A 54,964-nucleotide genomic window follows, 5' to 3' on the forward strand; every position below is an offset into this window, starting at 1 on the left:
TGTTCGCCGAGACCGGCGGGATGACCGTGCCGCGCTGGGTACTGGTGAAGCCATGACGGTACGGGTGGAGCGGGACAAGGCGGCCGGGGTCGCGGTCGTCACCCTGGACCGGGAGCGCAAGCACAACGCGATCGACCTGGCGACGGCCGCCGAACTGGCGGCGGTGTGGCGGGAGTTCCGCCACGAGGACGACGTACGGGCGGTCGTGCTGACCGGCGCCGGACAGGCTGCCTTCTGTACGGGCATCGACCGCGGGGTGGAGGTCCCGCAGCCGCCCTCCCCGTACTCGGTCGACGACCCGCTGCTGTCCGTCGGCCCGAAGGCGAACGACCTGTGGAAGCCGGTGGTCGCCGCCGTCAACGGCATGGCGTGCGGCGGGGCGTTCTACCTGCTGGGCGAGTCGGAGTTCATCGTCTCCTCCTCGGCCGCGACGTACTTCGACCCGCACACGGCGTACGGGATGGTCAGCGCGTACGAGGCCGTGTACATGGCGCAGCGGATGCCCTTCGGGGAGGCCGCCCGGATGTCCCTGATGGGGACGGCGGAGCGGCTCTCCGCGCAGCGGGCGTACGAGATCGGCCTGGTCTCGGAGCTGACGGCGCCCGAGGAGCTGCTCCCGGCGGCGCTGCGGGCGGCGCAGACCCTGGCCGGGTACCCGACGGAGGCCGTGCAGGGCACCGTACGGGCCCTGTGGTCGGCCAAGCAGGCGGCGCTGCAGCAGGCGCTGGCCCAGGCCCCGGCGCTGATCTCGCTGGGGAACCTCCCGCCGGAGCGGCAGGCGGACCTGTTCACCGGGCGCCGGGCGGCCCCGGAGCCGCGGGTGCGCTGAGCGGCGTCGGCGGCGTCGGCCACGCCAGGGGCGTCGGCGGCCAGTGCCGCGTCAGGCGCTAAGCGGCCTCGGGGAAGTGGGGCACGCCCCCGCGCCGCCCGGCGCGGCGCCTCGCCGCGGTCTCGCAGCACGCTGGTACGTCCAGTACAAGCGTGCCGCTCCGCCTTGCGATGCACCGCACCGGACGACGCGAAAACGCAACCCCACTTCCCCGAGGCCGCTTAGTCGATCCGGCCGACGACGCAGGTCTTCACGTCCGCGGCCTTGTCGTCGTGGACCATCGGGGCGGTGACGGTCTGGGTCTCGCGGGCCTTGAGCGTGACGCGGACGGAGGTCCGGTCGACGATGCCGTTCGCGCCCTCGAAGGTGAGCGGGACGTCGACGGTGCGCTGCTTGTCCACGTCGGAGGTCACCCTGAGGACGGCCTTCGGGCTGCCGGGGCCGGCGCAGGAGACGACCTGGGCGTGTGCGGGCGGGCCGGCGCTCTTGGTGGGCGACGGCGTCGACTTCCCGCCACCGTTGCTGTTGTTGTTGCTGCTGTTGTTGCTGTTGTAGCTGCTCTTCTTCTTGGAGCTGGAGCATCCGCCGCCGCTGCCGCTGCCCTTGCTCTTCCCGCCGTGCCCGCCGTGCCCGCCGGACGAGAAGCCCGTGAGCGCGAAGACGACGGCGACGAGCACGGCGGTGAACCTGATACGACGTCCAGCCACCATGGCCCGACCCCCTCCCTGACAACGGCGGGCCACGCTATCACCGCCGTCCGCGCCGGGACACGGGGCCGCATGACGCGCCATGCGCAGGAAACGTGAGGGCCCACCCGGTGCTTGGCCCGCTCACAGTTGCCATGCATATGATCAAAGCCGGCCAACGGGGAGGCACACCATGTCCGGTTCCTTGCGGCGCAGTTGAATGTGAAGACGCTGTGGAAGCTGTGAGGGGATCTGGTGCTGACCTACTACGAAGTCATGACCACGGACCTGGGCCTGCTGACGACGGCCGCCGCCAAATGGGAGGAGATGGCGGGCGAGCTGAAGAAGGTCGAGACCCGCTACGCCGACTCCGTGCAGAAGATCACGCTCGGCGGGGAGACCTGGAACGGGGTCAGCCAGCAGACCGCCCATACGAACTTCGCGGCGACCCGCTACGAGTACACCGCGGCGCAGTCCCAGGCCAAGGCGATCGGGAGCCTGCTGCGCGACGCGCACGAGAAGTTCACCGATCTGAAGAAGAAGCTGGAGAGCGCGCGCGCCGACGCGATAGCCGCCGGCATGACCGTCTCCGAGCAGGGACGCGTCGCGTTCGACTACGCGAAGCTCACGCCCTCCGAGCGCAGCGCCTACCACCACGACCCCGACGGCCAGAAGACGATCAGCGAAGCCGTCGGCAAGTGGCAGCAGCACATCGACGACCGGGTGAAGGCTGTCGCCGAGCTCGACCAGAACGTCAAGACCGCCCTCAGCGCCGCCGTCATCGACAGCAACCGGGACATCTTCGGCAAGGGCAACGACGAATCGCTCACCGGGTTCAACCGCTACGCCGAGGGCGACCTGGACAAGGCCCCCAAGAAGCTCGACGACGGGTCCGGGGACAAGCCCAAGGAGGACGACGGCTTCGAGTTCACCGGACCCGATGCCGGCCTGAAGCTCACCGGCACCAAGTACGGCAAGGAGGGGTCGATCAAGCTCTACGCCGACCTCTTCCACATGACGTACAAGGGCGAGTACAACAACGGGTCGCTGACGCTCGCCGGGATCGACGACATGTACCTGGGCGCCAGGGCCTCCGCGAACTACGGCATCACCGACAAGGGCCTCACCGGCAAGGTCGAGGCGTCCGCGGGTATCCGGGCGATGCTGGAGGGGCACGCCAACTACGGGGTCGTCGGCGGCTACGGGCGCTTCGAGGGATTCGCGGGCGGCGAGGCCTCCGCCAGCCTCACGTTGGGCAAGGAGGGCTTCAACGGCGGCTTCAAGGCGTTCGCCGGCGAGAAGGCCAGCGTCGCCGCGGGCGGGGAGGTCGCCGGGCTCGGCGCCGGTGCCACGGCCGAGGGCTGGTACGGCGCGGGCGCAGAATTCAAATGGGACTTCGGCAAGGGGGAGGACGGCAAGTACCACTTCGGCGGCAAGGCGGGCCTCGCCCTCGGGCTCGGCGGCGCCGTGGGCGGCGAGTTCACGGTCGACCCGGGCAAGGTCAAGGACGCCGCGGGCGACGCGGCCGACTGGGTGGGCGACACGGCCGGCTCCGTCAAGGACGAAGTCACCAGCTGGTTCGACTGATCGACTGATCGACTGATGTACTCCCCCTGTGGAAGGAGGGCCTGAAATGCCCACGACCCTGCCGGTGCCGATCGAGTTCAGCCTGCCGGAAGGCTGGCAAGCCGCCCCTCCGGACGAGGTGGGCGCTCCGGGCGTGGCGTTCATCGCGCTGCACGCGCAGCCGGATGCCGGGTTCACCGCCAACATCACCGTCGACGGCGACTTCCGGCCGGACGCGGCGACGCTGGCCGACATGGCCGAGGAGTCGGTGGAGCGCGTACGCCAGGTCGCCGAGTCGGTGGTGGTGACCAGCCGCCGCGAGCTCGGCTCCGAGGCCTCGCCGGGCCTGGCCCAGAGGCTGACCCTGTCGGCCGTCGCGGGCGGCGTGCGCCGCGACCTCGTCCAGTCCCACGTCTACCTGGCCGTGCTGGACCTCGAGAACCCGCACCGGCGTGCGGTGATCCGGCTGATCCTGACCTCGACCGCGGCGCAGGAGGACAGTGTCGTGGGCGACTACCAGGAGTTCCTGCGCACCGTCAGCCTCGACACCGGGGAGGAAGCCCGCTGATGGGCCGCCTCTGGGACCGGTACATGGGCACGGTGCGCGCCGACAGCGGCGTCCCGGCGATCCCCACCACGGAACTGCGGGCCGCACTGCTCGCGCTGAACGGCACGGGCGTGGTGTTCAGCGTGCGCGAGGCGGGCGGCGGGGGCGCCGACCTGGTGGCGGACTGGAAGGTCATGGAACCCGCCACCGGCTCCGGCATGAGCCGCCGGCAGGTGGAGCGGACCTTCAAGATCTGGATGCGCCTGCTCCCCGGGGAGCGCGTGGTACGGGCCATGGACGAGCAGTGGGCGGTCACGCGGGCCGGCAACCCGCCCGGCCGGACCGTCCAGCGCGAGCACGGCCGCGGACCGATCCACCTCCGGCACAAGGAGTGGACCTTCGAGCGCGACGCCGACGGCCGCCGCCGGAAGGTCGAGTCGTTCCGCCTGGACTCCCGGGACCTGAAGGACCCGCTGCGCACAACGGTCCTCGGCGCGGGCTGGTCCTGGCACGGCGTACGCAAGCTCTGACGAGCACCTGCGCCGGCACGGACATGGCGGCGGCCCCGGCCCCCGGTGAGGGGGCGGGGCCGGCCGGCCGGGTCAGGCAGTGGTGCTGACGGGGATCAGACCGCTTCGACGACGCCCGAGGCCGCGACCTCGATCTTGCCGCGAGTGGTGCCCGAGGGGGAGCCGAGCTTCTCGATCGCGTCGACGATCTCGGAGCCCTCGACGACCTCGCCGAAGACGACGTGCTTGCCGTCCAGCCACGGGGTGACGACGGTGGTGATGAAGAACTGCGAGCCGTTGGTGTTGCGGCCGGCGTTCGCCATCGACAGCAGGTACGGGCGGTCGTGCTTCAGCTGGAAGTTCTCGTCGGCGAACTTCTCGCCGTAGATGCTCTTGCCGCCGGTGCCGTTCTGGTTGGTGAAGTCGCCACCCTGCAGCATGAACTGCGGAATGACGCGGTGGAACGGCGAGCCCGCGTAGCCGAACCCGTGCTGGCCGGTGGCCAGCTCGCGGAAGTTCTGGGCGGTCTTCGGGACGACCTCGTCGAAGAGGGTGAAGACGATGCGGCCGGCGGGCTTGCCGTCGATGTTGATGTCGAAGTAAACGTTGCTCATGGGGTCCATCCTGTCACTCCCGGTACTGCGCGCGACCCGGAGGGGCCCGAAAACCCTCACCCGGCCGTACGGGTCCCCGTTCCCTTGGCGGCGTCCAGGGCGTACACGCAGCGGTCCTTGCTGCACGCATAGACCACGCCCGCCTCGGCCACCGGGGCGCCCGTGATCTCCCCGCCCGTGGCCAGCTTCCAGCGCAGCTGGCCGCCCGCCGCGTCCAGGGTGTACAGGCAGTGGTCGGCGGAGCCGAAGTGCACGCGGCCGTCCGCGACCGCCGGCGGGCCGGTGATCTCGCCGCCCGCGGCGAACCGCCACTTCGGGGTGCCGGTGACGGCGTCGAGCGTGTACAGCGCGCTGCCCGCGCCCAGGTGGACGTTGCCGTTCGCGACCAGCACCGGGTCCGAGGAGGGCCGCGGCTCGGTGGCGATGCGCCAGCGGTCGTTGCCGGTGGCCGCGTCCAGGGCGTAGACAGTGCCCAGGTAGTCGGCGAGGTAGACCCCGCCGCCCGTGACCGCCGCGCCGGGCGCGAAGGCCGGGGCGGCCAGGAAGACCGCGGGGGCCTCGAAGTGCCAGCGGACCCGGCCCGAGGCCCGGTCCACGGACAGCACGCGGGTGCCGGCGGCGATGTAGACGTTGCCGTCCGGGGCCGGGGTGACCCGGACCGGGACGTTGCCGCAGGAGGCCGCGTCGCCCACCGGGTACGACCAGGCCTCGCGGCCGCTGCGGGCGTCCAGGGCGCGCAGCCGCGCGTCCTGCCACACGTACACCGTGCCCTCGTGCAGGACGGGGGCCGCCTCCGGGGTCTCGAAATCGCTCTGGGCGCCGGTCAGCTCCCACAGCTTCTGGCCGCTGGACGCCTCCCAGCCCTGTACGCCGCCCCCGCGCGTGGCGGTGACGACCGTGCCCCGGTCGGCGCGCAGGGCGTACACCCAGGCGTCGGTGTTCAGCCGCCACCGCTCGGAGCCGTCGGAGGCGTCGAGCGCGTAGAGGGAGGGGCCGTCGGACGCGTGGATACGGCCGTCCGCGACGGCCATGGACCAGGCCACGTCGCGGGTCTTGAACTGGCGGCGGCCGCTGGCCACGTCCAGCGCGTGCACCTCGAAGGAGGTCACGTAGAGCAGGTCTCCGGCGACGGTCGGGGTCCCCCAGACCTCGTTCGACATGCGGAAGCGCCACGGCCGCCAGCGGCCGCTGTCCGGGGCCGGGCCGGGGGACGGCACCACGGCCGACGCGGCGGAGGAGGCCTGGGCCGGGACCGAGGCGTGCGAGGCGGCCGGCACGCCGCCCGGCGGGCGGACCCAGCCGGTCGCCGAGTCGGCGGCGGACGCATGCGCGGCCGGAGCCGAGGCGCTCGCGCGCGGCCCGGGCCCGATCGGCACCGGGGAGCCCCCGAGGCGGACCGGCTCGCCGGACGGCGCAGGGGACGGCGCGGGGGACGTCGGCCTCGGCGGGTGCTGCGGGCGCTGCGGGACGGCCTGGCCGGTCCGCGGGTCGACCCACGGGTCGGCGCCGCCGCGCGGCTCCCGGCGGTGCGTGGCGGCCTCGGCGGCGCGCCCGGCGGGGCGGCCGGGCGCGGGGACGGGCGCGGCCGCCGTACGCTGCCCCGCCCGCCGGGCCTCGATCATCGCGACGGCCCGGCCCGGCAGCCACGCCGAGGCGGTACCGCTTTCGTCGCCGCCTTCGAAGAGGTGCGGGGCGAGCTGCGCCTGGAGGTCGGCCGGGGTCGGGCGCTGGGTGGCGTCCATCTGCATGCAGGAGTCGATCAGCGGCCGCAGCTCGTCCGGGAGCCCCTCCAGGTTGGGCTCGTCGCGCAGCAGCATGAACACCGTCTCCACCGGGTTGGCCCCGTGGTACGGCGGATGCCCGGTCGCGGCGAAGACGAGGGTCGAGCCGAGCGAGAAGACGTCGCTGGCGCCCTTGACGCTGCGCGAGTCCTTCGCCTGCTCGGGCGACATGTACGCGGGCGTGCCGACGGCGACGTTCGTCATGGTCAGGCGGGTGTTCGAGACGCCGCTCGCGATGCCGAAGTCGATCACGCGCGGGCCGTCCTCGACGACGAGCACGTTGGACGGCTTCAGGTCGCGGTGGACGAGGCCGGCGCCGTGGATGGACTGCAGGGCCTCGGCGATGCCGGCGGCGAGCCACCGTACGGCCTGGGCGGGCATCGGCCCGCACTCGTTGACGATCTCCTCCAGGGAGGGCGCCGGGACGTACGCGGTCGCCAGCCACGGCACGGCGGCCCGCGGATCGGCGTCGACCACGGCCGCGGTGTAGAAGCCGGACACGGCGCGCGCCGCCTCCACCTCGCGGGTGAAGCGGACCCGGAACAGCTGGTCCTCGGCGAGCTCGGTCCGCACCGTCTTGATCGCCACCCGGCGTCCGGATGCCGACCGCGCGAGATAGACCAGCCCCATGCCGCCGGCGCCGAGCCGTCCCAGCACCTCGAAGGGGCCGATCCGTCTCGGGTCGTGCTGCGTCAGCTGCTCCACCACTCGCCTCACAATCCCCGTACGAGCCCTTGCCGGGCCCGTTTCCACCTGCACGCGCGCCGGCACGGCGGTCGGCCCCGTGCAGCGTCTCACCCCGGGCGCCGCCCGGGGTCGCGCAACCCCGATTCTGTCAGGCCCGCGCCGGGGCCGTGTCGTCACAGTCCGGGCCGGGCGGCGCGGGGGCGTGCCCCACTTCCCCGAGGCCGCTTAGTCCATCGGCCCGCTACGGGGCTCCGAGAGCAGCGCGAACATCGCGCCCTGGTTGTCGGCGACGACCGCGATCCGCCCGTAGGGCGTGTCGAAGGGGTCGGCGGTGACGCGGCCGCCGAGCCGCTTCACCATCGCGACGGACTCGTCGCAGTCCGGGACGGCGAAGTACACGAGGAAGTGCGCCGGCATGATCTCCGGGAACGCGTCGGTGATCAGGCTGCGCCCCATCACGGCGGTTTCCGCGCCGGGCCGGCTGCCGGGCGGGGACCACAGGCGGTATTCGACGCCCGTGCCCGCGTCGTCCTGGTCCTCGGGGACGTAGCCGAAGACGTTGGCGTAGAACACGTCGACCGCGTCGCGGGCCCGCGTGTAGACCTCGCTCCAGCAGTACGTGTACGGCTCCTGCTGGGCCTCGAAGCCGTGGTGGGTGCCGGGCTGCCACAGGCCGAAGACGGCCCCGCCGGGGTCGGCGGCGAGCCCGGCGGCGCCGTACGGGCCCACCGGCTGGGGGTCCATGACCATCTGCCCGCCGGAGGCGCGGATGCGGGCGGCGCACGCGTAGGCGTCGGAGGTGTAGAGGTAGATCCCCCAGACGGTGGGCATGCGGCCGTCGGGTTTGGGGGCGAGGGCGGCGACGTTGCGGCCGCGGCTGTAGGCCTGGGTGTAGCCGCCGTACTCGGGGCCGGCGCTGCCGCTGAAGGTCCACCCGAAGAGCTCACCGTAGAAGCGCTTGCCCGCCTCGACGTCCGGAAGCGAGGCGTCCACCCAGCAGGGTGTGCCCTCCGCGAATGCGGCCATGGCCCGTTTCCTTCCGTTGTGCCCTTTGCCCCGTGCCCCTCAGCCATGATCTGCCCGAAAACTTGTCCACAGCCTGTTGACAAGACTAATCGGGGGATACCGAGAGGAAGCGGTCGGGTCACCCGGGCGGGCGTCCGCTCGGATTTCACACCGGATCCGCCCCGGACCCGCCCGGGACGTACCCGGAACCGGCACCTCCTCGGGGCCTCGCCCGCCCGGGCTCCGGGCGGATTCCGAGCAGATCCCGGCCGGAAACGGCCACCCGACAGGGCCCGGGGTGCGAGCTTCGCCCAGGCCAGGTGTCGCGAAACCCATTTGCAGGCGGCCGAATCGCGCGCAGATCACCCCTCGGTAAGCTGACGGCATGACAGGACAAGTACGCACCGTCGACGGCCGCGTTGCCGGCCGGCGCGGTCAGGCAACGCGGCAGAAGCTGCTGGACTGCCTCAGCGAGATGCTCAGCTCCTCGCCGTACCGCGACGTCAAGGTGATCGACGTCGCGCGCAAGGCCGGCACCTCCCCCGCGACCTTCTACCAGTACTTCCCGGACGTCGAGGGCGCCGTCCTGGAGATCGCCGAGGAAATGGCCACGGAGGGCGCGCAGTTGACGGCGCTCGTCGAGGGCCGCAACTGGGTCGGCAAGGCCGGCTGGCAGGCCGCCGAGGAACTCGTCGAGGGATTCCTGGACTTCTGGCGGCGCAACGACGCGATCCTGCGGGTCGTCGACCTCGGCGCGGCCGAGGGCGACAAGCGCTTCTACAAGATCCGCATGAAGATCCTGAACTCCGTCACCAACTCCCTCACGGAGTCGATGAAGGAGCTCCAGGCCAAGGGCAAGGTCGACAAGGACCTCAGCCCGGCGGCGATGGCGGGTTCGCTGGTCGCGATGCTGGCCGCGGTGGCCTCGCACCAGAAGGGCTTCCAGACCTGGGGCGTCAAGCAGGCCGAGCTCAAGCCGAACCTGGCACTGCTCGTCCACCTGGGCATCACGGGCAAGAAGCCGACCAAGTAACGGCGGACCCTCCCCGGGGTCCGCCGCCCTCTCCAAGCCGCCCTCCCCCTCCCCCTCCCCTTCTCCTCCCCTACCTCCCCCTTCCCTCCCTCGGCTGTCGGCCGTCCGCCCCGATCAGCGACGCTCCAGGCGGAACAGCCGGATCTCGCGCTCGATGCGCGCCTGGTACGTCGCGTACGGCGGCCAGAACCTCAGCACGGCCTGCCACGCCGCCGCGCGCTCCTCGCCCTCCAGCAGCCGGGCCCGTACGGCGATGTCCTGGCCCTTCCAACTCACGTGCGCGTCAGCGTGCTTGAGCAGGTTCCCGGTCCACGCCGGGTGCCCGGGGCGGCCGAAGTTGGAGCCGACGAGGAGCCAGCTGACGCCTCCCTCCTCCGGCATGCAGGCGAGCGGTGTGGTGCGCGGTTCGCCCGTCCTGGCGCCCTTGGCGGTCAGGATCACGCCGGGCAGCATCTGCGCACTGAGCATGACCTTGCCGCGGGTCAGCTTGTGCACCGCCTTGTCCATGGCGGGGATGAAGTGCGGTGCGATCTTGGCGAACAGCATGGTCGAGGAGACCTTCTGCATCAGCTTGACGCCGGCTGCCATGGCCATCAGACGGCCACCTTCTCTTGTGGGGTGGTGAACAGGCCCGCGCGGTGGGCGGCGTGCGCCCGCAGGCGGTGGACCGGGCCGAACAGCAGCTCGTCGGCCGCCGCCCGCTTGAAGTACAGGTGTGCGTCGTGCTCCCAGGTGAAGCCGATGCCGCCGTGCAGCTGGATCGCCTCGCCGGCCGTGACCCGCAGGGCCTCCAGGGTCTGGGCGAGGGCGAGGCCGCCCTGCTGCGGGTCCCAGGCGGCGTAGTAGGCCGCCGAACGGGCCGCCTGTACGTGTACGTAGAGGTCGGCGAGGCGGTGTTTGACCGCCTGGAACGAGCCGACGGGCCGGCCGAACTGCTCGCGCTGGCGTACGTACTCCACCGTGCGGGCCAGCGCCTGCCCGGCCGCCCCGACCGCCTCGGCGGCGAGGACGGCGGCTGCGGTACGCCCGGTGGCGGCGAGCGCGGCGAGGACGCCGCCGTCAGCGCTGCTGCCGGTATCGGCTCCGAGCAACTCGGCCGGGGTGTCGCGGAGTTGGATGCGGGCCTGCGGCCGGGTCTCGTCCAGGGTGGCCTGCCGCGACCGGACGAGCCCGGGGGCGTCCTCCCGTACGAGGAACAGCAGGGTCCGGCTCCGGGCGAACCCGCCGGTGTGCGCGGCGACCAGCAGCAGGGAGGCGCTGTGCCCGTCGAGCACCTGGGCAACCTCCCCGTACAGCCGCCAGCCGCCGTCCTCACCGGCCTTGGCCTGGACCCCGCCGGCCCGGCCCCCGCCGGCCCACTCCCCGGGGGCGTTCTCGCCGGTCAGCGCGAGGGCGGTGGACAGCGCCGGGCCGGGGACGGCGAGGGCCGCGGTGAGCCCGCCGGCGGCGAGCGGCGGGAGCAGTGCGGAGCACTGGGCCGCGGTGCCGAGGGCGGTGATCAGCGGTACTGCGAGCACGGCGGTGGCCAGCAGTGGCGAGGGCAGCAGCACCCGCCCGGTCTCCTCGCAGGCCAGCGCCAGGTCGGCGGGGGTGCAGCCGACGCCCCCGTACTCCTCGGCGACGGCGATGCCCGGCAGGCCGAGCTGCGCGGAGAGCTGCTGCCACAGCTCGCGGTCGTGTCCGGCGGCCGTGCGGACGGCGGCTTTGACCTCGTCCGGGCCGCAGCGTTTGCCCAGGATCTCGCGCAGGGTGCGGCGCATCTCGTCCTGCTCCGCGGTGAAGGCGGCATCCATCGTCGGACTCCTCCCCGTATCTGACGGGCCGTCATGTTAGAGCGGGCGGCGACGGATGCACAGGGGGCGGGGGGCTCGGGTGTCGGGCGGACAGGGTTGCGTGTACTAGAAACTGACGGTACGTCAAATGTACGGTCTGGTGCATGCCTGGACCCACGCCTGAACCTCGCAACGGACGCCGCCGGGTCGCCGTCGTCGGCGTCGCCCTCTCGGACTGCGGCCGGGTGGACGGCCCCACCCCGTACGCCCTGCACGCGCAGGCCGCCCGGCGGGCCCTGGCCGACTCCGGCCTGGACCGCTCCGTCGTCGACGGCTTCGCCTCGGCGGGCCTCGGCATCCTCGCGCCGGTCGAGGTGGCCGAGTACCTGGGGCTGCGCCCCACCTGGGTCGACTCCACCTCGGTGGGCGGATCGGCCTGGGAGGTCATGGCCGCGCACGCGGCGGACGCGATAGCGGCCGGCCACGCCAACGCCGTACTGCTCGTCTACGGCTCGACGGCGCGGGCCGACATCAAGGCCCGCCGCCGCACCTCGAACCTCTCGTTCGGAGCGCGGGGGCCGCTCCAATTCGAGGTCCCGTACGGGCACACGCTGATCTCCAAGTACGCGATGGCGGCCCGCCGCCACATGCACGAGTACGGGACGACGCTCGAGCAGCTCGCCTCGGTGGCCGTCCAGGCGCGGGCCAACGCCGCAACGAACCCGGATGCGATGTTCCGTACGCCGCTCACGGTGGACGAGGTCCTCTCCAGCGAGATGATCGCGGACCCGTTCACCAAGCTGCACTGCTGCATCCGCTCGGACGGCGGCTGCGCGGTGCTGCTCGCGGCGGAGGACTACGTACCGGACACCGCCAAGTCCCCCGTGTGGATCCTGGGCACGGGCACGTCCGTCTCCCACACCACGATGTCGGAGTGGGAGGACTTCACGGTCTCCCCGGCGGCGGTCTCGGGCCGCCTGGCCTTCGAGCGGGCGGGCCTCACCCCGGCGGACGTGGACCTCGCGGAGATCTACGACGCCTTCACGTACATGACCCTGGTCACCCTGGAGGACCTCGGCTTCTGCGCGAAGGGCGAGGGCGGGGCCTTCGTGGAGAAGGGCCGCCTCCTACGGGACGGGGAACTGCCGGTCAACACCGACGGCGGCGGCCTCTCGGCCTGCCACCCGGGCATGCGCGGCCTGTTCCTGCTGGTCGAAGCGGTCCGCCAGCTCCGCGGCGAGGCAGGCCCGACCCGCCAGGTAACCAAGCGTGGCGGCCGCCTCCCGGAGGTGGCCCTGGCATCGGGCACGGGCGGCTGGTTCTGCTCGTCGGGGACGGTGATTTTGGGGCGGGGGTAGGGGCGGGGGCTGGGGGGGCGGCGGGGGCTGTCGACTCGGGGTCGGGAGGTCGGTCGGGGGCATCGGGGGCCGCGCGGTCGGCGTCGAGCACACCGACCCCGACCCCTACATCCCGGCCGACAGCAACCAACGGCGCCCATCACTCAACAGGAAACGTGGCGCGCCGCTCAGTACTGCCAGCGGGGTTGGCTGCCGTCCAGGCGGCAGTGGATCAGGCGGCCGTTCTCGGCGTGGGTGGACCTGCCCAGGTCGGCCTTGCGGCAGAACTGCCCTGCCTTGTAGCAGTTCCCGGCGTTGGAGACGATCTCGCACGTGCCGCCGGCGGGCGGGGTCGCCTCCTGCGTCGGCGCCTTGGTGGCCGGCGGCTTCGGTGCGCTGCCGCTCCCCCCGGTGGAGCCGGACGAGCCGGACGAGAGCGTACGGGTGGGGGCCGGCTTCGCGTCGGGCGTCTGCGCCGGCGGCTCGGCAGTCGTGGCGGCGGGTGTGGGGGTGGCGGACGGGGAGGGCGTGGGCGTCGGTGAGGGGGACGGTGTCGGGGAGGCCGACACGCTCAGCGAGGGTCTCGGCGGCAGCGATACGGCGGGGCCGCCGCTCTCCGCCGGGCCGCAGGCCACCGCCGTGCAGGCCACCAGGAGGGCCACCGCGATGCGGCGGATCGCTCCGCCGCGCCGTCTGCCGCGTATCGCGCCCGTACCGCTCGCGCCGCTCGCTCTGCTGCCGCAGTTGTGCATGATGGGCCCCCACCTCGAGTCGTTGAAGGCTGCACATCATAGGAACGACAGGGGCTCCGGATCCGGCGAATGCCGAAGCCGGGTCACGTGATTCGGTGACTCTTCCCCGCCATAAATGACGGGGCTTCCTGTTACGCCGGGTTGGCGTTGCAGCGGACCAGCCCGGCCCGGTTCAAAACGTTGATCGCTCCGACGGTGTCGGCGTGCGCGAGGTGGCCGCAGGCCACGCAGTGGAACTTTTCTTGAGTGGTGCGGTTCTCGGCTGAGACGTGCCCGCACTCGGGGCAGGTTCGGGAGGTGTTGCGGGGGTCCACGGGGATCGTCGCCCGACCGGCGCTTTCAGCCTTGGCGGTGAGGATCGCGAGGAACACCCCCCAGCCCGCATCGTGGATCGACTTGTTCAGCCCGGCTTTCGCGGCGGCCCCGTTGGGCAGGAACACCCCCGCGTTGTCGGGGTCGGGCTTGGGCTTCGGGGCGCGCACCATGTTGGCGATGCTGAGCTTTTCGTGCGCGATGACGTCGTGCTGCCGGACCAGGTACAGGGCGGTTTTGTGTGCGTGGTCGAGACGCTGGCGGCGGACCTTGCCGTGCAGGGCTGCGACCTTGGCCACGGCGGCGCGGTGCTTCTTCGTCCGCTTGTCCCGGCGGATGCGGGGGAAGGCGGCCACGGCTCGCTGGGCTTCGGCGAGGGTGTCGGCGTTGCGGCGCCCGTGACGGGGGTTGGGGACGAACTCGCCGTTGGAGTCGGCGAGGAAGTTGGCTGTGCCCACGTCGATTCCGGCTACGGACCCGGTCTTGGGCAGTGGTTCGGGCTGGGCCTGCTCGGCGGTCAGCACCACGAACCAGCGCTTGCCTTCGCGCTTGACGGACACCGTCTTGACCTTGCCGGCCACCGGCCGGTGCCGGTTGACCTTGACATGCCCGACACCTTGCAGCCGTACGCGGGTGGCGTGCCCGGGAAGGGAGTCCCACCGGCAGCCGTCGCCGTCCTTCGGGAACTCCACCGTGTCGAACCAGGACACGCCACGGAACCGGGGATAGCCCGGCGTCTGCCCGGCCTTGACCCGCCGGAAGAACGCCTGCATCGCCTTGTCCAGCCGGCGAAGCGTCGCCTGCTGTGAGCTGAACGACCAGCGGCCGTGACGCTCCGGGTCGAAAGCCCGGATGTCCTTGAGCTGGGCGGACTGCATGCCGTACTTCACGGTCGTCTTCGACACATGCCGCCAGGCGTCACGGCGTTCTTGTAACGCGCCGTTGTAGAGGCCGCAGTGATCCCGCAGCATGTCGCCCAGAGCGACCTGCTGCCGGGCGGTAGGCCGCATCAGAAACTTGTACGCACGGATCATCACAACCCCCCCTCCGGTCGAGTTCACCTGATCACACTACCCTTGGCGCATGTCACCGCGTTGGGAACCGGACCCTGATATCCGGCGGGGAAATCACGTCGTCTGCAACCTGCACGCCCACTTGGTGTTCGTCACAAAATACCGGCGTGACATCTTCGACGGAGACATGCTGACGCGCTGCGAAGCGATCATGCGGGACGTGTGCGCCAGCTTCGGCGCGGAGGTGCGGGAGTTCAACGGCGAGGGCGACCACGTCCACCTGCTCGTCCACTACCCGCCGAAGATCGCCCTGTCCAAGCTGGTCAACAGCCTGAAGGGCGTCAGCTCCCGCTACCTGCGGGCGGAGTACACCGGCCGGATCAACCGCATCGCAATGGGCTCGGTGTTCTGGGCACCGTCCTACTTCGTCGCCTCCTGCGGAGGCGCACCGCTGAGCATCATCAAGGACTACATCGAGAACCAGAAGCGGCCCACCTGACCGTCACCGACAGAGGCGCAGAGCACTCCGGCGCTCCGCGCCTCTGCTTCCAGGATCGCATTCCCGCCCGGCCTGAAGGCCGGGATTCCCTGCGAAGATCAGGGGATGGATGACATCGAGGCGTTCCACGCCGCCCTGCACTCCCTGCGCGTGTGGGACGGCCCGCTGCCCGGCTTCGATCCTGAGGCCGCGCCCGCCGAGCCGTTGGCGCTGTTCCGGGAGTGGTTCCTGCATGCCGCCGAGGCGGGGCAGGCGGAGCCGCACACGATGAGCCTCGCGACGGTGGACACCGACGGGCGGCCCGACGTACGCATCCTGATGCTGCACGACGCCGACGGGCACGGCTGGCACTTCGCCTCGCACGCCACCAGCGCCAAGGGCCGGCAGCTGGCCGCGCACCCGGACGCAGCGCTCGGGTTCTACTGGCCGGCCGTGGCCCGGCAGATCCGGATCCGCGGCCGGGTCACCGTCTGCGGGCCGGAGGAGAGCCGGGCGGACCTGGCGGTCCGCTCGCGGGGTGCGCTCGCGGCGGCGCTGACGGGGCGGCAGAGCGAGGCGCTGGGCTCGGTACAGGAGCTGGCGCAGGCCTCGGCGGTGGCGTGGGAGCGGGCCGGCGCCGAACCGGATGCCCCGGCCCCGACCTGGACCCGGTACGTCCTGGACGCCGATGAGGTCGAGTTCTTCCAGGGTGACGCGGCCCGCCGGCACGTCCGGCTGCGCTACCGCCGCAACGGGGACGGCGGCGGCTGGACCCGCGAGCTGCTCTGGCCCTAGCGGTGGACGAGGGCGGGAGGGGCGCAGATCAGCCCCCTTGGGACCCGTTGGGCCCAATGGGGGCCGCGCCGAACGAAACTGCGAGGTCAGGCGCCGGTCAGCGCTGCCAGTGCGTCGGCCGCGTCGACCGCCTCCCTGGGGGAGGCCGACAGGGCGCGGGCCTCGTGTTCGGTCATCCGGGAGGTCTCGCACGGCACTGCGTTGACCCAACGCTGCGTCAGGCGGACGATCCGCTCGCCGTACCGCTCCGCGGTGATCCGGTCGCCACGGCACTGCGCGACCCGCGACCTGCTGCTGCACGCCTCGGCGGGGTCGCCCTCCACCGATCACTGAGCGGGAGGACGTCCGCCACCCGTTCCGTCAGGAGTTCCCGGGGCGGAACACCGCTACGTGGACCCCCTCCGCCGCCTCGCGGAACGTCACCCGCAGCGGCATCCCGATGCGCAGGTCCGCCGGGGCGCAGTCCACCACCTCGGTCATCATCCGCGGGCCCTCGGCGAGGTCGACCACGGCCGCCGTGTACGGGACGCGGGTACCGAACGGCGGGAGGTCGTTCCGGTGGATCACCGACCAGGTGTAGAGGGTGGCGCGGCCGCTCGCCGGCTCCCAGGCCACCCGGTCCTCGCCGGCCCAGCAGAACGGGCAGAACTCCCGCGGGTAGTGGTGGGCCCGCCCGCAGTCCGCGCAGCGGCGCAGCAGGAGCCGGCCCTCGGCGGCCGCGTCCCAGTAGGGGCGGGTGAAGTCGTCGATCTCGGGGAGGTCGTAGCGGGTACTCACAGGAAGAGTCCCGTCGCCGCGTCGAGGGACCAGGTCTGCCAGGCCATCGCGAAGAGGGCGACGAGCGAGATGAGGGCCATCATCGCGTTCTGGCCCTGCTCGGCCCAGTCGTGGATCATCAGGATCAGGTAGAGCAGGTTCAGGAGCAGGCCGCCGACCAGGGCGATCGGTGTGAGGAAGCCGAGGACCAGGCCCAGGCCGAGGGCGAGTTCGGCATAGACGACGATGTACGCCATCAGCCGCGGGCGCGGCTGGACGACCTTCTCGAAGCCGCCCTTCACGAACGGCCAGCGGTGCTTGCCGGCGACGTCGGCGGCCCAGGCGATGCCGGTGCCGCGTTCGAACCAGCCCTTCTTGTCCTTGTGCCGCCAGCTCTCCAGCCACCACAGGCCGAGGCCTATCCGGAGCACGGCGAGCCATTCGGCCCCACTGAGCCAGACGGTCTGCATCGGGCCCTCCTCCCTTGATCTGACGGTACGTCAGTTCAGCGGATCCGGGGCGATCCCGCAAGGGTCCCGCCCGGGCCCGGAAGCCGTCCGTGATCGATCCGCAATCGATTCCCTCCTTGTCCGAGACCCATCAACGCTGTGTGTCGATACGATCACTCCTCATGCCCGGAGTCCCCACATCCCCCGACTTGACCACCCAGCCCCGCCCGGTGTACGTGATCGGCGCCGGCCCCGGCGGCCTCGCCGCAGCCGCCGCGCTGCGCGCCCGCGGGGTCCGCGCGGTGGTCGTCGAGAAGTCCGACGAGGTCGGCACCTCCTGGCGGAACCACTACGACCGCCTCCACCTGCACACCACGCGCCGGCTCTCCGCCCTCCCCGGGCTGGCCATGCCGCGCCGCTTCGGCCGGTGGGTCTCGCGCGACGACGTGGTGCGATACCTCGAGAAGTACGCCGAGTTCCACGAGCTGGAGCTCGTCACCGGCGTCGAGGTGACCCGGATCGACCCCGCCCCCGGCGGGGACGGCTGGCTCCTGCACGCCACCGGCGGGCGGGTGCTCGACGCCCGGGCCGTCGTCGTCGCCACCGGGTTCAACCACACGCCCGCGCTGCCCGACCGGCCGGGCCGCGACGCGTACGCCGGGCAGCTGCTGCATGCCCGCGACTACCGCAACGCCGAGCCCTTCGAGGGCCGGGACGTGCTCGTCGTCGGCACCGGCAACACCGGCGCCGAGATAGCCGTCGACCTGGCCGAGGGCGGTGCCGCGCGGGTGCGGCTCGCCGTGCGCACCGCCCCGCACATCGTGCGCCGCTCCACCGCGGGCTGGCCCGCACAGCGCACCGGGATCCTGGTGCGCCGGCTGCCCGTACGGCTTGTGGACCGGCTCGGCGCGCTCGTCGCCAAGGTGTCCGTCCCCGACCTGACGGCGTACGGGCTCCCCCGCCCTGGCGCCGGCCTGTACAGCAGGGTCAAGGAGGGTGCGATCCCGGTCCAGGACGTCGGCCTGATCGACGCCGTGCGCACGGGCAGGGTCGAACCGGTCGCCGCCGTCGCCTCCTTCGAGGGCGCCGAGGTGGTGCTCGCGGACGGTTCGCGGATCACCCCGGACGCGGTGGTCGCGGCCACCGGATACCGCCGCGGCCTGGAGAGCCTGGTCGGACACCTGGACGTACTCGACGGGCGCGGGCGGCCCCGTACGCACGGCACCCGCACGCCCGCGCAGGCCCCCGGCCTGTACTTCACCGGCTTCACCAACCCCATCAGCGGCATGTTCCGCGAGATGGCCCTGGACGCCGAGAAGATCGCCAAGGCCCTGTCCCGCCGGCTCGGCCCCCGAACGGGCCTCCCGCCGGCCGAGCCCCTCCCGGACACGGGCCTCCGCCCGGTCGACCCCCTCGCGTAGCCGCCGGGCCGCGCTTTCCGGTCGCCTTCTCCTGTCTCCCGCAGAACAGGCCGAATCCGGTCCTGGACCCGTCCCGCCGGGATCTGGGACCGTTCCACACATCACCTCCACCAGCTTTCCTACGCAGCACTGTTCCTGACGGCACGTCAGTTCAGTAATCTGACTACGCGTCAGTTATTGAGGTTCATCGAGCAGGAGCGGGCGGAACGATGCTTGGATCTACTCACGGCACCCTCACCACCGACTTCCGCGCACGTGTCGAGGCCTGCGGGGAGTCCCCCAGGACGGCCGTCCACTCCACGGCGGTGCCGTCCGCCGCGGACACGGTCGCGGTGGACGTCAGCGGACGGCCCCTGCACTCCGATGTCCCCGACCTGGACCGGTTCTTCCGGCCCGAGTCCGTGGCCGTCATCGGCGCTTCCGACGCCGAGGGCAGACCGAACACCGGCATCACCCGCCAGCTCATCGCCTGGGCGGAGCGCGTCGGCGCCCGGATCCACCCCGTGCACCCCACCCGCCCCACCGTCTTCGGGCTGGCCTGCCACGCGTCCGTGGCCGACCTGCCCGAGCAGGTGGACCTCGCCGTCCTCCTCGTCGGCGATCCGCTGCCGGTGATCGAGGAACTGGCCGAGGCCAAGGTGAAGTTCGCCGTTGCCTTCGCCTCCGGCTTCGCCGAGACCGGAGACGCCGGCGCCGCCGCCCAGGCCCGGCTCGCCGCCGCGGTCCGGCGGTCGGGCCTCCGTCTCCTCGGCCCCAACACCAACCTCAACGCCTTCGAGAAGTTCCGCGACGACCTCGACGGCCCGGCGATCGCCCTGATCACCCAGTCCGGCCACCAGGGCAGGCCCGTCTATACCCTCCAGGAACTGGGCATCCGGCTCTCCCACTGGGCTCCCACGGGCAACGAGGCCGACCTCGAGACCTCCGATTTCATCTCCTACTTCGCCGAGCAGCCCGAGGTCGGCGCCATCGCCTGCTACGTGGAGGGCCTCAAGGACGGCCGGTCCTTCCTCCTGGCCGCCGACCGGGCCGCCCGCAACGGGGTCCCCGTCGTCGCCGTCAAGGTCGGCCGCACCGAGACCGGCGCCCGGATGGCCGCCTCCCACACCGGGAAGCTGACCGGCGCCGACACCGTCGTGGACGCCGCGATGCGGCAGTTCGGCGTCATCCGCGTCGACGGGCTGGACGAGCTCCAGGACACCGCCGCCCTGCTCGCCCGGGCCCGTAAACCGCTGGCCGACGGGGTCGTCGTGTACTCCATCTCGGGCGGCACCGGAGCCCACTTCTCCGACCTGGCGACCGAGGCCGGGCTCAGCCTGCCGCCCCTCTCCCAGGCCAAGCAGGACGAGCTCCACCAGTGGATCCCGGAGTACCTGAACGTCACCAACCCCGTCGACAACGGCGGCCACCCGGTCGGCGACTGGCGCGGCCGGAAGATCATCGACGCGATCCTCGCCGATCCGGCGGTGGGCGTGCTGATCTGCCCGATCACCGGCCCCTTCCCGCCCATGAGCGACAAGCTCGCGCAGGACCTGGTGGACGCGGCCGAGGCCTCGGACAAGCTCGTCTGCGTCATCTGGGGCTCCCCGGTCGGCACCGAGGAGGCCTACCGCACCACCCTGCTCGGCTCCTCCCGCGTCGCCACGTTCCGTACGTTCGGCAACTGCATCACCGCCGTCCGCGCCTACCTCGGCCACCACCGGTTCACGGCCGCCTACCGCTCCCCCTTCGAGGACGCGCCGCGGACCCCGTCCCCCTCGTACCGCAAGGCGCAGGCGCTCATGCGGCCGGGCCAGCAGCTCAGCGAGCACGCGGCGAAGCAGCTGCTGCGGGCCTACGGGATACGGGTCCCCCGCGAGCAGCTCGTGACCAGCGCGGCGGCTGCGGTACGGGCGGCCGGCCTGGTCGGCTACCCGGTGGTGATGAAGGCCTCGGGGCCGCAGCTCGCCCACAAGACAGAGCTGGGCCTGGTGAAGATGGGCCTGACCTCGGCGAGCCAGATCCGCGACGCGTACCGGGAGCTGACGGACATCGCCCGCTACGAGGACGTCCCGCTCGACGGCATCCTGGTCTGCCAGATGGTGGAGCGGGGGGTGGAGATGGTCGTCGGCGTCACCCAGGACGACCTCTTCGGCCCGACGGTGACGGTGGGCCTGGGCGGGGTCCTGGTGGAGGTCCTCCACGACGCGGCGGTACGGGTCCCCCCGTTCGGCGAGGACCAGGCGCGGGCGATGCTGACCGAGCTGCGCGGGCACGCCTTGTTGGAGGGGGTCCGGGGGGCGCCGCCGGCGGACGTGGACGCGCTGGTCGAGGTCGTCCTGCGGGTGCAGCGGATGGCGCTGGAGCTGGGCGGAGTCCTGTCCGAGCTGGACATCAACCCGCTGATGGTGCTCCCGCGCGGGCAGGGAGCGGTGGCGCTGGACGCGCTCGCCATCTGCCGCTGACGCCGCCGCAGGCCCCGCCGCTGCGCGGAGCCGTCTCCCCGCCCCGCCCCTTCCCGAAAACGCCGCGCGGGCTGGATCTGCGCAGCAGATCCAGCCCCGCCGGCGTTTGAGGCGCGGGGTCCGGGGCGGAGCCCCAGGGAACCGGCGATCCACATCAACCGCCCTCACTCCGAACGGGAGTTCACCGTATGACCGGCAGTCCCGCCGACGAAGTCCTGCACCGCATCGAGAGCGGCGTCTCGTGGATCACCCTCAACCGCCCCGAGGCCATGAACGCCGTCACCTGGGACCAGCGCGAACGCGTCATCACCCTCCTCGCCGAGGCATCGGCCGACCCCGCCGTGCGGGCCGTCGTCGTCACCGCCACCGGCAAGGGCTTCTGCGCGGGCGCCGACCTGCGCGGCGCGCCCGCCGCAACAGGCGAAAGGGTCGCGGGCGACGTCGCCCGCATGATCCGGCTCGGCGCGCAGCGCCTGATCACCGCCGTGCTCGACTGCGAGAAGCCGGTCCTCGCCGCCGTCAACGGCACGGCCGCCGGCATCGGGGCCCACCTCGCCCTCGCCTGTGACCTCGTCATCGCCGCCGAACCGGCCCGCTTCATCGAGGTGTTCGTCCGCCGCGGCCTGGTCCCCGACGGCGGCGGCGCGTACCTGCTCCCGCGCCTGGTCGGCCCGCAGAAGGCCAAGGAGCTGATGTTCTTCGGCGACGCCGTCCCGGCGGCCGAGGCCGAACGGCTCGGCCTCGTCAACCGGGTCGTTCCGGCCGATGAGTTGGAGACCACCGCCCGGGAGTGGGCGGAGCGCCTCGCGCAGGGCCCGACCCGCGCCCTCGCGCTGACGAAGCAACTGGTCAACGCCTCGCTGGACGGTGGCCGGGCGGCCGCACTGGCCGCCGAGGCCACCGCTCAGGAGATCAACATGACCACCGCCGACGCGAACGAGGGCGTGGCGAGCTTCGTGGAGCGCCGCTCCCCCAAGTACCTCGGGCGGTAGCCGGCGCGCCGCTCACATCTGGGGGTTGGGCTTCAGCAGGGCGAACACCGCGCCGTACGGGTCCGCCACCCATGCGATCCGGCCGACGTCGGGCACGTCCGCCGCGGGCATGAGCACCGACCCGCCGTTCCCGCTCGCCCGGGAGACGGTGGCGTCGACGTCCGCGACGTTGAAGTACGGCACCCAGCGCGGCTTCTCGACGCCGCCGCCCGCGCCCTCGCCCATGGGTGCGATCCCGCCGAACGAGGTCTGCTGCTGGTCGCCGTCCTTGAGGCTCAGTACCCGGTAGGTCATCCCGGGCGCCTCCATGTCCTGGCTGCGCCAGCCGAAGACGCCGTTGTAGAAGGAGACGGCCGCGGCCGGGTCGGGTACGTGCAGCTCCGCCCAGACCAGGGTGTTCTCGGCGGAGGCCAGCCCGAACCCGGCGGTCTTCCCGGGCTGCCAGAGGGCGAACTCGGCGCCCTGCGGGTCGGTGGCCTGCGCGAGCCAGCCCTCGCCCATGACGTCCATGGGCTCCATCCGGATCTTCCCGCCGCCGGACTGGACGGCCTTGACCGTGGCGTGCACGTCCGGGCTCATGAAGTGGACCATCCAGGCGGTCTTCGCCCCGTCCTCGGTGAGCGGCCCGAGCGCGGCGACGGTCTTGCCGTCCACCTGGAAGAACCCGTACCCGCCGGCATCGGGCCCCAGGTCGCTGAACGCCCAGCCGAAGACGGAGGTGTAGAAGGCAACGGCACCGGAGGTGTCGGGGCTGCCGAGGTCGAGCCAGACGGGTGATCCGATACGGAAATCGGTGCCGAGCATGCGGGTCCTCCTGGAATACGGGTGGATCATGGCCGGGGGCCACGATGCCGACCTCCCGCGGGGCTGTCCGGCGTAAGGGTCCCGGGAGGGCAGTGGTTCACCCGTACGGGCGAACGGCGCGGCCCCGCCCTCCCCGTGCTCCCCGCCCCTCCCCCGCCCCGCCCGCCCGCGCTACACGCGGTGCAGGATGACGGCGTAGCGGGGGTGGAGGTCCTCCGGATCGCCGATGACGCAGAACAGTTCGGGCCGTTCCGCCGTGCCGGCCACCTGCCAGTCGCGCATGCTGCCGCAGCCCTCGATCGAGAGCGTGACCCGGTCCCGCGGCCCGCGGTGGAAGAGGCCGCCGGATGCGCGCCGCGGCTCGAACTTCCACGTCCCGGACCCCGAGCACGAGTCCCACAGCCCGTCCCGCTCGACCAGCTGCATGCCGTCGGCTTCCCAGCGCTCGCGTCAGCGCCATCACCGGCAGGGTGAACAGCACCCGGTGCAGGTACGCGGCCAGGACCACCGCGAGGAGCAGCACGGGAATCGCGGCGAAGACACCGGAGTCGATGCCGAGGCCGTGGTCGTCGCGCATGCCGGAGGTGGCGAGGAAGACCGCTCCCGCCACGATGAACTGTGCCATGAAGGCCAGCTCCGACCCGGTCGCCAGAGGCGACCGCCTCCCGCCCCGCTCGGCCGGCCCCTCGTGCACCTCTGGCAACACCATGGCCCCCACCCCCCACTACAATTGAACACGTTCAATCGATGGGGACGATACACCTTTCCGATTTCCGAGTCGCCCGCCCGCGCCCCTTCCAATCTGACGGACCGTCAGCTTCAATCGTTGACGTGATGGGACACGCAGGGATGGCGGCCACCGTCGTCCGATACCTCAGGTCAGTCGGCTCCCCCACCTCCGCCCCGCCGGAGCAGGACCCGGATGCCGGCCACGTCGATGCGCTGCCGCGCCCAGAGCTGCGGGCCGTCGGCGACGACGAGCGCGCGCCCGTCAGCCCCGCCGAGTTCCGGGCCGTGCTCGGGAACTTCGCCAGCGGTGTCACCGTCATCACCGCCCCGCCCGCCGACGGCGAGGAGGGCCCGGCCGGCTTCGCCTGCCAGTCCTTCGCGTCGCTGTCCCTCGACCCGCCCCTGGTCACGTTCATGGTGGCCCGTACTTCGACCACCTGGCCGCGGATCGCCCGCGCCGGGGTGTTCTGCGTCAACATCCTGGGCGCCGAGCAGGGCGGGCTGTGCCGGGCCTTCGCCGTCAGCGGCGCCGACAAGTTCGCCGGGATCACCCACACCCCCGCCCCCGTGACCGGGTCACCACAGCTCGAGGCCGTGCCCGCCTGGATCGACTGCCGGATCCACGCCGTGCACACCGGCGGGGACCACCTGATCGTGGTCGGCCGGGTCGAGGCCATGGGCGCGGCCGGCGAGGGCGAGCCGCTGCTCTTCCACAAGGGCCGCTTCGGCCGCCTCGCCGCCGAGTAACCCAGGAGCTCAGGAGCTCAGGACGAGGAGGCCCGGCGCCCCACACGACGGCGTCACCCTTGAACGCGGAGGTGGCGGTGTCGAACGCTCCGACGGTGATCGCCGCAACCCTGCCCCCGTTCGACCGCACGCAGTATCGGGCTCCCGTGGCGAGGTTGGCCAACTCGGCTCGGAGTTAGCCGAGTTGGCCCTCAGGGCGGCCGAGAGCCGCGGTCAGCGGCCCCGCCTCAGAACGTGAGCACGCCCCTCGCCACCCGGCCGTGCCGGGCGTCGTCCACGGCCTTCGCGAAGTCCTCGATCGGGTAGGTCTCCGTGACGAGTTCGTCGAGCAGCAGCTTCCCCTGCCGGTAGAGCTCGGCGTACAGGGCGATGTCCCGCTGCGGGCGGGAGGAGCCGTACCGGCAGCCCATGATGGTCTTGTCCAGGTACATGGACGAGACCTGGAACGAGGCTTCCTCCTTGAAGCCCGGGACCCCGAGCAGGATCGCCTGTCCGTGCCGGTCCAGGAGGTCGACGGCCTGGCGGATCAGCTTGACGTTGCCCACGCACTCGAAGGCATGGTCGGCGCCCGTCGGGAGGATCTCGCGGACCGCCGCCGAGGAGTCGGCCACGGCCGAGGCGTCGATGAAGTGCGTGGCCCCGAACTGCCGGGCCACCGCTTCCTTCGCCGGGTTCGCGTCCACCGCCACGATGGTGGTCGCGCCCGCGATCCGGGCCCCTTGCAGCACGTTGAGCCCGATGCCGCCCGTGCCGATGACGACCACCGATTCGCCGTGGTCCACCCGGGCCCGGTTCAGTACGGCCCCCACGCCGGTCAGGACACCGCAGCCGATGAGCGCCGCCGAGGTCAGCGGGATGCCGGCCGGGATCTTCACCGCCTGGACGGCCTTGACGATCGTCCGCTCGGCGAAGGCCGAATTGGACGCGAACTGGAACAGCGGCTTCCCACCCCTCGAGAACGGCTGCCCCGGCATCCCGATCGCCTTGCGGCACATGGTCGGCCGTCCCCGGTCGCAGTCCGCGCAGGCGCCGCAGTTCGCCAGGGTCGACAGGGAGACGTGATCGCCCGGCGCCACGTGCGTCACTCCGGACCCGACCGCCTCCACCACCCCCGCGCCCTCGTGCCCCAGCACCACCGGCGGCGGGAATGGGATCGTCCCGTCGATCACCGACAGGTCGCTGTGGCACAGCCCGGCCGCCGCGATCGCGACCAGCACCTCCCCCGGACCCGGGTCGCGGATCTCGAGGTCCTCGACCACCTGGGCCTGCTTGCCGTCGAACACGACGCCTCTCACCTGGGCTCCTTAGGCAGGCCGAGCACGCGCTCGGCGATGATGTTCCGCTGGATCTCGTCCGAGCCGCCGTAGATCGTGTCGGCACGGGTGAACAGGAACAGGCGCTGCTCCTCGTCGAGTCCGAGTTCGTACGGGAGGCCGGGCGCCCACGCCGCCGGCCCGGCGGAGGCCGCGGCTCCGCGGACCGCCACCGCCAGCTCGCCGAGCCGCCGGTGCCAGCCGCCCCACAACAGCTTGGCCACGCTCGGCGCGCCCGGGTCTGCGGCGGTGCCCAGCGTCCGCAGGGCGTTCCAGCGCATCGTGCGCAGCTCGGCCCACTGCCGTACGAGGCGCTCGCGCAGTACGGGATCCCCCGGGCCCGGGGCCGCGCCCTCCGCCACGTAGGCCCCGAGCACGCGCTCCAGCTCCGCCGCGAACCCGATCTGCTGGACCAGGGTGGAGACCCCGCGTTCCAGGGCGAGCAGGCCCATGGCCACGGTCCAGCCGTTGCCCTCCCCGCCGACGGCCTCCGCCGCCACCGCCCCGTCGAAGAACACCTCGTTGAACTCCGAGGTCCCCGACATCTGGCGGATCGGCCGGACGTCGACCCGCCCCGGCTGGTCCATCCGTACGAGCAGGAAGGACAGCCCGTGGTGGCGCCGGGAGCCGGGCTCGGTGCGGGCCAGCACGAAGCACCAGTCCGCGTCCCGGGCCAGCGAGGTCCAGATCTTCTGCCCGGTGACGCGGAACAGGCCATCGGCCGCGTCCCGTACCGCCGTCGTACGGATCCCCGCGAGGTCCGATCCGGCGCCCGGCTCGCTGTACCCCTGGCACCACAGCTCCTCGCCGCGCGCGATGCCGGGCAGGAAGCGGTCCCGCTGCTCCGGGGACCCGTACGCGATCAGGGTCGGCGCGAGGAGGTTCTCGCCGATGTGGCCGACCCGGCCGGGGGCGCGCAGCGCCGCGTACTCCTCGGCCCAGACGACCTGGCCGGTGAGGGAGAGCCGCCGGTTGCCGTACCCCTCGGCCTCCCAGCCCTGGCCGATCCAGCCGCCGCGGCCCAGCTCGCGCTCCCACGCGCGCCGGGCGTCGACCCCCTCGTGCTCGCTGCCGGGCCCGCCGAGGCCGAGTGCGTCCGCGTACGGGCCCACGAGGTGCTCGGTGAGCCAGGCCCGGGCGCGGGCGCGCAGTTCCTCGTCCTCGGCGCCGAAGCTGAAGTCCATGTCGTCAGGGCTCCCCTACGCGTTGGGGCGGTCCTTGGCGGCCGCCGCCTTGGCCATGGCCTCCAGCTGCGCGAGCATCGGCATCGGGTCGGTGCCCACCGTCCCGGGCAGGAAGTCGGCGATCTTCTCGGGCGTCCAGGAGCCCTCGGCGTAGCCGGCGCGCAGCTCGCGCGGCTGCGCCCAGACGGCGATCTTCGGGCCGGCGATCGTGTAGACCTGCCCGGTGATCTTCTCGCCGGCGACGGCGACGGCCTTGTCGGAGAGCAGGTAGGTGACAAGCGCCGCGACGTCCTCGGGCTCGCCGATCTCCTTGAGCTCCATGGGGACGTTCGCCGACATGCGGGTGCGGGCGACGGGTGCGACGGCGTTGGCGGTGACCCCGTACTTGGCCAGCCCGAGCGCGGCGGAGCGGACGAGGGAGATGATCCCGCCCTTGGCGGCGCTGTAGTTGGCCTGGGCGACGGAGCCCTGGTGGTTGCCGCTGGTGAAGCCGATGAGGGTGCCGGAGCCCTGGCGGCGCATGACGGCGGACGCGGCGCGGAAGACGGTGAAGGTGCCCTTGAGGTGGGTGGCGACGACCGGGTCCCACTCCTCCTCGGACATGTTGAACAGCATCCGCTCGCGCAGGATGCCGGCGACGCACACGACGCCGTCGATACGGCCGTACCGGGCGAGGGCCGTGTCGACGATGCGCTGGCCGCCCGCCATGGTGGAGATGTCGTCGGCGACGGCGACGGCCTCGCCGCCGGCGGCCTGGATCTCCTTCACCACGCCGTCGGCGATCTCGCTCGTCGGCTCCCCGCCCTCGATGCCGACTCCGTAGTCGTTGACGACGACCTTGGCGCCCTCGGCGGCCGCGGCGAGTGCCACGGCCCGCCCGATGCCCCGGCCCGCGCCGGTGACGGCCACGACCTTGCCTGCCAAGAAGTTCCCCACGCCCGACCCCTTCCCGCGTTTTCTGACGGACCGTTAGATTCTATGGGCAGTCAGACACGAGAGCACAAGCCCCAGTTCGTCTCGCATCCACAGGGAGCTGATGAGATCCATGGGCATGCCCCCCGAGTTCCACGACATCGCCAAACGCGTCAACAACTGGGGCCGCTGGGGCGCCGACGACGAGATCGGCACCCTGAACCTGATCACCGACGAGGTCGTGAAGGCGGCCGCGGCCGAGGTCCGTTCGGGCCGCCGGATCCCGCTCGCGCTGCCGCTCAAGGAGGACGGGGTCCAGGCCGGCCTGATCCCCGGCCGGATCAACCCGCTGCACACGATGGTGCAGATCAACCAGGAGCTGTTCGGGCCGGGCACGGTGGCGTGCAGCGACGACGCCGTGACCATGGGGCTCCAGGCGGGCACCCACTGGGACGCGCTCACGCACGTCTCGCACTCCGGGAAGATCTACAACGGCCGCCCGGCCGGGACCGTGACGGCGCACGGGCGGGCCGAGTTCAGCGGCATCGACAAGGCCGGGCACATCGTCTCGCGGGGCGTCCTGCTGGACGTGGCCCGCGCGAAGGGCCTGGACCGGCTTCCCGGGGGCCACGCGGTGACCCCCGAGGACCTGGCGGAGGCGGAGGAGTTCGGCGGGGTCACGGTCGGGGCGGGCGACATCGTCCTGGTCCGCACCGGCCAGATCCAGGTCTACCTGGCGGGCGACAAGCACGGCTACGGTTTCCCGTCGCCCGGGCTGTCCGTCCGTACGCCGGAGTGGTTCCACGCGCGTGACGTGGCAGCGGTGGCGAACGACACCCTGACCTTCGAGATCTTCCCGCCGGAGATCGACAACCTGTGGCTGCCGGTGCATGCGCTGGACCTGGTCGAGATGGGCATGCACCAGGGCCAGAACTGGAACCTCGAAAAGTTGTCCACAGCCTGTGCAGAAGAAAACCGGTACAGCTTCCTCCTCTCGGCCATGCCGGAGCCCTTCGTCGGAGGCGTCGGCACCCCGGTCGCCCCGGTGGCCGTCCTCTGAGCGCATTCAGCCGTACGGCCCGGTTCGGCCGGTGGGGGCTGGGTAGGGACCGGGCCGTCCATCCCCCATCGGCAGCCCCGGAGGCATCCGTGCCCGACATGAACGGCCCCTACCAGGCAGGCACCCCCTGCTGGATCGACCTGATGGTCCCCGACCAGCAGGCCGCCCTCGACTTCTACCGCGACCTGTTCGGCTGGCAGGGGGAGATCGGCCCGGCGGAGACCGGCGGCTACTCCGTCTGCACCCTCAAGGGCAAGCCGGTCGCCGGAATCATGCGCGCTTCCAACCCGGACGGGACGGTGCCCGACCCGATGCCGCCGACCGCGTGGACCACGTACCTGGCCACCGACGGCGTCGACGCCACCCTCAAGACGGTCACCGACGCGGGCGGCTCGGTGATGATGGGCCCGGTGGACGTCATGGACCTCGGACGGATGGCCGTCATCACCGACCCGACCGGCGCCGCAGTCGGCCTCTGGCAGTACGGCACCTTCCCCGGCGCGGGCATCGTCAACGAGCACGGCGCGCTGATCTGGAACGAGCTGAGCACCGGCGACACCGACGCCGCCGCCGCGTTCTACTCCGCCGTACTACCGATGGGCACGGCGAAGTCGCAGATGCCGGGCGCCGAGGGCTACAGGGAGTTCACGGTCGGCGGTCGCGCGATCGGCGGGATGATGGACCTCGCCTCGATGCCGACCGGGCTTCCGCCGCACTGGCTGCCGTACTTCGCCGTCGACGACGTCGACAGCATCCAGGCGGCCGCGGAGCGGGCCGGCGGCAGCGTCAAAGCCCCGGCGTTCGACATGGCAGCCGGCCGGATGGCCGTCCTCGCCGACCCCCAGGGCGGCACCTTCGCGGTGATCACCGGGGCCGGACCGGAGTAACCCGCCTGAGCGCTGACGGTGGTTGCCCCGGCCCGATGGCCGGGGCAACGAACCGGCAGTCGGGGCGGCCGAAGCGGGTCGCGACAGCGGGCGCATACGGTGCCGCTCTCGCCTTGGCCGGAACCGTCGCCACCCCCGCGCCCGCCGAAGCGGCCACCCTCACCGGTCTGCCCGCAGCCGGTGCCTCAGCGGTAGCGGGCTGCGGCTGCTGCGAAGGCGGGGGCCTCGGCGGGGGTCAGGGCGGCGACGGCGACCCAGGAAAGGTCGGCGAACTCGATGTTCATGCGGCCCAGCTGGAGCAGGCCCGTCGAGTTCGCGCGGACGACGGTGATCGCCGATCGCGGGACCTCCCAGTACTGCCTCATCTCGGGCGTCGACTGCCACAGCGGCGAGACGTCCGTCAGGGCGAACCAGCGCCGGTCCGTCACCACGAGGACGTCCGTCGCCGAGCCGTGCGCGTTGGCGCGGCCGATCAGGAACCGGCCGGCCGCGCTCTGCCAGCCGCCCTCCATGCCCTTGCCGTCCGCCGGGCCGGGGATGCGGTCGGCCGAATCCCGGCGTGGATCGTGTGCGCGGGCCTTGAAGAGCTGCTGGAGGGAGCGCGGGAGCTTCTCCTCGATCCGCCGGCCGAGCGCCGCCGGCTCCGGCGGCGCGAGCAGGTCCTCCGGAGGGCTCGGCACGCCCGGACCCGGTTCGCAGGCACATACGGCGATCAACTGCTCGTCGGGCTGCAGGAATTCCTCGGCCTGGCGACGCCTGTCCTGATTCAACGCGCTTGCTCCTACTGCTGAGTAACATCGGTGCGTCCCCAATTGTCCTCGAAGTGGAATGCCTCGTTACCACCGGGCCCCACACCCGCCTGCGGGATGCATCCCGCAGGCCGATGCCACTGCCGCGCACGGTCGCTAGGGTCGCGGCATGGACACCTCATCAGGGCATATGGGCAGGGATCGGCCCGCCTTCCGGTGGCAGACCGCGGCCCTCTGGGCGGGCGCCGGGCTGGGCACCCTCGTGCTGTCGAACCTCGCGTTCCGCGTGCCCCTCGGCACCGGGGACGGGATCTTCGAAGTGGGGCCGCTCCTCGCGATCACCGGCGTGCTGACCGGCGCCCTCCTGGTGCGGCGGGCGCCGCTCACCACCCTCGGCCTGATGCTCGTCGGCACCTACCTCATCCTCTTCCTCGGCCGCACGCCCGCACTCACCCCCGCCATGGTGCTGCCCGCCGCGGTGGCGCTCGGCGTGGTCGCGGCCACCCGGTCGCGCCGGGTGACCCTGTCGGCCGTGAGCATCACCGTCCTGCTGCTGCTCACCGCCCAGTTCGCCCTGCCCGTGACCGGCTCCGCCCGCGTCCTCACCCAGAGCCAGCTGCCGATCGTCGTCCTCGCCTGGCTGATGGGGGACTCCGTACGGCGCGGCCGCGAGGCCGCCGCGCAGGCGCAGGCCCGCTCCACCGAGCAGGCCCTCACCGACGAGCGGCTGCGCATCGCCCGCGAGTTGCACGACATGGTCGCCCACAGCATCGGCGTGATCGCCATCCAGGCCGGGGTCGGCAGCCGGGTCATCGAGACGCAGCCCGCGCAGGCCCGCGAGGCCCTCCGGGCCATCGAGGCCACCAGCCGCGAGACCCTCGCCGCCCTGCGCCGCACGCTGGTCGCCCTGCGCCGCAGCGAGCCGGTGTCGGCGGCGCCCGCGCCGGGCCTGGACGGCATCGAGCGGCTGGCCGCGACCGCCGCGAGCGATACGGGCGTACGCGTGGACGTGGTGTGGGCCGGGGAGCGGCGCCCGCTGCCGGCCGACATCGAGCTGGCCGCGTTCCGTATCGTCCAGGAGGCCCTGACCAACGTGGTCCGGCACGCGCACGCCGACGGCTGCCGGGTGGGCATCGTGTACGGGCGCCAGGAACTGGCCCTGGAGATCACGGACGACGGGCGGGGCATCCCGGAAGACGGCCCGGCCGGCGCCGGATTCGGCCTCACGGGCATGCGGGAGCGCGCCGCCCTGCTGAACGGCCGGTTCGAGGCCGGGCCGCTCCCGGCGGGGGGCTTCCGGGTGGCGGCGGTCCTGCCCCTCGAACAGCCGGAGCAGCCGGAGCCGGAGCAGTCCGTAGTACGGGAACGGGAGGAGAAGCGATGAGCGGCAGCAGCAGCGTCCGCGTACTGCTCGCCGACGACCAGCCCCTGGTGCGGTCGGGGCTGCGCGTCCTGATGGCCGACACCCCGGACCTCGAGGTCGTGGGCGAGGCCGCGAACGGCGCCGAGGCGGTCCGGCTGACCGCAGAGCTCGCCCCCGACGTCGTGGTGATGGACATCCGGATGCCGGAGATGGACGGCATCGAGGCCACCCGCCGGATCACGGCCGGCCCCGGCGCCTCCCGCGTGCTGATCCTGACCACGTTCGACGAGGACGACCACGTGTACGGGGCGCTGCGCGCCGGCGCGAGCGGTTTCGCCGTGAAGGACATGGCGCTGGACGACATCCTCGCGGCGGTGCGCGTGGTCGCGGCCGGCGACGCCCTCATCGCGCCGGGCGTGACGCGCCGCCTGATAGCCGACTTCGCCGCGGTGCCGGCGCCCGCCCCGGAGCGCGCCCCGGCGATCACGAGCCGGGAGCAGGAGGTGCTGACCCTGGTGGGGCGGGGCCGGTCGAACAGCGAGATCGCGCAGGACCTGTTCATCACGGTGGCGACGACGAAATCGCACGTGGCGCGGCTGCTGACGAAGCTCGACGCCCGGGACCGGGTGCAACTGGTGATCAAGGCGTACGAGATGGGGCTGGTCACGCCGCCCCGGTGAAGGCGGCGCGGTCCAGCGGGTGGCGGCGCGCGGTCGTGCACGCCCCGAGCGCGGCACGGCAGCCGCCACCCCGCGACCCGCACTCGTCAAGGTCTGCCCTTGGCGTCCCCTCGCGACGAACCGCTCAGTACAAGGGTGATCAACAGTTGACGAACCGTCAACACCTCGTTAGAGGTACACGCGCGGTTCCCGCGTCGGACCCGCATACTCTGTTCGAGCCTTCACCCCGCTCGGGTGCGCAGTCCGCGGGCTTGTCGGCGCGGTCGATCTCGCACCAGATCCGCTTGCCCGCGCCCTCGTGCTGCCAGCCCCAGCGGTCGGCCAGCCCGTCCACCAGCTCGAGCCCGCGCCCGCCCGTGTCGTCCCCGGCGGCCTGCCGCCGGGCCGGGCCGCGGGAGCTGGCGTCGGCGACCTCGACGCGCACCCCGGGCTCCCCGAACAGCATCCGCAGAACGGCCGGGCAGCCGGTGTGCACGACGGCGTTGGTGACCAGCTCGGAGATCAGCAGGATCAGCGTCTCGGCGAGCGGTTCGTCGTCCCCTATGCCCGACCCGGCCAGCCGGGACCGCGCCCAGCGGCGGGCCCGGCCGACCTCGGCGGGATCCGGTCCTACCTCCAGCTGAACCTGAAGCACCTGCACCGCTCACACCATCCGAACCGGCGGACACTTCGCCTCGCGACAGGATGGGATCACCGAGTGTGATCCCCTTGCGGAGCAGCATGGTTGACATACAGTCACCACAACAAGCGCTTCGGGCATATTCCAGCGCGAAGGAGTAGGCGTGGTGCATACTGCGCGACGCTCGCGCCGCTCAACCGCTCGCATTCCCGGGAGCGTACCGGAGCAGGCCCCCGACTCCGGGCCGCAATGAGGCGGGCCAAGGACACAAACCGATATCAACTCTCCGTAATCGGACATGCGTCCCGGTTCGTCCCGACCGTGCCCCGTTCCGCCCCCTTCGTGACAGCGAGCTACCCCCCGGCGGTCAGCAGCTCGGCCGCGAGGAGCTCTTCGGCGAGGAGTTCCTCCGCCTCCCCCGCCGTCCGCCACTGCTCGGCCCGCACCCAGGCCCGCTTGAGGTGCAGATGGACATCGGCCTCCCACGTGAAGCCCATCCCGCCGTGCACCTGCAGGCAGTCCCGGGCATTGCGCACGGCTGCCCCGTCGGCCAGCAGCTTGGCCCCGGCCACCTCCGCCGGGTCCGCCGTCACCGCTGCCGCGTAGACCGCCGTACGGGCCACCTCGGCCCGCACCAGCATCTGCGCGCACAGGTGCTTGACCGCCTGGAACGCCCCGATCGGCTGCCCGAACTGCTCGCGCTCCTGCGCGTACCGCACCGCCAGCTCCACCGTGCGCAGCGCGCTGCCCGTCTGGAGGGCGGCCGTCAGCAGCGCGCCCTCGTCGCGGTACGTCGCAGCCGCGCTACCCGGCGCCGCCACCCGGTGCAGCGGCGTGAGGGGGTCCGCCGAGCGCACCGGCTCACCCGAAGGGAGCAACGGCGTACCGAGCACCGCGTCCGCGTCCGCGAGGTGGGCCACCAGCGGCCTGCCGCCCCCGCGCAGGTCGCCCAGGTCGAAGGCGGTGACCACCGCGGTGCCCGCCGCCGCCCCCGGTACCGTCCCGGCCGCCAGGTGCGTGGCGACCAGCGGCCCCGGCAGCAGCGCCCGCCCGGCCTCCTCGAAGACGAGGACCGCCTCCGGCAGCCCGAGCCCGACCCCGCCCTCCGCCTCCGGGAGCCGCAGCGCGAAGAACCCGGCCTCGCCGAGCTCCCGCCACAGCGCCCGGTCCAGGGCTCCGCCCGAGTCCACGGAGGCCCGCAGCGCCTCGCGCCCGTACCGGCCCGCCAGCAGGCCCCGTACGCCGGCCTGCAGATCCTGCTGCTCCTCGGTCAACCGGAAGTCCACGGCCCTCACCGGCCCTTCGGGAGGCCGAGGATCCGCTCGGCGACGATGTTCTGCTGGATCTGCGAGGTGCCCGCCGCGATGGTGTACGAGAGGGACGAGAGCCGGCCGAGCACCCATTCCTCGTCCAGCGCGAGGGAGTCCGCCCCCAGGACTTCCGCCGCCGTGTCGTACAGCTCCTGCCGCGCGTGCGAGTAGGCGAGCTTGAAGACGGACCCGCCGATGCCGGGGACCCCGCCGGTCCTCTCGGACTCGCTGACGTTCCAGTGGGTGAGCCGCCACAGGGCGCCGAACTCCCCGTACAGCCGCCCGAGCCGGCGTCGCAGCACCGGATCGTCCCACCGGCCGTTCGCCTTCGCGGTGCGCGCCAGCTCGCCCAGGGTGCGGCGGCAGGCGACGACCTCGCCGACGAAGGCCGTGCCCCGCTCGAAGGAGAGGGTGACCATGGTGACGCGCCAGCCGTCGTTCTCCGCCCCGACCCGGTTCGCGACGGGCACCCGGACCTCGTCGAGGAACATCTCCGCGAACTCCGTGGACCCCGCGAGGGTGCGCAGCGGCCGGACCGTCACCCCGGGGGCGCCCATGGGCATGGCCAGCCAGGAGATCCCACGGTGTTTCGGGGCCGCCTCGCTGATGGGGGTGGTCCGTACGAGCAGTTCGCACCAGTCGGCGACCTCCGCGTGCGAGGTCCAGATCTTCGAGCCGGTGATCACGTAGTCGTCGCCGTCGCGCACGGCGCGCGTGCGCAGCGAGGCCAGGTCCGAGCCCGCGCCGGGCTCGCTGAACCCCTGGCACCACACCTCGTCCCCGCGCAGTACGGGCGGCAGCCAGCGCGCCCGCTGCGTCGCGGTGCCCTCGGCGGCGATGGTCGGTCCGGCGTGCAGCAGTCCGACGAAGTTGGCGCCGACGTACGGGGCCCCGGCGCGCTCGGTCTCCTCCAGGAAGATCAGGTGCTGGGTCGGGGTGGCCCCGCGCCCGCCCGCGTCGACCGGCCAGTGCAGTCCTGCGTACCCGGCGTCGTACAGCCGCCGCTGCCAGCCGGCGTCGTACGCGCGGCGGCCGGGCCAGTCGTCGGGGGACGGCCTGGCGGGCAGCTCGGGCAGCGCTTTGGCGAGCCATGCGCGCAGCCGGGCGCGGAACTCCTGCTCCTCGTCGGTGTAGGTCAGATCCATCAGACGAGGTCCAGGCCGAGCATGCGGATGGCGTTTCCGCGCATCAGCTTGTAGATCGTCTCGTCGTCCAGCCCCTTCACATGGTCGAGGGCGACCTCCTTGGTGTGCGGGAAGGTCGAGTCGACGTGCGGGTAGTCGGTCTCGAAGGTGGCGTTGTCGCGGCCGACGACGTCGAGCGAGGCGATGCCGTGCTTGTCGCGGAAGAAGCAGCAGAACATCTGCCGGTAGTAGTACGTGGACGGCGGCTCGGGGATCAGGTCGCGGACCCCGCCCCAGGCGCGGTGCTCCTGCCACACGTCGTCGGCGCGCTCCAGGGCGTACGGGATCCAGCCCATCTGGCCCTCGCTGTACGCCAGCTTCAGCGTCGGGAACTTCACCAGCACCCCGCTGAACAGGAAGTCCATCATCGAGGCCATGGCGTTGTTGAAGCTGAGCGAGGCCTGGACGGCGGGCGGCGCGTCGGGGGAGGCGGCCGGCATCTGGGAGCTGGACCCGATGTGCATGTTGACGACGGTCCCGGTCTCCTGGCAGACGGCGAAGAAGGGGTCCCAGTAGCCGGAGTGGATGGAGGGGAGCCCGAGGTAGGTGGGGATCTCGGAGAAGGTCACGGCGCGCACCCCGCGGGCGGCATTGCGGCGGATCTCGGCGACGGCCAGGTCGATGTCCCAGAGCGGGATGATGCACAGCGGGATCAGCCGGCCGCCGCTGTCGCCGCACCACTCCTCGACCATCCAGTCGTTGTACGCGCGCACGCAGGCGAGGGCGACCTCCTTGTCGTGGGCCTCCGCGAAGGTCTGGCCGCAGAAGCGCGGGAACGTCGGGAAGCACAGCGACGCCTCGACGTGGTTGAGGTCCATGTCGGCGAGGCGGGCCCTGGGGTCCCAGCAGCCGCGCCGCATCTCCTCCCTCGTGATCCCCTCCAGGGTCATGTCGTCGCGGTCGAAGCCGACGGCGGCGATGTTGCGCTTGTACGGGAACTTCAGGTCCTCGTAGATCCACCAGTCGGTCGGCGGGCCGTCGGGGTCCATGGAGATCACGTACTTGCCGCCCGTGTACTCGAGCTCGCCGATGCCCGCGGTGAGCGCCTTGGGCCCGCGGTCGCGGTACTTGGCCGGCAGCCAGACGTCGAAGAGGTGCGCGGGTTCGATGACGTGGTCGTCGACGCTGATGATCCGAGGCAGTTCCATGGTGTCCCCTCGCCGCAAGCCGATGGATCCGGATCGGAATCCGAACCTGAATCCCGATCCGGATCCGAAGCCGAATCTGATGGATCGTCAGAAACAAGCTAGCTCCGCCACCCCTGGACCGACAAGCGCCGGAGCCCTACGCTCTCCGCTTGATCTGACTCACCGTCAGCTACTGGAGGCTGGGATGGCGGACAGCAGGGACATCGCGATACGGCTCGGCCGGTCCCCCACCCTCTGGGAGCTGGTCGTACGGCGGGCCGAGCTGAGCCCCGGCGCCACGGTGCTGATCGAGGCGGCCGACGACCCCGCCGACGACCGGACGCTTACCTTCGCCGAGCTCCGCGACCGCTCCGAGCAGGTCGCGGCAGGGCTGTACGGGAGGGGCGTACGGCCCGGCACGGTCGTCGCCTGGCAGCTGCCCACCCGGATCGAGACGGTCCTGCTCTCCCTCGCCCTCGCCCGGATCGGCGCCGTCCAGACCCCGGTGATCCCCTTCTACCGGGACCGCGAGGTGGGCTTCGCGCTGCGCGAGTCCAAGGCCGACTTCTTCGCCGTACCGGGCGCCTGGCGGGGCTTCGACCACACGGCGATGGCCGGGCGGCTCGGCGCGCGCGGCGTCTTCGAGGCGTACGAGGCCCTGCCGACGGGCGATCCGGCCGTACTGCCCCCACCGCCCGGCAACGGGACGGACGTCCGGTGGATCTACTGGACCTCCGGCACCACCTCGGACCCCAAGGGCGTCCTGCACACCGACCGCTCACTGATCGCGGGCGGCTCCTGCCTGGCCCACGCCCTGCGCCTGAGCCCGGCCGACGTCGGCTCGATGGCCTTCCCGTACGCGCACATAGGCGGCCCGGACTACCTGGTGATGCTGCTCCTGTACGGCTTCCCCGCGGTCCTCTTCGAGAAGTTCGCGATGCCGGACGCGCTGGCCGGCTACCGGCGCCACGGGGTCACGGTGGCCGGCGGTTCCACAGCCTTCTACTCGATGTTCCTCGCAGAACAACGCAAGGACCCGGGCGTACGGCTCATCCCCACCCTGCGCCTCCTCGCGGGCGGCGGCGCCCCGAAGCCGCCCGAGATCTACCACGCGGTCGTGCGCGAACTGGGCTGCCGGCTGACCCACGGCTACGGCATGACCGAGGTCCCGATGATCACCATGGGCGCCCCCGACGACACCCCGGAGCACCTCGCCACGACGGAGGGCCGCCCCCCGGCGGGCATGTCGATCCGCATCACGGCCCCGGACGGGGAGGTACTGCCCCCGGAGACGGACGGCGAGGTCCGGCTGCGCGGCGAGGCGGTCTGCCAGGGCTACCTCAACCGGGACACCCCGGCGGACGCCTTCGACGCCGACGGCTACCTGATCACCGGCGACCTCGGCCACCTGACCCGGGACGGCTACCTCGTCCTCACCGGCCGCAGCAAGGACGTGATCATCCGCAAGGGCGAGAACATCTCCGCAAAGGAGATCGAGGACCTCCTGCACCTGCTCCCGGGCGTCGGCGACGTGGCCGTGATCGGCCTCCCGGACCCGGAGCGCGGCGAACGCGTCTGCGCGGTGGTGGAGCAGCCGGCGGGCACGGCCCCCCTGACCCTGCCGCAACTGACGGCCCACCTCCGCGCCCAGGGCCTGTCCCCCCACAAACTCCCCGAACAACTGGAACTGGTCGACGTCCTCCCCCGCAACGACGCCCTGCGCAAGGTCCTGAAGTACAAACTCCGCGAACGCTTCGCCTAGGGAGTGGTCCCGGGGCCCGGCCTCGGGGCATGCCCCGGGGCATGCCTTCGGACCGCCGTGCGGCGCACCGGCCGCACGGTGGTCCGGGTTCCGGACGGCCGGCTACGCGTCCGGCGCCTCGACCCCGCAGTAGCCCGCGAAGGCCGACAGGATCTCCTCCTCCGAGATGCGGCCGTCGCCGTCGCCGTCCAGGGCCGTCGCCACCTGGCCGGCCAGTTCGGCCGGGGTGCCCAGGACGCGCAGGACGCGGGCCGCCGCGTCCGGGGTCGGGCCGCGGCCGTCCTCGTCCGCCACCGCGATCACCGCGTGCAGGAACGGCCGCGCGATCTCCGCGAACCGCTGCGGGTTGTCCCGCAGCCGCTTCGCCGCCCCGGTGATGAACTCCTCCCGGGTCACCCGCTGGTCCCCGTCGACGTCCGCGATCCCGGCCATCCCCTGCCAGAACGCCTCCGCACCTGCGAAGAGGGCCTGGCCCTTGTCCGACCGCGCGGTGGTGCCGAATTCGGCCAGCACCGCCTTCGCGGCCGCGCTGAAATCCTCCCGGTCGATATATCCGTTCCCGTCCTGGTCGAAGGTGGCGAATCGGGCGGCGATCTTGCGCTCGTATTCTGCGCTGTCCATATTCGGCGTTCCGCCTTCACATGTGCGGTGGGGTGCAGTTCAAGACAAGGCAGGAGCGTAAGGCCTACGTGGCCTGCCCGTTAAGCGAAGTCGTCAAGCAGGTGGCCACATCGAACCCGCGCACGGGGAGCGCGGTGGGGCGCGTACACCTGTGCCCATGTGCCGCGGCCCGCCCCACCGTTCACACCCCGCGACCCGACTATCACGCAGGGCACACTTCCAGGGCCCGGTTCCCCCAAAACGGGCGCGAACCCGCCTGTGCCCATTACATTCGATGCGTCGACACACGGCTGGGGGCAGTTATGCCGAAGGACGTACCACCGCGCTGGGACCGCCGCATGCAGCAGCGCCTCGCCCGCGGCGAGGCCGCCGCGCTCGGAGAGCTGTACGACCGCTTCGCCTCGCTCGTGCACAGCCTGGCGCACCGGGTCCTCGGCGACGAGAAGGCCGCGGACCGGATCACCCGCGAAGTGTTCGGCTACATCTGGGAGAACCCGGACGCGTACGACCCCAAGCAGGGCTCCATGCGGTCCTGGGTCGCCCGGATCACCCAGGGCCAGGCGGTGGCCCGGCTGCGCCAGGCCGAACTGGGCCGCGGCTCGCGCGAGGAGCTCGAGCAGAAGGTGCGCAGCGCCAGCGCCGCCGCCCGCGCGGACTACATCGTCACGTCCATGCCCGCACCGCTGCGGGCCGCGCTGGAACTCGCGTACTTCAAACGCCGCGACTACCGGCAGGCCGCCGCCGACCTGCAGATCAGCGAGGACGAGGCCCGGCGCCGGCTGCGCCTCGGGCTTCAGCTGCTGTCGACCGCCAACGCCCTCCCGCAGGAGGACGCCGCACCGCCCGGATACGGCCCGCCCGGATATGGAACGCCCCGATGAACGGCCCCGCCGACCCGCCCGACGACGGATACGACGAGCAGCGCCCCGCCGGTCCGCCGCGCATACCGGGTCCGCGCGGGGCCGCCGACGACCTCGACCCGCGGCACGCACCGGAGCCGCTGCCGCAGCCTCAGCCGGCGGCTGCGCCGCTGCCGCCGCCGCGGTCGCATGCCGTGCTGAAGTCCCTGCTCGGCGCGTGGGCGCTCGCGGCGTGCTCCGCCGAGGAGACCCAGGCGGTGGAGGACCACCTCACCGAGTGCGCGCCCTGCGCGGAGGAGGCGCTGCGGCTGCGTGACGCGGTGGGCCTGCTGCACCCGGAGGAGAGCCTGGACCTCAAGCCGCTGCTGCGGTCGCGGGTGCTGGAGGACTGCCTCGGCAAGCGGCCGGCCCGGATCCCGGTGCCGGTGTGGGCGAGCCCGTACGACACGGAGACCGCGCGGCTCGACGCGCTGCTGCGGGACTTCGGCGACTCGGAGTGGCAGACCCCGGTACGGCTGAAGTGGTTCGAGGAGGAGCGGCGCCAGTACCGCCGGACGACGGTGGCCGGAGTGATCGGGCACCTGCTCACGGTGGACGGGATGGTCGCGACGGCGCTGGGCCTCGACGATCCGCTGGGCCCGGATGCGCCGTCGGACGCGACGGGCCGTACGGAGCACTACTGGAACTCCGCCGCGCAGCCCCTCACCCGGCAGATCCGCGAGCCGTGGCGGGAACAGGGCCACACGCTGGTGCGGACGGTGTCGTTCGCGGGGCGGGGCGTGGGGCAGCTTTCGGTGGACTACGGGGCCTTCGCGCTGCCGCTCGGGGACGCGTTCCTGGAGCGGGCCTTCGAGTGCTGGGTGCATGCGTGGGACATCGCGGAGGCGGTGGACTACCCGTACGACCCGCCGTCGGGGCCGCACCTGAACCGGATGATCGACCTGGCGGCGCGGCTGCTGCCGAGTGCGCTGGCCCACCGGCGCCGGGCGGGCCTGGCGGCCCCGGCCCGCGGCCTGGTCGCGGCGGGCGCCCCGGGCCGGACCCTGCGCCTGGAGATCGAGGGCGCGGGCGGCGGCAGCTGGGACATCGCGCTGGACTCCCCGGCGGCGAAGCCGTCGCCGGAGCACACGGTGGCGCAGATCGCACTGGACGGCGCCGAGTTCTGCCAGCTGGCTGCGGGCCACATCTCCCCGGAGGAAGCCGCGGTGGGCCAACACGGCGACCGCGAAGCCATCCGCGACGTCCTCTTCGCAGCAGCCTCCCTGAGCCGCCTCTAGTGCCGCGTCAGGCAACGTCAGCCCCGTCGGCGCGCCGACGGGGCTGGATCCGGCTACGCGAAGACGACCGTGCGGGTGCCGTTCAGGAGTACACGGTGTTCGCTGTGCCACTTCACGGCCCGCGCCAGCGCCTGGCATTCCACGTCCCGCCCGATCGCCACCAGCTGGTCCGGCGTCACCTCGTGGCCCACCCGCTCGACCTCCTGCTCGATGATCGGGCCCTCGTCCAGGTCGGCCGTCACATAGTGCGCGGTGGCGCCGATCAGCTTCACACCGCGCGCATGCGCCTGGTGGTACGGCTTCGCGCCCTTGAAGCTCGGCAGGAAGGAGTGGTGGATGTTGATGATCCGCCCGCTCAGCTCCTTGCACAGGGTGTCCGACAGCACCTGCATGTACCGCGCCAGCACCACGAGCTCCACGTTCTCGGCCCGCACCAGCTCCAGCAGCTGCGTCTCCGCGGCCGCCTTCGTGTCCTTCGTCACCGGGATGTGGTGGAAGGGGACGTCGTACGAGCGGACCAGATCGGCGAAGTCGGTGTGGTTCGAGACCACCGCCGCGATCTCGACCGGCAGCGCGCCGATGCTCGTACGGAACAGCAGGTCGTTCAGGCAGTGCCCGAACTTCGACACCATCAGCACGATCCGCATGCGGTCTTCGGAGCGGTGGAGCTGCCAATCCATCCGGAACGAGTCCCCGATGGCGGCGAAGCTGGCCCGCAGCTTGTCCAGCGTCACCGGAGCGTCGGCCGAGAAGTGGACCCGCATGAAGAAGAGGCCCGTGTCGTGGTCGCCGAACTGACGGCTGTCCTCGATGTTGCATCCGGTCATGAACAGATAACTGGACACGGCATGCACGATGCCCTGCTTGTCCGGGCAGGACAGGGTCAATACGTACTGCTGGGGGGCCTGGGGCTGCGGGTCGTCGCTCATGACCCGACAGCCTTTCACACCGCGCGGGTCAGGATCCTCAGCAGTTCCAGCGACTGGGGCGCGGCGTCCGGTTCGTCCCCGTCCGCGGTCGCGAGCCGTACGTGCGCCTCGCGCGCGGCGCGTACCGCCTCGGGCCAGGCGTGGTGCTCGAGGAAGGCGGAGACGGGGGCGTCGGGCCCGACCTGGTGCAGGATCCGCAGCACCCGCAGCACCGCGAGGTCCACGAGCGTGGCCTCCTGGGAGTCGCGGAAGATCGTGCCGACGTACTTCTCGGCGGACCAGCTGTCGAGCCAGGTGTCCTCGACGAGCCGGTACACGGCGTCGGTGACGTCCCCGTACCCCTCGACACCGGCGAGCCAGGTCCCCTCGTGGAAGACCGGGTCGGAAAGCATGTGAAGCGCCGAGCGCACGTTGCTGCGCCAGCGCCACCACGGCATGTCGTTCAAGGGCATGCCGCCCATGGTGGAGGAGCGGCCGCCGCGGCGGGAAGAGTTCTTCGAACCTTGGGCGAATGTCACGCTTTCGATCGTACGTTCACGGCCGGCGCGATCTTGAAGCGCCTGTGCGCAACCACTCCCCTGCAATTCACCTTCGCGTCACTCTTTGTTGTGTCCATCTCATTTTCCAGTTACCCGCGGGGCGGAAGGGTGCATGGACATGACCGAATGGCGACGCACGGCATCTTTCTCCCGCACTCTGCTGGCAACGGCGATGGGCACGTGTCTCGTCGCCGGATGCGGGGTGCTCCCCGGAGGCCCGGGGGGCTCCGGGGGCACCATCACGGTCATGACCTTCGCGCCGCAGGGCACCCAGGCGACCAACATGCCCGGAATGCCCGGCATGGCCAAAGCCTATGAGGCCTGGGTCAACTCCAAGGGCGGCATCAACGGTCACAAACTGCGCGTACTGACCTGCAACGAGAAGAACACCGCGAACGGCGCCGCCGACTGCGCCCGCAAGGCCATCAGCGAGAAGGCCGTCGCGGTCGTCGGCTCGTACAGCCAGCACGGGCGCGCCTTCATGGCCCCGCTGGAGGCCGAGGGCATCCCCTTCATCGGCGGGTACGGGGTCTCCTCCGAGGAGTTCCAGAGCCCCTTCTCCTACCCCGTCAACGGCGGTCAGCCCGTGCTCCTCGCCGGCGCCGGGCACCAGCTGGGCCGGGCCTGCAGCCAGGTGGCCGTCGTCCGCCCGGACACCCTCGCGGGCGACTCCATGCCGCTCCTGCTCAACGCCGGGCTCAAGGCCAACAAGATGCCCGACGCCAACGACATCCGGGCCGCCGAGGACTCCGCGGACTACACGCCGCAGGCCCGCGAGGCGCTCGCCGACTCCTCCGGCGGCAAGGACAAGGGCTGCGTCACGGCCGTCCTCGGCGAGCGCACGGAGACGTTCTTCGACGCCTTCCGCCGAGTCGACGACAAACACAAGAACCCGCAGATCTCCTCCGTGCTGGGCAGTGTCAGCCAGGCCGTGGTCGACCGCACCGGCGGCAAGGAGAGCCCCTTCGAGGGCGCGTACCTCACCAGCTGGTACCCGGTGTCGACCGATCCGCTGTGGGAGCAGATGCGGAACGTGATCTCCGATCATGCGTTCGGCAACGACGCCGTGGACGCGGACGACAGCGGGACGCAGACCACCTGGATCGCGTACACCGTGCTCAGCGAGACGCTGAAGCGGTTCAAGTCCGGCGAGGACGTCACGCCGCGCCAGGTGGCGCGCGCGCTGAACCAGTCGGAGCCGGTGAAGACCGGCGGGCTGACCCCGGACCTGAGCTGGCGCTACAAGGACATGCGCGCCGTCCCCGGCTTCCCGCGCATGGTGAACGGGCGGGTCAACTTCCAGATCGTCCAGGCAGGCCGGCTCGTCGCCCAGCAGGGCGAGCAGTCGATGGACATGACCCAGACCCTGGAGCAGGCGCCCCGCGCGGCGTAGGGGCCTGCTGCTCCCGGCTCCGGCTCCCGGCTCCGGCTCCCGGCTAGAGCTGGGACTTGTCCCGCTTGGTGAGGCTGTACTTGGCCGCGACCGTGTTCCACAGGGTCGCGGCCGACTCCTTCGCCTTCGTCGCCTCGCCGCTCGCCTTGTTGCCGTCGGCGGCGTTGGCGGTGTTCTTGGCCTGCCCGTCCTTGCAGCCCTTCTTGTCGCCGGCGGTGTCGTCGGCCCAGGCCGCGTAGTTGTTGTCGGCGGCCGCGGAGGACTGCCAGGCCTTGGTGAGCGAGGCGGCCAGCTTCGCGTTGTCGGGGAGCTGGTCCAGCTTCAGGTCCTGGAGACGGGTGACGAGCTCCTCGCGCTGGCGGGCGGCGTCGCGCAGGTCGGTCGCCGCCTGGCCGAGGTTGCGGCAGCCCTTGATGTCGTCGACGGACCGGATCACTGCGGCGCGGCTGTCGTTGCTGTCCGCGAGGAGCTTGTCCAGCTGGACGGCCTGCGCCCGGGCCGGGTCCACGGGCGCCTCGCCGGCGGCCGCGGCCGAGCTGCCGGCGCTGGGGGTCGTCGCTGCCGCAGCGGGGTCGTTGTTCTGTGCCTTGTCGTCGCTGAGCAGCGCGCCGACGCCGAGCCCGACGACGGCCAGGCCGATGACGACGGCGGCGATCACCCCGGTCGGCACGCGCCGGGGCGCCTCCGGCGGGGGCGGGGGCGGCGCGTACTGCGGGTGCTGCTGGAACTGCTGAGGCTGGGCCTGAGCCTGGGGTGGTACGGGCCGCTGCCCGCGCGGCGGATAGCCCCGCGGCGGCGGCTGCCGCAGCACGGGCTCCTCTACGGGCGGCAGGTGCTGGGTGTGCCCGGCGTCGGCACCTTCCCCGCGGAACAGCGCGTCGAACCCGTCGGTGACGGGCGGGATGTACTGGGTCGCCGCCTCACCGTGCGCAGGCCCGGCCGGGACCGGCGGGATGTACTGGGTGGCCCCATCGTCGGCCGTGGGCCCGGCCGGGACCGGCGGGATGTACTGGGTCGCGGCCTCACCGTGCGCAGGCCCGGCCGGGACCGGCGGGATGTACTGGGTGGCCCCATCGTCGGCCGTGGGCGCGGCCGGGACGGGCGGGATGTACTGCGTCGCGGCCTCACCGTGCGCAGGCCCGGCCGGGACCGGCGGGATGTACTGGGTGGCCCCATCGTCGGCCGTGGGCCCGGCCGGGACCGGCGGGATGTACTGCGTCGCCGCCTCGGGCAGCGGCGGGTAGCCGTACCCGTGCGGCTCCCCCGGCCCCTCGTAGCCGGGCCCCACCACATGCCCGGGCGCCGGTTGCCCCGGCGCGGCCGGGTACCCGTACCCGGCCTGCCCCGACGGCTGCGGGCCCTGCGGCTCCCCCGGCTGGGGCTGGCCCGGCGCCGGGGGGTAGCCGTACGCCGGCTGGCCCGGCTGCGGCTGCTGCGGGTACGCCGGGTCGGGGCCCCACGGCGCACCGGCCTGCGGGGCCGCCTGCCGGCCGCCGCCCTGTCCGCTCTCCGTCACCGGGACTCCTTCGCCGACTACGCCGGTATTCCGAATCGTCGGCTCACGCTACCCGGTCACCCCCCGTTCCCGGCAGGCACACCCGTCCCGTCCTCTACGCCACCACCTCCAGGCGGGCCGTGAACTCGCGGGCCGCCGGCTCGTCGCGGTACGGGGCGAGGCGGGTGCGGAAGTCGTCCAGGTACTCCGCGCCCCGGTTCGAGCGGAGCCCCGACAGCAGGTCCGCCGCCTGCGCGGCGGTCTGGCAGGCCTGCTCCACCTCACGCTGCTGCACCTGCGCCGACGCCAGCAGCAGCAGCCCGATCGCCCGGCGCCGCGCCTTGCCCGCCGGAAGGCCCCGCAGGGCTTCCTCCGCCTGCCGGGCCGCCGCGTCCGCCTGGCCCAGGTCCCGGTGGCAGTGCGCCAGCTCGTCCGCGAGGTACGCCGCGTCGAAATGCCGGATCCAGACCGGGTCGTCGCCCGACTCCGGCTCCGCCCGCTCCAGCGCGGTCACGGCCCGCGAGGACAGCACCGCCGTCGCCCGGGTGTCGCCCAGCAGCGCGTGCCCGCGCGCCTCGGCGGCGTAGAACATCGCCTCCACCCGCGGCGTGACCTGCCCGCGGGTCCCCTCCTGCGCGGCCCGCGCGAGCTGCGCGATCTCCCGCGGATTGCCCAGTTCCGCCGCGAGGTGGCTCATCGACGCCGCGAGCACGTAGCCCCCGTACGCCCGGTCCCCCGCCGCCTGCGCCAGCCGTAGCGCCTGGATGTAGTAGCGCTGCGCCAGGCCCGGCTGCCCGGTGTCCACCGCCATGTAGCCGGCCAGCTCCGTCAGCCGGGCCACGGCCGCGAACAGCGCCCTCCCGACCGGCTCTCGGTACGAGCCGCCGATCAGCCCGGAGACCACGGAGTTGAGGTAGTGCACGACGACGGGCCGGACGTGGCCGCTGCCGAAGCGGTGGTCGAGGTCCTTGAGGGCGTCGGTGGTCGCCCGTACCGCCTCCACGTCCGGCATCCCGACGCGCGAGCCGCCACTGCGCGCCACCTGCGCGTCGGCGCCGGTGATCAGCCAGTCCCGGCTCGGTTCGACGAGCGCCGACGCGGCCACGCTCGACCCGGACAGGAAGTCGCGGCGGCCGACATCGCTCCGCCACAGCTCGCTGACCTGCTCGATGGCGCCGATGACGGTCGGGGAGAATTGCAGGCCGATGCCGGAGGCGAGGTTCTTGCCGTTGGCCATGCCGATCTCGTCGATGGTGACGGTCCGGCCGAGTTTTCGCCCCAGCGCCTCGGCGATGATGCCGGGCGCCCGGCCGCGCGGCTGCTGGCCGCGCAGCCAGCGGGCCACGGAGGTCTTGTCGTAGCGGAGATCGAGGCCGTGTTCGGCCCCGCACATGTTGACGCGCCGGGCAAGCCCGGCGTTCGAGCACCCGGCTTCCTGGATGAGCGCCTGTAGCCGTTCATTCGGCTGGCGCGCGACGAGAGGCCTGGCTGCCATGAAAACCCCCAGTAGCCGCGGGTGATCGTTGGAATGATCACTTCCCGCCTGAGTTGCGGAGAATCATCCGCTCTGCGTCGTGTCGCTACCCAACTCCGGCGCCCCGACCTCCTACGCGCCCCCGTGCGTGCTCCAGTGCGCCCCGTATGCAGGATCGATGCTCCGCCCACCGGCCGGTTTACGCCCGTAACCCCGGATGACGCCGGGAGTTGTGATGGGCGTGGAAGAGACCATCGGAGTCACGGAGACCGCACCCATCCCCAAGCAGCGCGGCGAGCAGCTGCTGGACCATGCCGTGCGGTACGCGGAAGAACGGCACTGGGATGTCTTCGCCGGCACCTGGCTGGACTACGCGGACGGACGGGAGCTGTGCTCCTGCGGGGCGCAGGACTGCCCGGCGCCGGGCGCGCACGCCACGGTGAAGGACTGGGCGGCGCTGGCCACGGGCAGCGCGGTCCAGGTGCGGCGGATCTGGGCGAAGCGCCCCGAGGCCTCGATCCTGCTGCCGACGGGCCGGACGTTCGACGCACTGGACGTGCCGGACTCGGCCGGGTTCCTGGCGCTGGCGCGGCTGGAGCGGATGGAGCGCACCCTGGGGCCGGTCGCCCTCACGCCGGACCACCGGATGCTGTTCTTCGTCCTGCCGGGCGCCGGGGCGAAGGTGCCGGACCTGGTGCGCAAGCTCGGCTGGTCGCCGGCCTCGATCGACCTCGTCGCGCGGGGCGAAGGCGAGTACGTGGCCGCGCCGCCCACCCGCTTCGGCGGCCGGGGCTCGGTCCAGTGGGCACGCCGGCCCACCCCGGCCAACCGGTGGCTGCCGGACACGGAGGAGCTGATCGCCGCGCTGGCGTACGCGTGCGGGCGCGAGGCCGCAGCGGACCGGGACCGCCGCAGCTCCTGACCCGCGATCCGGAAAGGCCTCCGGAACGTCGCAGGTCAGAACAGGGACATTCCTGTACGGAAACTCATGACATAAGTAACTGCCCCGCCTCACCCCGCCCTCCTATCGTGAAGAACGCAGGACCACGGGGAACACAGCGAGAGGCAGGCGCATGCCGGACCAGGCAGATGCGACGGGTGGGACGTACGGACCGGACGGCGCGCGAACCGCGCCGTCCGCCGGACGGGCGGCGGTACGGGTAGAGGGCCTGTGGAAGCGCTTCGGCGACCAGGTCGCGGTCGCGGGGATCGACCTCGAGCTGCCCGCGGGGCAGTTCATCGGCCTTGTCGGCCCGAACGGCGCGGGCAAGACGACGACGCTGTCGATGGTGACCGGACTGCTGCGCCCCGACATGGGGCGGGTCTTGGTCGCCGGGCACGACGTGTGGAGCGACCCGGTCGAGGTCAAGTCGCGGATCGGCGTGCTGCCGGAGGGGCTGCGGCTGTTCGAGCGGCTGTCGGGGCGCGAACTGCTCGGCTACATGGGCCGGCTGCGCGGGCTGCCGGGCGAGGAGACCGACAAGCGGGCCACGCAGCTGCTGGAGGTCCTGGACCTCGCGGGCTCGCAGCACAAGCTGGTCGTGGACTACTCGACGGGCATGCGCAAGAAGATCGGCCTGGCCGCCGCCCTGCTGCACAACCCCGAAGTGCTTTTCCTGGACGAGCCGTTCGAGGGCGTGGACCCCGTGTCGGCGCAGACCATCCGCGGGGTGCTGGAACGGTACACCTCGTCCGGCGCCACGGTCGTCTTCTCCTCCCACGTGATGGAGCTGGTCGAGTCGCTGTGCGACTGGGTCGCCGTCATGGCCGCCGGCCGGATCCGCGCCGCGGGCCCGCTGGCCGACGTACGGGGCGACGCGCCCTCGCTGCAGGCCGCGTTCCTGGAGCTCGTCGGCGCGGGTGGGCGCGACGCGGGCGACTCGCTGGACTGGCTCGGCGGGCAGGCAGCCCGATGAGCGCCGCATCCGCCTCCGCTCCGGCGGCCACCACGGCCGCGGCGCCGGCCGCGGCCGGCGCGGTCGATCTGACCTCGGTCTTCGTCCGCCTCAAGCTGTCGCTGCTCCGCAACGGGCTCAAGGGCTCGTCGAAGCGCAAGGCCGCCTACTTCTCCTCGCTGGCGCTCGCGCTGGTCGTGGCCTGCTTCGCGATGCTCGGCCTGGCCGTGCTGCACGGGAACGCGCACGCGGGCACGGTCGTCGTGCTGCTCGCCGCGATCCTGGCGCTGGGCTGGACGTTCATGCCGCTGTTCTTCCCCACCGGGGACGAGACGCTCGACCCGAGCCGGCTGGTCATGCTGCCGCTGCGCCCGCGTCCGCTCGTACGGGCCCTGCTGGCCTCGTCGCTGGTCGGGATCGGCCCGCTGTTCACGGTCTGCCTGGCTGTGGGCTCCGTGGTGGCCGTCGCGCGGGGCGCGGCGGGCATCGTGGCCGCCGTGCCGGCCGTACCGCTCCTGGTGCTGGGCTGCGTCACGCTGGCCCGCGCGGTGGCCACGGCCAACGTCCGGCTGCTGACCAGCCGCAAGGGGCGTGACCTCGCGCTGCTCAGCGGCCTGCTGATCGCGGTGGGCGCGCAGCTGGCGAACTTCGCCAGCCAGCGCCTGTTCCAGTCGGGCGGCCTGGCCCAGCTGGAGCCGGCCGAGGCCGTGGTGCGGTGGCTGCCGCCCGCGACGGCCGTCGGCATGGTGGACTCGGCGAGCAAGGGCTCGTACGGCGTGGCGGCGGCGCAGCTGGCCGTGACCGTCCTGGCGCTGGTCCTGCTCCTGCGGTTCTGGGAGCGGAGCCTGACGACCCTGATGGTCACCCCGGACGGCTCGACGATCGCGGCCTCGAAGCCGTCGGCGAAGCGGGAGTCCGCGGACGGCGCCGGCATCTGGTCGTTCCTGCCGGGCGGGCGGACGGGCGCGGTCATGCAGCGCACGCTGCGGTACGTGGTCCGCGACCCGAAGACGAAGTCGGCGTGGGTGACGGCGCTCGCGATCGGCGTGATCGTCCCGGTCTTCAACGCCCTCCAGGGCACGGGCTCGGTGTACCTGGCCTGCTTCGGCGCGGGCATGCTCGGCGTCCAGATGTACAACCAGTTCGGGCAGGACACCTCGGCGTTCTGGATGGTCGCGCAGACCATTTCGACCCCGCGGGACGCGTTCGCGGAGCTGCGTGCCCGCGCGTACGCCCTGGCCTTGGTCACCGTCCCCTACACGGTCGTGGTCACGGCGGTCACGGCGGCGCTGGTCCACAACTGGGGCGGCTTCCCGGCGGCGCTCGGGGTGGGCATGGCCCTGCTGGGCTCGATGCTGTGCACGGGCGCGCTGGCCTCGGCCCGGTTCCCGTACTCGATCCCGACGGAAGGCGCCTTCAAGAACGTCGTCCCGGGGCAGGCCGGGCTCGCCTGGGCGGGCATCTTCGGCGGCATGCTCGCGTCTGCGGTGATCTGCTCCCCGGTGATCGTCCTGGCGGTCTACCTCATCGTGGCGGACCACCCGTCGCTCACCTGGATCCTGCTGCCGCTGGGGACGGCCTGGGGAGCGCTGGCGGCCTGGGCGGGCCTGCGCCTGGCGGCGCCGACGGTGGCCCGGAAGCTGCCGGAGATCCTGCTGGCGGTCAGCAAGGGCTGAGCCGCCGGTCCCGCGTCCGTACGGGGGACGGACGCGGGCGGGAGGGGAGGGAGGGGGTGACGGGCGACTGCCCGCCGCCCCCTCCTTTCGTACGTGGCGTGAGTGGCGTACGTGGCACTGTCAGGCGTACGGGGCGCCGTCAGGTCACGGCGGCCCTGACCTGGTCCAGGAAGGGTTCCAGGGCGGCGCGCCAGGCCGTCGGCTGGTCGTAGTGGAGGTAGTGGCCCGCGTCGGGGATCTCGGCGTACTGGCCGGCGGGGAGGACACGGACCATCTCCTGGGCCTCCGCGCGGCCCAGTTCGCCGTCCAGGCCCCGGACGACGAGGGTCGGGCAGCGGACCTGGGCCAGCTCCTCCCAGTGCGCGTCGTGGACCCAGGTCTCGCGGGCCCTCAGCATCTGGCGGCGGGAGAACAGGGGGCGCCAGCCGTCCGGGGCCTGGTGCATCACCTCGGCGAAGAAGGCGCCGCGGCCGGGGTCGGGGCGTTCCACCCGGGGGTCGTCCTCGCCGAACCAGCGGCGGGCGGCGTCCTGAGTGGGGAAGGGGACGGGCCAGCGGTGGAACCATTCCTCCCATTCCTGCTGGGAGGCCTCGCCGAGGGCGGAGGCGCGCATGTCGCAGATGACCAGGGCTTCGACCAGGTCGGGGCGGCGGGCGGCCAGCTGCCAGCCGGTGAGGGCGCCCATGGAGTGGCCGATCAGGGTCACGGGCCCCAGGCCGAGCTGCTCGATGACGGCCTCGGCGTCGGCCACGAAGGCCTCGCGCCCCAGATTGGTCGAGGCGCCCGGGCCGGCGGAGGGGCGGTCGCTCTGGCCGTGGCCGCGCTGGTCGAGGGCCACGACGCGGCGGTTCCCGGCGAGCCAGCGGGCGGTGCCCGCCCAGTGGAAGGCCCGGCCCATCAGGCCGTGGAGTAACAGCACCCGGGGTGCGTCGGGATCCGGGGGCGCAGTGGCGGCGGATTCCCGGAACTCCCAGGCGGCCAGGCGCACACCGTCGGCCCCTGTCACATCGATGCGCTGTACCACGGCAGATGCACCCCCTTCGCTCACGGCCAGACTATCGAACCCGTATTCGAAAACGGGGTTCTCGCCTTCAACACCGCTCTTTCGAGTGACCTTGCTCAAGGATTGGCCGCCGCTGCCGATGGAGATCCTTTCAACAGGGAGGCGGGCCGCTCGGGGAAGACGGTCCGAGGGGATGACCTTGAGAGCTCGGGGCTCCAGGTCAACAAAGGGGAGGACCGGTCCCGGCGCCGCAAGGCGCCGGGACCGCCCACTTCCACCACTCTCGAACGCCGCGTGCGTCCGGTCAGCGCTTGGCCACGAACACGTGCGAGGCGATCTCCGCGTCCAGTTCTGCGGCCTCGCCGCCGCTGCCGACCAGCACACCGCCCGGCGACTCGGTCACGCTGACCACCGAGCCGGGCTGCACGCCCGCCCGCCGCAGCGTGTACATCAGCTGGGCGTCCGTCTGGATCGGCTCCCCGATCCGGCGCACGACCACGGTCTTGCCGTCCGCACCCGGGTCCAGCTCCGACAGGCTGACCATGCCGTCCTCCAGGAACGGGTCCGCCTCGGCCTTCTCGCCCAGCTCCTCCAGCCCCGGGATCGGGTTCCCGTACGGCGACTCGGTCGGGTGGCGCAGCAGCTCCAGCACCCGCCGCTCCACCGCTTCGCTCATCACGTGCTCCCAGCGGCAGGCCTCTGCGTGCACCTGCTCCCACTCCAGGCCGATGACGTCGACGAGCAGGCATTCCGCGAGCCGGTGCTTGCGCATCACGCGCGTCGCCAGCCGCCGGCCCTCCTCCGTCAGCTCCAGGTGACGGTCGCTCGCCACGGCCACCAGGCCGTCCCGCTCCATGCGCGCCACCGTCTGGCTCACCGTCGGGCCGCTCTGGTCGAGCCGCTCGGCGATACGGGCGCGCATGGGGACCACGCCTTCCTCTTCCAGCTCGAGGATGGTGCGGAGATACATCTCCGTGGTATCGATCAGTCCGGACATTCGTGCCCCTCGGATATCGTGCGCTGGCCCTGCCCCCAATTCTGACGCATCGCGCGGACAACCGTCCCGTGCCGGAGGTCAAGCCCTGCCCGGGACATCCATTGACGTTCGTATTGACACGCCCTTGGTCCAGACCGCACGGTGAGCGGCGGACACGGACGAACCCCACCTCTGGAAGGGCCATCGGCGTATGAGCGAGAGCAAGCTGGCCGGTCAGTTCCTCGACGCCGCGATCGGGCTCCTTCAGCGGGTGCGCGACGAGGAGGCCGCGCACATCGCCGAGGCCGGCGCCGCCATCGCCGACGCCGTCGCCGCCGGGAACCGGCTCTTCGCCTTCGGCGCCGGCCACTCCTCGCTCCCCGCCCAGGACGTGGTCTACCGGGCCGGCGGACTCGCCCTGGTGAACTTCCTCGCCGTCCCCGGCACCGTAGGCATCGACGTCATGCCGGCCACCCTCGGCAGCGCCCTGGAGCGGGTCGACGGCCTCGCCGGCGCCGTCCTCGACAGCAGCCCGGCCGCCGACGGCGACGTCCTCGTGATCATCTCCCTCTCCGGGCGCAACGCCCTGCCGGTCGAGATGGCCATGAACGCCCGCGCCATCGGCCTGAAGGTCATCGGCGTGACCTCCGTGGCCTACGCGACGGAGACCAAGTCGCGGCACGTCTCGGGCACCTTCCTGAAGGATCACTGCGACATCGTCCTCGACAGCAAGATCGCGGTCGGCGACGCCGAGCTGAGCCTCGACGGCATCGACGCGCCCTTCGCGCCCGCCTCCACCGTCGTGACCAGCGCGATCATGCAGGCCGTGATGGCGGCGGCCGCCGGCGAGCTCGCCGCCCGCGGGATGGAGCCCCCGCTGCTCCGCTCGGGCAACGTCGACGGCGGCCACGAATGGAACGGCCGCGTCCTCCAGGAGTACGGCGACCGGATCTTCTTTCGCCACTGAGCGGCGGAAGGCTAAGCGGCCTTGGTGAAGTGGGGTGCGTTTTCGCGTCGTCCGGTGCGGTGCATCGCAAGGCGGAGCGGCACGCTGACAACGCGGCGAGGCGCCGTGCCGGGCGGCGCGGGGGCGTGCCCCACTTCCCCGAGACCGCTTAGGGCCGAGGTAATCCCTCGTCCGGGGTGCGGGGCCAGGCGGCCAGGTCGAGATCGGCCGCGACCCGGGCCGCCACCTCCTCCGCGTAGGCCGCGTCCGCCTGCTCGAAGGCGGCCCGCGAAGCACCCCGTACGAAGGTCAGCGCCCCCAGGGTCCGCCCGCGGCTGCGCAGCACCGTGCACAGCACGTGCGCCGCATCCTCCGGCCACTGCCGGTCCCGCGCCCAGCCCGCGGCCGCCTCCCCCCGCGGGGCACTGGTACGCACCGAGCCGATCCGGTCCAGCGCCTGCAGCGCCGGATGCCCGGGCTCGTACCGCGCTTGGCTCGCCCCCGCCCCGGGCAGCACCGGCGGCGAGGCGGCCACCCGTACGAGGCGCTGCCTGTCCGGGTCGGCCGACTGCTCCAGTACGTCGAGCAGCGCGTGCTCCGCGAAGCCGGCGAGGGCGAAGTCCAGCCGTACGGCGGCAGCCTCGGCCGGGTCCTCGCACTCGGCGGCCGCCCGGCCCGAGCGGTGCAGCTGACCGGAGCGGAACCGCAGCTGCGCCGTGTCGAGCGAGGCCTGCCGGGCCTCGGTGATGTCCTGGAACAGCCAGCCGACCCCGAGCGGCACCGGCTCCTCCGCCAGCGGGGACCCCAGCCGCAGGAACCCGGACCGCCAGCACCGCCGCCGCACCCCCTCCGGCGTGCGGACGGACACCCACAGCTCCACGGGCGCCGGCGGGGCCCCGTCGGCGAGCACGTGCTGAAGCGCACCCTCCAGCTCCTCGACGCCCTGGACCAGCAGCTCCCCCAGCGGCCGGCCGAGCAGCGCGGTGCGCCCCGATCCGAAGGCGCGGGCGGCGTGCGCGTTGACCACGGCGGGCCGCAGATCCACATCGACGAGAACGACACCCCACGAGGCGTCGTCCATCAGCGCCTCGCTGAGCGCGATGGACCGCTCCAGGTCGATCTGCGCGTGCACCTCGCTGAAGGCGCAGTAGACCCCGGCGGGCTTCCCGTCCGCCCCGGGCACCCCGGCGGACTGGGTCCGTACGAGCACCCGCCCGCCCTCCTTGGTCAGCAGCGCGAACTCGTGCACCTGCCGTCCGGGCACGTCCTGGGCGGCCATGAGCCGCTCCTCGACGTCCTGCGCATCGGCGGCACGCACGGCCCACCCGGCGAACCCCTTTCGCCCGACCGCCTCGGCGGCGGTCCAGCCGAGGATCCGCTCGGCCTCGCGGTTCCAGTGCGTGATCACGCCGTCGGCGTCGAACGCGCACAAGGCCGCGTCCATCCCGTCCAGCAGCGCTGCGAGCAGATCGTCGGTGGTCTCACTCCGTCCGAAAGCACTCACCTGGCACCCCCTGCAGGTGTTCGCGTGTGCGGCACGTCAGATCATTCAACTGGAACGTGACGCAGCCCACACCGCATTCCCTGAATCGCCCCGAAATAAATCGCTTGAGGACCTCGGGGAGCGGTTCTAGGCTCTGTCTTACACGAGAAGGGAGGTGGTTCCCGAAAT

At 72.4% G+C, this 54,964-nt stretch carries 54 protein-coding genes (1 of these 54 cut by a window edge); 25 read left to right on the plus strand and 29 right to left on the minus strand.

What is annotated here, in order from left to right:
• Both AB0M76_RS13340 and AB0M76_RS13345 read left to right on the plus strand, forming a co-directional pair.
• On the plus strand, positions 1–56 hold the 3' end of the coding sequence (locus AB0M76_RS13340; RefSeq protein WP_365952985.1) for an OB-fold domain-containing protein. It extends 442 nt beyond the left edge of the window; 56 of the gene's 498 nt are visible here — the last part of the coding sequence; its start codon lies beyond the left edge, outside the window; the stop codon is at positions 54–56.
• Positions 53–829, plus strand: coding sequence for an enoyl-CoA hydratase/isomerase family protein (locus AB0M76_RS13345; RefSeq protein ID WP_365952986.1), 777 nt, complete (start codon positions 53–55; stop codon positions 827–829). The genes AB0M76_RS13340 and AB0M76_RS13345 overlap by 4 nt, the downstream gene beginning before the upstream one ends.
• Before the next feature lie 221 nt (positions 830–1,050).
• Here AB0M76_RS13345 and AB0M76_RS13350 read toward each other — a convergent pair whose 3' ends face one another.
• Positions 1,051–1,539, minus strand: coding sequence for a hypothetical protein (locus tag AB0M76_RS13350; protein ID WP_365952987.1), 489 nt, complete (start codon positions 1,537–1,539; stop codon positions 1,051–1,053).
• Positions 1,540–1,791: 252 nt separating this feature from the next.
• Here AB0M76_RS13350 and AB0M76_RS13355 point away from each other — a divergent pair, with 252 nt between their 5' ends.
• The 3 genes from AB0M76_RS13355 to AB0M76_RS13365 are packed head-to-tail and all read left to right on the plus strand — an operon-like array spanning position 1,792 to position 4,158.
• Positions 1,792–3,102 carry a hypothetical protein gene (locus AB0M76_RS13355; RefSeq protein ID WP_365952988.1) on the plus strand — a complete coding sequence of 437 codons (1,311 nt, stop codon included), beginning with the start codon at positions 1,792–1,794 and terminating at the stop codon, positions 3,100–3,102.
• Between the two features lie 46 nt (positions 3,103–3,148).
• Positions 3,149–3,649, plus strand: coding sequence for a hypothetical protein (locus AB0M76_RS13360; RefSeq protein ID WP_365952989.1), 501 nt, complete (start codon positions 3,149–3,151; stop codon positions 3,647–3,649).
• Positions 3,649–4,158: a hypothetical protein gene (locus tag AB0M76_RS13365; protein ID WP_365952990.1), complete on the plus strand. Its 510-nt coding sequence runs from the start codon at positions 3,649–3,651 to the stop codon at positions 4,156–4,158. Before AB0M76_RS13360 ends, AB0M76_RS13365 begins: the two co-directional genes overlap by 1 nt.
• A gap of 95 nt (positions 4,159–4,253) precedes the next feature.
• Here the strand turns inward: AB0M76_RS13365 and AB0M76_RS13370 are convergent, their stop codons facing one another.
• The 3 genes from AB0M76_RS13370 to AB0M76_RS13380 form a co-directional block, all read right to left on the minus strand.
• Positions 4,254–4,751, minus strand: a complete 498-nt coding sequence (locus AB0M76_RS13370; protein ID WP_365952991.1) for a peptidylprolyl isomerase — start codon at positions 4,749–4,751, stop codon at positions 4,254–4,256.
• Positions 4,752–4,807: 56 nt separating this feature from the next.
• Positions 4,808–7,240: a PQQ-binding-like beta-propeller repeat protein gene (locus AB0M76_RS13375; RefSeq protein WP_365952992.1), complete on the minus strand. Its 2,433-nt coding sequence runs from the start codon at positions 7,238–7,240 to the stop codon at positions 4,808–4,810.
• A 204-nt stretch (positions 7,241–7,444) separates the two neighbouring features.
• Positions 7,445–8,245 (minus strand): VOC family protein, encoded by an 801-nt coding sequence (locus AB0M76_RS13380; protein ID WP_365952993.1) that lies wholly within the window; start codon positions 8,243–8,245, stop codon positions 7,445–7,447.
• Between the two features lie 364 nt (positions 8,246–8,609).
• Between AB0M76_RS13380 and AB0M76_RS13385 the strand changes: the two genes are divergently transcribed.
• On the plus strand, positions 8,610–9,257 hold the full coding sequence (locus tag AB0M76_RS13385; RefSeq protein ID WP_365952994.1) for a TetR family transcriptional regulator: 648 nt from the start codon (positions 8,610–8,612) through the stop codon (positions 9,255–9,257).
• Positions 9,258–9,371: 114 nt separating this feature from the next.
• Here the strand turns inward: AB0M76_RS13385 and AB0M76_RS13390 are convergent, their stop codons facing one another.
• Together AB0M76_RS13390 and AB0M76_RS13395 are read right to left on the minus strand one after the other, a co-directional pair.
• A complete protein-coding gene (locus AB0M76_RS13390) occupies positions 9,372–9,845 on the minus strand; it encodes a nitroreductase family deazaflavin-dependent oxidoreductase (protein ID WP_365953195.1) in 474 nt (157 codons plus the stop codon).
• Positions 9,846–9,850: 5 nt separating this feature from the next.
• Entirely contained in the window at positions 9,851–11,050 is a 1,200-nt protein-coding gene (locus tag AB0M76_RS13395; protein WP_365952995.1) for an acyl-CoA dehydrogenase family protein, read from the minus strand.
• A 143-nt stretch (positions 11,051–11,193) separates the two neighbouring features.
• Here AB0M76_RS13395 and AB0M76_RS13400 point away from each other — a divergent pair, with 143 nt between their 5' ends.
• Complete coding sequence (locus AB0M76_RS13400) at positions 11,194–12,387, plus strand: acetyl-CoA acetyltransferase (RefSeq protein ID WP_365952996.1); 1,194 nt, start codon at positions 11,194–11,196, stop codon at positions 12,385–12,387.
• Positions 12,388–12,554: 167 nt separating this feature from the next.
• Here AB0M76_RS13400 and AB0M76_RS13405 read toward each other — a convergent pair whose 3' ends face one another.
• On the minus strand, positions 12,555–13,118 hold the full coding sequence (locus tag AB0M76_RS13405) for a hypothetical protein (RefSeq protein WP_365952997.1): 564 nt from the start codon (positions 13,116–13,118) through the stop codon (positions 12,555–12,557).
• 131 nt (positions 13,119–13,249) lie between these two features.
• Positions 13,250–14,464 carry a transposase gene (locus tag AB0M76_RS13410; protein ID WP_365952998.1) on the minus strand — a complete coding sequence of 405 codons (1,215 nt, stop codon included), beginning with the start codon at positions 14,462–14,464 and terminating at the stop codon, positions 13,250–13,252.
• 49 nt (positions 14,465–14,513) lie between these two features.
• Here AB0M76_RS13410 and tnpA point away from each other — a divergent pair, with 49 nt between their 5' ends.
• Together tnpA and AB0M76_RS13420 are read left to right on the plus strand one after the other, a co-directional pair.
• Complete coding sequence (gene tnpA / locus AB0M76_RS13415; RefSeq protein WP_365952999.1) at positions 14,514–14,942, plus strand: IS200/IS605 family transposase; 429 nt, start codon at positions 14,514–14,516, stop codon at positions 14,940–14,942.
• A gap of 105 nt (positions 14,943–15,047) precedes the next feature.
• Complete coding sequence (locus tag AB0M76_RS13420) at positions 15,048–15,716, plus strand: pyridoxal 5'-phosphate synthase (RefSeq protein WP_365953000.1); 669 nt, start codon at positions 15,048–15,050, stop codon at positions 15,714–15,716.
• 86 nt (positions 15,717–15,802) lie between these two features.
• On the opposite strand, the gene AB0M76_RS13425 is transcribed toward AB0M76_RS13420, so the two are convergent.
• From AB0M76_RS13425 to AB0M76_RS13435, 3 genes are read right to left on the minus strand one after another with little or no spacing between them, the layout of a single operon-like run.
• Positions 15,803–16,039 (minus strand): hypothetical protein, encoded by a 237-nt coding sequence (locus tag AB0M76_RS13425; RefSeq protein ID WP_365953001.1) that lies wholly within the window; start codon positions 16,037–16,039, stop codon positions 15,803–15,805.
• Between the two features lie 37 nt (positions 16,040–16,076).
• A complete protein-coding gene (locus AB0M76_RS13430) occupies positions 16,077–16,493 on the minus strand; it encodes a Zn-ribbon domain-containing OB-fold protein (protein ID WP_365953002.1) in 417 nt (138 codons plus the stop codon).
• Positions 16,490–16,942 (minus strand): DoxX family membrane protein, encoded by a 453-nt coding sequence (locus tag AB0M76_RS13435; RefSeq protein ID WP_365953003.1) that lies wholly within the window; start codon positions 16,940–16,942, stop codon positions 16,490–16,492. Before AB0M76_RS13435 ends, AB0M76_RS13430 begins: the two co-directional genes overlap by 4 nt.
• Positions 16,943–17,103: 161 nt before the next feature.
• On the opposite strand from AB0M76_RS13435, the gene AB0M76_RS13440 reads away from it, so the two are divergent.
• From AB0M76_RS13440 to AB0M76_RS13450, 3 genes are all read left to right on the plus strand, one after another.
• A complete protein-coding gene (locus AB0M76_RS13440; protein WP_365953004.1) occupies positions 17,104–18,342 on the plus strand; it encodes an NAD(P)/FAD-dependent oxidoreductase in 1,239 nt (412 codons plus the stop codon).
• A 209-nt stretch (positions 18,343–18,551) separates the two neighbouring features.
• Positions 18,552–20,786, plus strand: coding sequence for an acetate--CoA ligase family protein (locus AB0M76_RS13445; protein WP_365953005.1), 2,235 nt, complete (start codon positions 18,552–18,554; stop codon positions 20,784–20,786).
• 188 nt (positions 20,787–20,974) lie between these two features.
• Positions 20,975–21,778, plus strand: a complete 804-nt coding sequence (locus AB0M76_RS13450) for an enoyl-CoA hydratase-related protein (protein ID WP_365953006.1) — start codon at positions 20,975–20,977, stop codon at positions 21,776–21,778.
• A 12-nt stretch (positions 21,779–21,790) separates the two neighbouring features.
• Here the strand turns inward: AB0M76_RS13450 and AB0M76_RS13455 are convergent, their stop codons facing one another.
• Together AB0M76_RS13455 and AB0M76_RS13460 are read right to left on the minus strand one after the other, a co-directional pair.
• Positions 21,791–22,582, minus strand: a complete 792-nt coding sequence (locus AB0M76_RS13455) for a VOC family protein (RefSeq protein WP_365953007.1) — start codon at positions 22,580–22,582, stop codon at positions 21,791–21,793.
• A 171-nt stretch (positions 22,583–22,753) separates the two neighbouring features.
• A complete protein-coding gene (locus AB0M76_RS13460; protein WP_365953008.1) occupies positions 22,754–23,008 on the minus strand; it encodes a hypothetical protein in 255 nt (84 codons plus the stop codon).
• Between the two features lie 423 nt (positions 23,009–23,431).
• Here AB0M76_RS13460 and AB0M76_RS13465 point away from each other — a divergent pair, with 423 nt between their 5' ends.
• Complete coding sequence (locus AB0M76_RS13465) at positions 23,432–24,058, plus strand: flavin reductase family protein (RefSeq protein ID WP_365953196.1); 627 nt, start codon at positions 23,432–23,434, stop codon at positions 24,056–24,058.
• Positions 24,059–24,285: 227 nt separating this feature from the next.
• On the opposite strand, the gene AB0M76_RS13470 is transcribed toward AB0M76_RS13465, so the two are convergent.
• The 3 genes from AB0M76_RS13470 to AB0M76_RS13480 are packed head-to-tail and all read right to left on the minus strand — an operon-like array spanning position 24,286 to position 27,491.
• Entirely contained in the window at positions 24,286–25,353 is a 1,068-nt protein-coding gene (locus tag AB0M76_RS13470; RefSeq protein ID WP_365953009.1) for a Zn-dependent alcohol dehydrogenase, read from the minus strand.
• Entirely contained in the window at positions 25,350–26,555 is a 1,206-nt protein-coding gene (locus tag AB0M76_RS13475) for an acyl-CoA dehydrogenase family protein (RefSeq protein ID WP_365953010.1), read from the minus strand. Before AB0M76_RS13475 ends, AB0M76_RS13470 begins: the two co-directional genes overlap by 4 nt.
• Positions 26,556–26,570: 15 nt before the next feature.
• Positions 26,571–27,491 carry an SDR family oxidoreductase gene (locus AB0M76_RS13480; protein ID WP_266666119.1) on the minus strand — a complete coding sequence of 307 codons (921 nt, stop codon included), beginning with the start codon at positions 27,489–27,491 and terminating at the stop codon, positions 26,571–26,573.
• Between the two features lie 109 nt (positions 27,492–27,600).
• Here AB0M76_RS13480 and AB0M76_RS13485 point away from each other — a divergent pair, with 109 nt between their 5' ends.
• Together AB0M76_RS13485 and AB0M76_RS13490 are read left to right on the plus strand one after the other, a co-directional pair.
• Positions 27,601–28,527 carry a cyclase family protein gene (locus tag AB0M76_RS13485; RefSeq protein WP_365953011.1) on the plus strand — a complete coding sequence of 309 codons (927 nt, stop codon included), beginning with the start codon at positions 27,601–27,603 and terminating at the stop codon, positions 28,525–28,527.
• Positions 28,528–28,625: 98 nt separating this feature from the next.
• Positions 28,626–29,414, plus strand: coding sequence for a VOC family protein (locus AB0M76_RS13490; protein WP_365953197.1), 789 nt, complete (start codon positions 28,626–28,628; stop codon positions 29,412–29,414).
• 185 nt (positions 29,415–29,599) lie between these two features.
• On the opposite strand, the gene AB0M76_RS13495 is transcribed toward AB0M76_RS13490, so the two are convergent.
• The gene (locus AB0M76_RS13495; protein ID WP_365953012.1) at positions 29,600–30,184 is read right to left on the minus strand and encodes a hypothetical protein; all 585 of its coding nucleotides are present in this window, start codon (positions 30,182–30,184) and stop codon (positions 29,600–29,602) included.
• A gap of 148 nt (positions 30,185–30,332) precedes the next feature.
• Between AB0M76_RS13495 and AB0M76_RS13500 the strand changes: the two genes are divergently transcribed.
• Positions 30,333–31,547, plus strand: coding sequence for a sensor histidine kinase (locus AB0M76_RS13500; protein WP_365953013.1), 1,215 nt, complete (start codon positions 30,333–30,335; stop codon positions 31,545–31,547).
• On the plus strand, positions 31,544–32,206 hold the full coding sequence (locus AB0M76_RS13505; RefSeq protein WP_365953014.1) for a response regulator transcription factor: 663 nt from the start codon (positions 31,544–31,546) through the stop codon (positions 32,204–32,206). Before AB0M76_RS13500 ends, AB0M76_RS13505 begins: the two co-directional genes overlap by 4 nt.
• Positions 32,207–32,363: 157 nt before the next feature.
• Here the strand turns inward: AB0M76_RS13505 and AB0M76_RS13510 are convergent, their stop codons facing one another.
• From AB0M76_RS13510 to AB0M76_RS13525, 4 genes are all read right to left on the minus strand, one after another.
• Positions 32,364–32,846 carry an ATP-binding protein gene (locus AB0M76_RS13510; RefSeq protein ID WP_365953015.1) on the minus strand — a complete coding sequence of 161 codons (483 nt, stop codon included), beginning with the start codon at positions 32,844–32,846 and terminating at the stop codon, positions 32,364–32,366.
• A 332-nt stretch (positions 32,847–33,178) separates the two neighbouring features.
• On the minus strand, positions 33,179–34,111 hold the full coding sequence (locus AB0M76_RS13515) for an acyl-CoA dehydrogenase family protein (RefSeq protein ID WP_365953017.1): 933 nt from the start codon (positions 34,109–34,111) through the stop codon (positions 33,179–33,181).
• 5 nt (positions 34,112–34,116) lie between these two features.
• The gene (locus AB0M76_RS13520) at positions 34,117–35,280 is read right to left on the minus strand and encodes an acyl-CoA dehydrogenase (RefSeq protein ID WP_365953018.1); all 1,164 of its coding nucleotides are present in this window, start codon (positions 35,278–35,280) and stop codon (positions 34,117–34,119) included.
• Positions 35,280–36,467 carry an amidohydrolase family protein gene (locus tag AB0M76_RS13525; protein ID WP_365953019.1) on the minus strand — a complete coding sequence of 396 codons (1,188 nt, stop codon included), beginning with the start codon at positions 36,465–36,467 and terminating at the stop codon, positions 35,280–35,282. Before AB0M76_RS13525 ends, AB0M76_RS13520 begins: the two co-directional genes overlap by 1 nt.
• Before the next feature lie 184 nt (positions 36,468–36,651).
• On the opposite strand from AB0M76_RS13525, the gene AB0M76_RS13530 reads away from it, so the two are divergent.
• Positions 36,652–38,208, plus strand: a complete 1,557-nt coding sequence (locus AB0M76_RS13530) for an AMP-binding protein (RefSeq protein WP_365953020.1) — start codon at positions 36,652–36,654, stop codon at positions 38,206–38,208.
• 102 nt (positions 38,209–38,310) lie between these two features.
• Here the strand turns inward: AB0M76_RS13530 and AB0M76_RS13535 are convergent, their stop codons facing one another.
• Positions 38,311–38,829 carry an EF-hand domain-containing protein gene (locus AB0M76_RS13535; protein ID WP_365953021.1) on the minus strand — a complete coding sequence of 173 codons (519 nt, stop codon included), beginning with the start codon at positions 38,827–38,829 and terminating at the stop codon, positions 38,311–38,313.
• 302 nt (positions 38,830–39,131) lie between these two features.
• Here AB0M76_RS13535 and AB0M76_RS13540 point away from each other — a divergent pair, with 302 nt between their 5' ends.
• Both AB0M76_RS13540 and AB0M76_RS13545 read left to right on the plus strand, forming a co-directional pair.
• Entirely contained in the window at positions 39,132–39,710 is a 579-nt protein-coding gene (locus AB0M76_RS13540) for a sigma-70 family RNA polymerase sigma factor (protein ID WP_053786492.1), read from the plus strand.
• Positions 39,707–40,966, plus strand: a complete 1,260-nt coding sequence (locus tag AB0M76_RS13545; protein ID WP_365953022.1) for a zf-HC2 domain-containing protein — start codon at positions 39,707–39,709, stop codon at positions 40,964–40,966. The genes AB0M76_RS13540 and AB0M76_RS13545 overlap by 4 nt, the downstream gene beginning before the upstream one ends.
• Positions 40,967–41,019: 53 nt before the next feature.
• Here the strand turns inward: AB0M76_RS13545 and purU are convergent, their stop codons facing one another.
• Complete coding sequence (gene purU, locus AB0M76_RS13550; RefSeq protein WP_365953023.1) at positions 41,020–41,895, minus strand: formyltetrahydrofolate deformylase; 876 nt, start codon at positions 41,893–41,895, stop codon at positions 41,020–41,022.
• Between the two features lie 14 nt (positions 41,896–41,909).
• Complete coding sequence (locus AB0M76_RS13555) at positions 41,910–42,356, minus strand: hypothetical protein (protein ID WP_266672935.1); 447 nt, start codon at positions 42,354–42,356, stop codon at positions 41,910–41,912.
• A gap of 325 nt (positions 42,357–42,681) precedes the next feature.
• Here AB0M76_RS13555 and AB0M76_RS13560 point away from each other — a divergent pair, with 325 nt between their 5' ends.
• A complete protein-coding gene (locus AB0M76_RS13560) occupies positions 42,682–43,827 on the plus strand; it encodes an ABC transporter substrate-binding protein (RefSeq protein WP_365953024.1) in 1,146 nt (381 codons plus the stop codon).
• A 43-nt stretch (positions 43,828–43,870) separates the two neighbouring features.
• Here the strand turns inward: AB0M76_RS13560 and AB0M76_RS13565 are convergent, their stop codons facing one another.
• Positions 43,871–45,343 carry a hypothetical protein gene (locus AB0M76_RS13565; RefSeq protein WP_365953025.1) on the minus strand — a complete coding sequence of 491 codons (1,473 nt, stop codon included), beginning with the start codon at positions 45,341–45,343 and terminating at the stop codon, positions 43,871–43,873.
• A gap of 94 nt (positions 45,344–45,437) precedes the next feature.
• Positions 45,438–46,817: a transcriptional regulator gene (locus AB0M76_RS13570; protein WP_365953026.1), complete on the minus strand. Its 1,380-nt coding sequence runs from the start codon at positions 46,815–46,817 to the stop codon at positions 45,438–45,440.
• A 220-nt stretch (positions 46,818–47,037) separates the two neighbouring features.
• Here AB0M76_RS13570 and AB0M76_RS13575 point away from each other — a divergent pair, with 220 nt between their 5' ends.
• The 3 genes from AB0M76_RS13575 (at position 47,038) to AB0M76_RS13585 (ending at position 50,367) form a co-directional block, all read left to right on the plus strand.
• Positions 47,038–47,718: a bifunctional DNA primase/polymerase gene (locus AB0M76_RS13575; RefSeq protein WP_365953198.1), complete on the plus strand. Its 681-nt coding sequence runs from the start codon at positions 47,038–47,040 to the stop codon at positions 47,716–47,718.
• 151 nt (positions 47,719–47,869) lie between these two features.
• Positions 47,870–48,712 (plus strand): ABC transporter ATP-binding protein, encoded by an 843-nt coding sequence (locus AB0M76_RS13580; RefSeq protein ID WP_365953027.1) that lies wholly within the window; start codon positions 47,870–47,872, stop codon positions 48,710–48,712.
• The gene (locus AB0M76_RS13585) at positions 48,709–50,367 is read left to right on the plus strand and encodes a transporter (protein WP_365953029.1); all 1,659 of its coding nucleotides are present in this window, start codon (positions 48,709–48,711) and stop codon (positions 50,365–50,367) included. Before AB0M76_RS13580 ends, AB0M76_RS13585 begins: the two co-directional genes overlap by 4 nt.
• A gap of 139 nt (positions 50,368–50,506) precedes the next feature.
• Here the strand turns inward: AB0M76_RS13585 and AB0M76_RS13590 are convergent, their stop codons facing one another.
• Together AB0M76_RS13590 and AB0M76_RS13595 are read right to left on the minus strand one after the other, a co-directional pair.
• Positions 50,507–51,391 (minus strand): alpha/beta hydrolase, encoded by an 885-nt coding sequence (locus AB0M76_RS13590; RefSeq protein ID WP_365953030.1) that lies wholly within the window; start codon positions 51,389–51,391, stop codon positions 50,507–50,509.
• Between the two features lie 283 nt (positions 51,392–51,674).
• Positions 51,675–52,367 (minus strand): metal-dependent transcriptional regulator, encoded by a 693-nt coding sequence (locus AB0M76_RS13595; RefSeq protein ID WP_030156851.1) that lies wholly within the window; start codon positions 52,365–52,367, stop codon positions 51,675–51,677.
• A gap of 190 nt (positions 52,368–52,557) precedes the next feature.
• On the opposite strand from AB0M76_RS13595, the gene AB0M76_RS13600 reads away from it, so the two are divergent.
• Positions 52,558–53,313, plus strand: coding sequence for an SIS domain-containing protein (locus AB0M76_RS13600; protein ID WP_365953031.1), 756 nt, complete (start codon positions 52,558–52,560; stop codon positions 53,311–53,313).
• A gap of 148 nt (positions 53,314–53,461) precedes the next feature.
• Here the strand turns inward: AB0M76_RS13600 and AB0M76_RS13605 are convergent, their stop codons facing one another.
• A complete protein-coding gene (locus AB0M76_RS13605; protein ID WP_365953032.1) occupies positions 53,462–54,796 on the minus strand; it encodes a PAS domain-containing protein in 1,335 nt (444 codons plus the stop codon).
• Positions 54,797–54,964 lie beyond the last annotated feature (168 nt).

This window comes from Streptomyces sp. NPDC051364 (assembly GCF_040682115.1).
Taxonomy (GTDB): Bacteria; Actinomycetota; Actinomycetes; order Streptomycetales; family Streptomycetaceae; genus Streptomyces.

Coding starts and splice junctions, on each gene's coding strand:
- AB0M76_RS13345 (WP_365952986.1), top strand. CDS start 53: ATGACGGTACGGGTGGAGCGGGACAAGGCGGCCGGGGTCGCGGTCGTC.
- AB0M76_RS13350 (WP_365952987.1), bottom strand. CDS start 1,539: ATGGTGGCTGGACGTCGTATCAGGTTCACCGCCGTGCTCGTCGCCGTC.
- AB0M76_RS13355 (WP_365952988.1), top strand. CDS start 1,792: ATGACCACGGACCTGGGCCTGCTGACGACGGCCGCCGCCAAATGGGAG.
- AB0M76_RS13360 (WP_365952989.1), top strand. CDS start 3,149: ATGCCCACGACCCTGCCGGTGCCGATCGAGTTCAGCCTGCCGGAAGGC.
- AB0M76_RS13365 (WP_365952990.1), top strand. CDS start 3,649: ATGGGCCGCCTCTGGGACCGGTACATGGGCACGGTGCGCGCCGACAGC.
- AB0M76_RS13370 (WP_365952991.1), bottom strand. CDS start 4,751: ATGAGCAACGTTTACTTCGACATCAACATCGACGGCAAGCCCGCCGGC.
- AB0M76_RS13380 (WP_365952993.1), bottom strand. CDS start 8,245: ATGGCCGCATTCGCGGAGGGCACACCCTGCTGGGTGGACGCCTCGCTT.
- AB0M76_RS13385 (WP_365952994.1), top strand. CDS start 8,610: ATGACAGGACAAGTACGCACCGTCGACGGCCGCGTTGCCGGCCGGCGC.
- AB0M76_RS13390 (WP_365953195.1), bottom strand. CDS start 9,845: ATGGCAGCCGGCGTCAAGCTGATGCAGAAGGTCTCCTCGACCATGCTG.
- AB0M76_RS13395 (WP_365952995.1), bottom strand. CDS start 11,050: ATGGATGCCGCCTTCACCGCGGAGCAGGACGAGATGCGCCGCACCCTG.
- AB0M76_RS13400 (WP_365952996.1), top strand. CDS start 11,194: ATGCCTGGACCCACGCCTGAACCTCGCAACGGACGCCGCCGGGTCGCC.
- AB0M76_RS13405 (WP_365952997.1), bottom strand. CDS start 13,118: ATGCACAACTGCGGCAGCAGAGCGAGCGGCGCGAGCGGTACGGGCGCG.
- AB0M76_RS13410 (WP_365952998.1), bottom strand. CDS start 14,464: ATGATCCGTGCGTACAAGTTTCTGATGCGGCCTACCGCCCGGCAGCAG.
- tnpA (WP_365952999.1), top strand. CDS start 14,514: ATGTCACCGCGTTGGGAACCGGACCCTGATATCCGGCGGGGAAATCAC.
- AB0M76_RS13420 (WP_365953000.1), top strand. CDS start 15,048: ATGGATGACATCGAGGCGTTCCACGCCGCCCTGCACTCCCTGCGCGTG.
- AB0M76_RS13435 (WP_365953003.1), bottom strand. CDS start 16,942: ATGCAGACCGTCTGGCTCAGTGGGGCCGAATGGCTCGCCGTGCTCCGG.
- AB0M76_RS13440 (WP_365953004.1), top strand. CDS start 17,104: ATGCCCGGAGTCCCCACATCCCCCGACTTGACCACCCAGCCCCGCCCG.
- AB0M76_RS13445 (WP_365953005.1), top strand. CDS start 18,552: ATGCTTGGATCTACTCACGGCACCCTCACCACCGACTTCCGCGCACGT.
- AB0M76_RS13450 (WP_365953006.1), top strand. CDS start 20,975: ATGACCGGCAGTCCCGCCGACGAAGTCCTGCACCGCATCGAGAGCGGC.
- AB0M76_RS13455 (WP_365953007.1), bottom strand. CDS start 22,582: ATGCTCGGCACCGATTTCCGTATCGGATCACCCGTCTGGCTCGACCTC.
- AB0M76_RS13460 (WP_365953008.1), bottom strand. CDS start 23,008: ATGCAGCTGGTCGAGCGGGACGGGCTGTGGGACTCGTGCTCGGGGTCC.
- AB0M76_RS13465 (WP_365953196.1), top strand. CDS start 23,432: ATGGCGGCCACCGTCGTCCGATACCTCAGGTCAGTCGGCTCCCCCACC.
- AB0M76_RS13475 (WP_365953010.1), bottom strand. CDS start 26,555: ATGGACTTCAGCTTCGGCGCCGAGGACGAGGAACTGCGCGCCCGCGCC.
- AB0M76_RS13485 (WP_365953011.1), top strand. CDS start 27,601: ATGGGCATGCCCCCCGAGTTCCACGACATCGCCAAACGCGTCAACAAC.
- AB0M76_RS13490 (WP_365953197.1), top strand. CDS start 28,626: ATGAACGGCCCCTACCAGGCAGGCACCCCCTGCTGGATCGACCTGATG.
- AB0M76_RS13500 (WP_365953013.1), top strand. CDS start 30,333: ATGGACACCTCATCAGGGCATATGGGCAGGGATCGGCCCGCCTTCCGG.
- AB0M76_RS13505 (WP_365953014.1), top strand. CDS start 31,544: ATGAGCGGCAGCAGCAGCGTCCGCGTACTGCTCGCCGACGACCAGCCC.
- AB0M76_RS13520 (WP_365953018.1), bottom strand. CDS start 35,280: ATGGATCTGACCTACACCGACGAGGAGCAGGAGTTCCGCGCCCGGCTG.
- AB0M76_RS13525 (WP_365953019.1), bottom strand. CDS start 36,467: ATGGAACTGCCTCGGATCATCAGCGTCGACGACCACGTCATCGAACCC.
- AB0M76_RS13530 (WP_365953020.1), top strand. CDS start 36,652: ATGGCGGACAGCAGGGACATCGCGATACGGCTCGGCCGGTCCCCCACC.
- AB0M76_RS13535 (WP_365953021.1), bottom strand. CDS start 38,829: ATGGACAGCGCAGAATACGAGCGCAAGATCGCCGCCCGATTCGCCACC.
- AB0M76_RS13540 (WP_053786492.1), top strand. CDS start 39,132: ATGCCGAAGGACGTACCACCGCGCTGGGACCGCCGCATGCAGCAGCGC.
- AB0M76_RS13545 (WP_365953022.1), top strand. CDS start 39,707: ATGAACGGCCCCGCCGACCCGCCCGACGACGGATACGACGAGCAGCGC.
- purU (WP_365953023.1), bottom strand. CDS start 41,895: ATGAGCGACGACCCGCAGCCCCAGGCCCCCCAGCAGTACGTATTGACC.
- AB0M76_RS13555 (WP_266672935.1), bottom strand. CDS start 42,356: ATGGGCGGCATGCCCTTGAACGACATGCCGTGGTGGCGCTGGCGCAGC.
- AB0M76_RS13560 (WP_365953024.1), top strand. CDS start 42,682: ATGACCTTCGCGCCGCAGGGCACCCAGGCGACCAACATGCCCGGAATG.
- AB0M76_RS13570 (WP_365953026.1), bottom strand. CDS start 46,817: ATGGCAGCCAGGCCTCTCGTCGCGCGCCAGCCGAATGAACGGCTACAG.
- AB0M76_RS13580 (WP_365953027.1), top strand. CDS start 47,870: ATGCCGGACCAGGCAGATGCGACGGGTGGGACGTACGGACCGGACGGC.
- AB0M76_RS13585 (WP_365953029.1), top strand. CDS start 48,709: ATGAGCGCCGCATCCGCCTCCGCTCCGGCGGCCACCACGGCCGCGGCG.
- AB0M76_RS13595 (WP_030156851.1), bottom strand. CDS start 52,367: ATGTCCGGACTGATCGATACCACGGAGATGTATCTCCGCACCATCCTC.
- AB0M76_RS13600 (WP_365953031.1), top strand. CDS start 52,558: ATGAGCGAGAGCAAGCTGGCCGGTCAGTTCCTCGACGCCGCGATCGGG.